Source organism: Haemophilus sp. HMSC066D02 (genome assembly GCF_001810545.1).
GTDB lineage: Bacteria > Pseudomonadota > Gammaproteobacteria > Enterobacterales > Pasteurellaceae > Haemophilus_D.
The window spans coordinates 163,675-213,920 of record NZ_KV801805.1 but is presented as its reverse complement, the minus strand read 5'-3'; the positions used below and the strand labels follow the sequence as shown (position 1 = coordinate 213,920).

Annotated in this window: 48 protein-coding genes, 1 pseudogene and 1 riboswitch (1 of these 50 running past the window's edge); of the genes and pseudogenes, 28 read left to right on the top strand and 21 right to left on the bottom strand. The window is 40.3% G+C overall.

Annotated features, from left to right (window positions below):
* The 10 genes and pseudogenes from HMPREF2750_RS03685 to rplS form a co-directional block, all read left to right on the top strand.
* The coding region (locus HMPREF2750_RS03685; RefSeq protein WP_261660620.1) for a BCCT family transporter at positions 1 to 1,994 on the top strand (1,994 nt) is incomplete at its 5' end.
* Between the two features lie 165 nt (positions 1,995 to 2,159).
* Positions 2,160 to 2,390, top strand: a complete 231-nt coding sequence (tatA, locus tag HMPREF2750_RS03680; RefSeq protein WP_005697873.1) for a twin-arginine translocase TatA/TatE family subunit — start codon at positions 2,160 to 2,162, stop codon at positions 2,388 to 2,390.
* Between the two features lie 2 nt (positions 2,391 to 2,392).
* Positions 2,393 to 2,998, top strand: coding sequence for a Sec-independent protein translocase protein TatB (tatB, locus tag HMPREF2750_RS03675; RefSeq protein ID WP_070582598.1), 606 nt, complete (start codon positions 2,393 to 2,395; stop codon positions 2,996 to 2,998).
* Positions 2,999 to 3,007: 9 nt separating this feature from the next.
* A complete protein-coding gene (gene tatC / locus HMPREF2750_RS03670) occupies positions 3,008 to 3,802 on the top strand; it encodes a twin-arginine translocase subunit TatC (RefSeq protein WP_070582597.1) in 795 nt (264 codons plus the stop codon).
* Positions 3,803 to 3,858: 56 nt separating this feature from the next.
* Entirely contained in the window at positions 3,859 to 4,881 is a 1,023-nt protein-coding gene (hemB, locus tag HMPREF2750_RS03665) for a porphobilinogen synthase (RefSeq protein WP_049363661.1), read from the top strand.
* Positions 4,882 to 5,114: 233 nt separating this feature from the next.
* Positions 5,115 to 6,463: pseudogene (gdhA, locus tag HMPREF2750_RS03660) on the top strand (NADP-specific glutamate dehydrogenase).
* Positions 6,464 to 6,689: 226 nt separating this feature from the next.
* On the top strand, positions 6,690 to 6,935 hold the full coding sequence (gene rpsP / locus HMPREF2750_RS03655) for a 30S ribosomal protein S16 (protein ID WP_005697005.1): 246 nt from the start codon (positions 6,690 to 6,692) through the stop codon (positions 6,933 to 6,935).
* Positions 6,936 to 6,979: 44 nt separating this feature from the next.
* Positions 6,980 to 7,507, top strand: coding sequence for a ribosome maturation factor RimM (rimM, locus tag HMPREF2750_RS03650; protein ID WP_065244522.1), 528 nt, complete (start codon positions 6,980 to 6,982; stop codon positions 7,505 to 7,507).
* Positions 7,508 to 7,544: 37 nt separating this feature from the next.
* Positions 7,545 to 8,285 carry a tRNA (guanosine(37)-N1)-methyltransferase TrmD gene (trmD, locus tag HMPREF2750_RS03645; RefSeq protein ID WP_049367234.1) on the top strand — a complete coding sequence of 247 codons (741 nt, stop codon included), beginning with the start codon at positions 7,545 to 7,547 and terminating at the stop codon, positions 8,283 to 8,285.
* A 36-nt stretch (positions 8,286 to 8,321) separates the two neighbouring features.
* Entirely contained in the window at positions 8,322 to 8,672 is a 351-nt protein-coding gene (gene rplS, locus HMPREF2750_RS03640) for a 50S ribosomal protein L19 (RefSeq protein WP_005697898.1), read from the top strand.
* A gap of 59 nt (positions 8,673 to 8,731) precedes the next feature.
* Here rplS and rho read toward each other — a convergent pair whose 3' ends face one another.
* A complete protein-coding gene (gene rho, locus HMPREF2750_RS03635; protein WP_005695393.1) occupies positions 8,732 to 9,994 on the bottom strand; it encodes a transcription termination factor Rho in 1,263 nt (420 codons plus the stop codon).
* A 230-nt stretch (positions 9,995 to 10,224) separates the two neighbouring features.
* On the opposite strand from rho, the gene argH reads away from it, so the two are divergent.
* Entirely contained in the window at positions 10,225 to 11,598 is a 1,374-nt protein-coding gene (gene argH / locus HMPREF2750_RS03630; RefSeq protein ID WP_070582596.1) for an argininosuccinate lyase, read from the top strand.
* 57 nt (positions 11,599 to 11,655) lie between these two features.
* Here the strand turns inward: argH and HMPREF2750_RS03625 are convergent, their stop codons facing one another.
* From HMPREF2750_RS03625 to serB, 3 genes are read right to left on the bottom strand one after another with little or no spacing between them, the layout of a single operon-like run.
* The gene (locus tag HMPREF2750_RS03625; RefSeq protein ID WP_261660618.1) at positions 11,656 to 12,132 is read right to left on the bottom strand and encodes a hypothetical protein; all 477 of its coding nucleotides are present in this window, start codon (positions 12,130 to 12,132) and stop codon (positions 11,656 to 11,658) included.
* A 4-nt stretch (positions 12,133 to 12,136) separates the two neighbouring features.
* Positions 12,137 to 12,628 carry a YajQ family cyclic di-GMP-binding protein gene (locus HMPREF2750_RS03620; protein WP_005695407.1) on the bottom strand — a complete coding sequence of 164 codons (492 nt, stop codon included), beginning with the start codon at positions 12,626 to 12,628 and terminating at the stop codon, positions 12,137 to 12,139.
* 20 nt (positions 12,629 to 12,648) lie between these two features.
* The gene (gene serB / locus HMPREF2750_RS03615; RefSeq protein ID WP_070582595.1) at positions 12,649 to 13,593 is read right to left on the bottom strand and encodes a phosphoserine phosphatase; all 945 of its coding nucleotides are present in this window, start codon (positions 13,591 to 13,593) and stop codon (positions 12,649 to 12,651) included.
* 68 nt (positions 13,594 to 13,661) lie between these two features.
* Between serB and HMPREF2750_RS03610 the strand changes: the two genes are divergently transcribed.
* From HMPREF2750_RS03610 to hpf, 4 genes are all read left to right on the top strand, one after another.
* Positions 13,662 to 14,339 carry a YtjB family periplasmic protein gene (locus tag HMPREF2750_RS03610; protein ID WP_148129973.1) on the top strand — a complete coding sequence of 226 codons (678 nt, stop codon included), beginning with the start codon at positions 13,662 to 13,664 and terminating at the stop codon, positions 14,337 to 14,339.
* A gap of 85 nt (positions 14,340 to 14,424) precedes the next feature.
* Complete coding sequence (tkt, locus tag HMPREF2750_RS03605) at positions 14,425 to 16,422, top strand: transketolase (RefSeq protein ID WP_070582594.1); 1,998 nt, start codon at positions 14,425 to 14,427, stop codon at positions 16,420 to 16,422.
* A gap of 303 nt (positions 16,423 to 16,725) precedes the next feature.
* Positions 16,726 to 16,847: riboswitch (glycine riboswitch) on the top strand.
* A gap of 88 nt (positions 16,848 to 16,935) precedes the next feature.
* Entirely contained in the window at positions 16,936 to 18,306 is a 1,371-nt protein-coding gene (locus tag HMPREF2750_RS03600) for an alanine/glycine:cation symporter family protein (protein WP_070582593.1), read from the top strand.
* A 241-nt stretch (positions 18,307 to 18,547) separates the two neighbouring features.
* Positions 18,548 to 18,871, top strand: coding sequence for a ribosome hibernation-promoting factor, HPF/YfiA family (gene hpf / locus HMPREF2750_RS03595; RefSeq protein WP_005695412.1), 324 nt, complete (start codon positions 18,548 to 18,550; stop codon positions 18,869 to 18,871).
* A gap of 65 nt (positions 18,872 to 18,936) precedes the next feature.
* Here hpf and HMPREF2750_RS03590 read toward each other — a convergent pair whose 3' ends face one another.
* Positions 18,937 to 21,237 (bottom strand): TonB-dependent hemoglobin/transferrin/lactoferrin family receptor, encoded by a 2,301-nt coding sequence (locus tag HMPREF2750_RS03590; protein WP_070582592.1) that lies wholly within the window; start codon positions 21,235 to 21,237, stop codon positions 18,937 to 18,939.
* A gap of 157 nt (positions 21,238 to 21,394) precedes the next feature.
* On the opposite strand from HMPREF2750_RS03590, the gene HMPREF2750_RS03585 reads away from it, so the two are divergent.
* Positions 21,395 to 22,363, top strand: a complete 969-nt coding sequence (locus tag HMPREF2750_RS03585; RefSeq protein ID WP_070582591.1) for a transferrin-binding protein-like solute binding protein — start codon at positions 21,395 to 21,397, stop codon at positions 22,361 to 22,363.
* Positions 22,364 to 22,410: 47 nt separating this feature from the next.
* Here HMPREF2750_RS03585 and HMPREF2750_RS10035 read toward each other — a convergent pair whose 3' ends face one another.
* From HMPREF2750_RS10035 to pnp, 5 genes are all read right to left on the bottom strand, one after another.
* Positions 22,411 to 22,554, bottom strand: coding sequence for a hypothetical protein (locus tag HMPREF2750_RS10035; RefSeq protein WP_005697833.1), 144 nt, complete (start codon positions 22,552 to 22,554; stop codon positions 22,411 to 22,413).
* 55 nt (positions 22,555 to 22,609) lie between these two features.
* Positions 22,610 to 24,004 (bottom strand): membrane-bound lytic murein transglycosylase MltF, encoded by a 1,395-nt coding sequence (gene mltF / locus HMPREF2750_RS03580; RefSeq protein WP_070582590.1) that lies wholly within the window; start codon positions 24,002 to 24,004, stop codon positions 22,610 to 22,612.
* 95 nt (positions 24,005 to 24,099) lie between these two features.
* Positions 24,100 to 25,938: a DEAD/DEAH box helicase gene (locus HMPREF2750_RS03575; protein ID WP_070582589.1), complete on the bottom strand. Its 1,839-nt coding sequence runs from the start codon at positions 25,936 to 25,938 to the stop codon at positions 24,100 to 24,102.
* 75 nt (positions 25,939 to 26,013) lie between these two features.
* Positions 26,014 to 26,955 (bottom strand): lipoprotein NlpI, encoded by a 942-nt coding sequence (gene nlpI, locus HMPREF2750_RS03570; RefSeq protein WP_070582588.1) that lies wholly within the window; start codon positions 26,953 to 26,955, stop codon positions 26,014 to 26,016.
* Positions 26,956 to 27,019: 64 nt separating this feature from the next.
* A complete protein-coding gene (pnp, locus tag HMPREF2750_RS03565) occupies positions 27,020 to 29,158 on the bottom strand; it encodes a polyribonucleotide nucleotidyltransferase (protein WP_049367217.1) in 2,139 nt (712 codons plus the stop codon).
* 242 nt (positions 29,159 to 29,400) lie between these two features.
* Between pnp and nanQ the strand changes: the two genes are divergently transcribed.
* Positions 29,401 to 29,868 carry an N-acetylneuraminate anomerase gene (nanQ, locus tag HMPREF2750_RS03560; protein WP_070582587.1) on the top strand — a complete coding sequence of 156 codons (468 nt, stop codon included), beginning with the start codon at positions 29,401 to 29,403 and terminating at the stop codon, positions 29,866 to 29,868.
* Between the two features lie 67 nt (positions 29,869 to 29,935).
* Here the strand turns inward: nanQ and HMPREF2750_RS03555 are convergent, their stop codons facing one another.
* The 5 genes from HMPREF2750_RS03555 to polA all read right to left on the bottom strand — a co-directional run bounded on the left by HMPREF2750_RS03555 (position 29,936) and on the right by polA (position 35,823).
* The gene (locus HMPREF2750_RS03555) at positions 29,936 to 30,157 is read right to left on the bottom strand and encodes a sulfurtransferase TusA family protein (RefSeq protein WP_005631077.1); all 222 of its coding nucleotides are present in this window, start codon (positions 30,155 to 30,157) and stop codon (positions 29,936 to 29,938) included.
* Between the two features lie 9 nt (positions 30,158 to 30,166).
* Positions 30,167 to 31,210: a YeeE/YedE family protein gene (locus HMPREF2750_RS03550; protein ID WP_070582586.1), complete on the bottom strand. Its 1,044-nt coding sequence runs from the start codon at positions 31,208 to 31,210 to the stop codon at positions 30,167 to 30,169.
* Between the two features lie 166 nt (positions 31,211 to 31,376).
* Positions 31,377 to 32,681, bottom strand: a complete 1,305-nt coding sequence (locus HMPREF2750_RS03545) for an L-cysteine desulfidase family protein (RefSeq protein WP_070582585.1) — start codon at positions 32,679 to 32,681, stop codon at positions 31,377 to 31,379.
* Between the two features lie 17 nt (positions 32,682 to 32,698).
* Positions 32,699 to 33,013, bottom strand: coding sequence for a cupin domain-containing protein (locus HMPREF2750_RS03540; RefSeq protein WP_070582584.1), 315 nt, complete (start codon positions 33,011 to 33,013; stop codon positions 32,699 to 32,701).
* Positions 33,014 to 33,024: 11 nt separating this feature from the next.
* Positions 33,025 to 35,823: a DNA polymerase I gene (gene polA / locus HMPREF2750_RS03535; RefSeq protein ID WP_070582583.1), complete on the bottom strand. Its 2,799-nt coding sequence runs from the start codon at positions 35,821 to 35,823 to the stop codon at positions 33,025 to 33,027.
* 160 nt (positions 35,824 to 35,983) lie between these two features.
* Here polA and HMPREF2750_RS03530 point away from each other — a divergent pair, with 160 nt between their 5' ends.
* Complete coding sequence (locus HMPREF2750_RS03530; protein ID WP_005695425.1) at positions 35,984 to 36,289, top strand: cell division protein ZapA; 306 nt, start codon at positions 35,984 to 35,986, stop codon at positions 36,287 to 36,289.
* A gap of 50 nt (positions 36,290 to 36,339) precedes the next feature.
* On the opposite strand, the gene HMPREF2750_RS03525 is transcribed toward HMPREF2750_RS03530, so the two are convergent.
* Complete coding sequence (locus tag HMPREF2750_RS03525; protein ID WP_065243789.1) at positions 36,340 to 37,080, bottom strand: epoxyqueuosine reductase QueH; 741 nt, start codon at positions 37,078 to 37,080, stop codon at positions 36,340 to 36,342.
* Position 37,081: 1 nt separating this feature from the next.
* Positions 37,082 to 38,071 (bottom strand): octaprenyl diphosphate synthase, encoded by a 990-nt coding sequence (gene ispB, locus HMPREF2750_RS03520; protein ID WP_005697829.1) that lies wholly within the window; start codon positions 38,069 to 38,071, stop codon positions 37,082 to 37,084.
* A 229-nt stretch (positions 38,072 to 38,300) separates the two neighbouring features.
* Between ispB and rplU the strand changes: the two genes are divergently transcribed.
* From rplU to cgtA, 4 genes are all read left to right on the top strand, one after another.
* On the top strand, positions 38,301 to 38,612 hold the full coding sequence (rplU, locus tag HMPREF2750_RS03515; protein ID WP_005695431.1) for a 50S ribosomal protein L21: 312 nt from the start codon (positions 38,301 to 38,303) through the stop codon (positions 38,610 to 38,612).
* A 20-nt stretch (positions 38,613 to 38,632) separates the two neighbouring features.
* Positions 38,633 to 38,890, top strand: a complete 258-nt coding sequence (gene rpmA / locus HMPREF2750_RS03510) for a 50S ribosomal protein L27 (protein ID WP_005539872.1) — start codon at positions 38,633 to 38,635, stop codon at positions 38,888 to 38,890.
* 182 nt (positions 38,891 to 39,072) lie between these two features.
* The gene (locus tag HMPREF2750_RS03505) at positions 39,073 to 39,990 is read left to right on the top strand and encodes a DMT family transporter (protein WP_070582582.1); all 918 of its coding nucleotides are present in this window, start codon (positions 39,073 to 39,075) and stop codon (positions 39,988 to 39,990) included.
* 27 nt (positions 39,991 to 40,017) lie between these two features.
* A complete protein-coding gene (gene cgtA / locus HMPREF2750_RS03500) occupies positions 40,018 to 41,190 on the top strand; it encodes an Obg family GTPase CgtA (protein ID WP_070582581.1) in 1,173 nt (390 codons plus the stop codon).
* Between the two features lie 51 nt (positions 41,191 to 41,241).
* Here the strand turns inward: cgtA and ykgO are convergent, their stop codons facing one another.
* The 4 genes from ykgO to arcA all read right to left on the bottom strand — a co-directional run bounded on the left by ykgO (position 41,242) and on the right by arcA (position 43,124).
* Positions 41,242 to 41,379 (bottom strand): type B 50S ribosomal protein L36, encoded by a 138-nt coding sequence (gene ykgO, locus HMPREF2750_RS03495; protein WP_005695435.1) that lies wholly within the window; start codon positions 41,377 to 41,379, stop codon positions 41,242 to 41,244.
* A gap of 9 nt (positions 41,380 to 41,388) precedes the next feature.
* Positions 41,389 to 41,655 carry a type B 50S ribosomal protein L31 gene (locus HMPREF2750_RS03490; RefSeq protein ID WP_014064115.1) on the bottom strand — a complete coding sequence of 89 codons (267 nt, stop codon included), beginning with the start codon at positions 41,653 to 41,655 and terminating at the stop codon, positions 41,389 to 41,391.
* Between the two features lie 160 nt (positions 41,656 to 41,815).
* A complete protein-coding gene (gene smpB / locus HMPREF2750_RS03485; protein WP_070582580.1) occupies positions 41,816 to 42,298 on the bottom strand; it encodes an SsrA-binding protein SmpB in 483 nt (160 codons plus the stop codon).
* A 112-nt stretch (positions 42,299 to 42,410) separates the two neighbouring features.
* Positions 42,411 to 43,124, bottom strand: a complete 714-nt coding sequence (gene arcA / locus HMPREF2750_RS03480) for a two-component system response regulator ArcA (RefSeq protein ID WP_070582579.1) — start codon at positions 43,122 to 43,124, stop codon at positions 42,411 to 42,413.
* 193 nt (positions 43,125 to 43,317) lie between these two features.
* Between arcA and HMPREF2750_RS03475 the strand changes: the two genes are divergently transcribed.
* From HMPREF2750_RS03475 to HMPREF2750_RS03450, 6 genes are all read left to right on the top strand, one after another.
* Positions 43,318 to 45,084: a protein-disulfide reductase DsbD gene (locus HMPREF2750_RS03475; RefSeq protein WP_070582874.1), complete on the top strand. Its 1,767-nt coding sequence runs from the start codon at positions 43,318 to 43,320 to the stop codon at positions 45,082 to 45,084.
* A 117-nt stretch (positions 45,085 to 45,201) separates the two neighbouring features.
* Positions 45,202 to 45,600: a DoxX family protein gene (locus tag HMPREF2750_RS03470; protein ID WP_049357642.1), complete on the top strand. Its 399-nt coding sequence runs from the start codon at positions 45,202 to 45,204 to the stop codon at positions 45,598 to 45,600.
* A 180-nt stretch (positions 45,601 to 45,780) separates the two neighbouring features.
* Positions 45,781 to 47,379, top strand: a complete 1,599-nt coding sequence (gene purH, locus HMPREF2750_RS03465; RefSeq protein ID WP_070582578.1) for a bifunctional phosphoribosylaminoimidazolecarboxamide formyltransferase/IMP cyclohydrolase — start codon at positions 45,781 to 45,783, stop codon at positions 47,377 to 47,379.
* Positions 47,380 to 47,585: 206 nt separating this feature from the next.
* Positions 47,586 to 48,869, top strand: coding sequence for a phosphoribosylamine--glycine ligase (gene purD / locus HMPREF2750_RS03460; protein WP_070582577.1), 1,284 nt, complete (start codon positions 47,586 to 47,588; stop codon positions 48,867 to 48,869).
* Between the two features lie 30 nt (positions 48,870 to 48,899).
* Positions 48,900 to 50,123 (top strand): DUF711 family protein, encoded by a 1,224-nt coding sequence (locus tag HMPREF2750_RS03455; RefSeq protein WP_070582576.1) that lies wholly within the window; start codon positions 48,900 to 48,902, stop codon positions 50,121 to 50,123.
* Between the two features lie 63 nt (positions 50,124 to 50,186).
* Positions 50,187 to 50,246, top strand: the start of a protein-coding gene (locus tag HMPREF2750_RS03450) for a hypothetical protein (RefSeq protein WP_070582575.1). It continues 486 nt past the right edge of the window; the window shows 60 of its 546 coding nt (coding positions 1-60); it begins with the start codon at positions 50,187 to 50,189; its stop codon lies off the right edge, out of view.

Below are 50,246 nucleotides of genomic sequence, written 5' to 3'. Positions count from 1 at the left end.
GGCTGAATAATAAGACTAAAGTGCGGTTGAAAATCCTCTTAATTTTTAACCGCACTTTTTATCTTAAAACAAATATGAAGATACAAAATACTTTCAAAGCAAATGTTATTTGGGGCAGTTTAGGTTTTAGTTTAGCGATTATTGCAGCCCTTTTATTTGATACGCAGCAAACGATATCTTATCTTGCTGCGGCGAAAGCCTTTATTTTCTCTCAATTTAGCTGGTTTTATATTTTACTGAGTGCATTTTTTCTATTCTTTTTACTTTTCTTGGCGTTAGGACGATACGGCGATATTAAACTTGGGAGTGATGAGGAAGAACCAGAGTTTAAATTAGGTTCTTGGATTGCATTACTCTTCACCTCTGGAATTGGTATTGGCATTGTTTTTCTTGGTGTTGCTGAACCGCTTTCACATTTTCTTTCACCAATAGGTGAATATGAGAAAGTTCGAACGGCATTATTTTTTAGTATTTTTCATTGGAGTATCAGTGCTTGGGCTATTTATGGATTAATTGCACTTACGATTGCTTATTTCGGATTTCGCTATAAATTACCCTTTTCTTTACGCTCTTGTTTTTATCCCTTACTGAAAGAAAAGATTAATGGAAAAGTGGGGGATGTCATTGATATTCTCGGGATTTGTACCACCTTATTTGGCGTAGTCGCAACCTTAGGTTACAGTGCGATTCGGTTGGCTGCCGCATTCCACTCAATGCATTTATTGGATAACTCACCGTATTTGGTTCCCCTTATTTTAGTGAGTGTTTTTATCATTGCTATCTTAATTTCACTGCAAGGGATTGCCAACGGATTCCGTATTCTTAGTGAGCTAAATCTAGGCGTTACCTTTCTCTTTATGCTATTGGTTTTGCTATTCGGTCCAACAATATATTTAATTTCGGCTTTTACGGAAAATATTGGTACCTATTTAAGCGGTTTAATTAGAGTTGGCTTCAAGGCTTATGCCTATGATGTAGAACATCTAGATTGGTTTATGGATTGGACGGTTTTTTACTGGGCATGGTGGTTTTCATGGGCGCCAGGCTTTGGGATTTTTATCGCACGGATTTCTCGCGGACGAACTTTACGGGAGTTTATTTTCGGCGTATTGATGGTGCCAAGTTTATTCTTTGTTTTATGGTTCACAGTATTTGGAAATGGGGCCATTTGGGTTAATGAACATCTTGCTGAGGGGGCATTAGGCCAAGCTGTAAATAATGTGGGATCACTTCTTTTTGATTTTTTGAGTTATTTGCCCTATTCCGGTTTAACTAAAACGTTAGCTTTATTTATTATCACACTCTTTTTTATCGTCACCATTAACTTTGGTATTTATACGCTTAATAATATCGCAATTGAAGACAAAAGCCAGGTTTCACCTCGTTGGCAATCTATGTTTTGGGGTGGTTTATTGTCAGCAGTTACGTTTGTTCTTTATCTTTTTGGCGGTATTGAAATACTACAATCAACGATGTTGTTTTTCTCTTTACCCTTTGCTCTGTTGATGTCTGTGATGGCATGGAGTTTGTTGAAGGGCTTACGATTTGAACGTCAATATTATTCCACAAAGGTTTCAGATTTGTGGACAGGTGCAAACTGGCGTAGCCGTTTAAGACAGTTAGTGATTGAACCTAAGCGAGATGATACCATTTTACATTTAAAAACAACGGCGCTTTTGGCAATGAGAGAGCTGCGCCAGTTACTCATCGGTACCTATGGTTTAAATGTGACCTTACAGCAACATTTGGGTCGTGATAATAATCAACTGGTTCTTTCTATTGAAAATGGATTAGCAGAAGATTTTTTTTACCAAATTACCTTATTCGAGAAGCCTGAGCCTGAAACTGCACAAGTTCATCATGCATTAATGGTTTCAACTAATATTCAATTGGACGGTTATCCTTTGAATATTACAAATGAAGAGGATTTGATCGTGGACATCTTGCAATGTTATGAGCGATACATGAAAGAACTGGATTTTGTTATTTCATAATTCCTGTCTCATGAGCAAACAGAACTGGCTGAATAATAAGACTAAAGTGCGGTTGAAAATAACATTATTTTTTGACCGCACTTTTAAAATTACCTCTTGAGACAAATGCATAAAAAGAGTATATTCAAGCCCAAATTTTCAATTTAATTCTAACGGAGTTTTTCTATGTTTGGTTTATCCCCAGCACAAATGATTATTTTATTAGTCGTGATTTTATTAGTATTCGGTACCAAAAAATTACGCAATGCGGGATCTGATCTTGGCGCAGCAGTAAAAGGCTTTAAAAAAGCGATGTCTGATGATGAGCCGAAAAAAGATGCGGAATTTACTCAAATTAAAGACGGTACAAACACCGCTGAAAAAACTGAAACTGTAAAAGATAAAGAACAGGCATAACCGTGTTTGATATTGGTTTTTCCGAACTTGTTTTATTGATGCTTGTGGGCTTGGTGGTGCTAGGCCCTAAGCGTTTACCTGTGGCTATTCGCACGGTAATGGGCTGGGTGAAAACGATCCGTGGATTGGCAGCTAATGTTCAAAATGAATTAAAACAAGAGCTTAAATTGCAAGAATTGCAAGATAGCATTAAGAAAGCGGAACAACTGAATCTAAAACAGCTTTCCCCAGATTTAAGTAAAACCGTTGAAGAGCTGAAAGAGCAAGCTCAAAAAATGCGTGCAGAGTTAGAAGAAAAAGCGGCTGCAGCAGGAACAACGGTGGAAGAGCAAATTAAAGAAATTAAAAGTGCGGCTGAAAATCCGGCTGATTCTGCGGAAAAACTTGAGGTAAGAGCACAAGAAACAGCAGAGGAAGCGGTTGAAACAGCATCCACAGAACATGCAGAGAATGGAACTGCCGAAGTTTTGGAATCTGCAAAAACAGAAGTGGATTTGACCGCACTTGAACCTCGTGAACAAGCTGAATTAACTGAGCGTTTATCCGATTACTATTCGCCGGATGATGTGGAGCTACAGCCAGCACCCAAATCTGAAGCGAAGTCCTAGAGAATAATTATGAGCAATATGACGGACGATTCCCAACCGTTAATTACCCATCTTGTTGAACTCAGAAACCGCTTATTACGTTGTGTAATTTGTATTTTAGTGGTTTTTGTGGCGTTGGTTTATTTTTCTAATGATATTTATCATTTTGTCGCAGCACCTTTAACGGCAGTAATGCCAAAGGGTGCAACGATGATTGCAACCAATATTCAAACGCCATTCTTTACTCCAATTAAATTAACCGCGATTGTTTCGGTGTTTATTTCTGTACCTTATTTGCTTTATCAAATTTGGGCATTTGTTGCACCAGCACTGTATCAACATGAAAAACGTTTAATTTATCCGTTATTATTTTCCAGTACAGTTTTATTCTATTGCGGTGTAGCGTTTGCTTATTATGTTGTTTTCCCTTTCGTGTTTAGTTTCTTTACGCAAACTGCACCAGAAGGGGTAGCTATCGCCACAGATATCAGCAGTTACCTTGATTTTGCTTTAGCATTATTCTTGGCATTTGGTGTGTGTTTTGAAGTACCTGTTGCGATTATTTTGCTTTGTTGGACAGGTGTAACCACGACGAAAGCATTGGCTTCAAAACGTCCTTATATTATTGTGGGAGCGTTCTTTGTTGGCATGATCTTAACGCCACCAGACGTGTTCTCTCAAACTTTACTTGCTGTACCAATGTGTCTTCTCTTTGAATTAGGCTTGTTAGTTGCACGTTTCTATCAACCGAAAGAGGATGAAGAAGAGGCAACTAATGAAGAACGTGCGGTAGAAAATCAGGGTGATTTGAATCACAAAGATTAAGAAAATGGGCGTAGGTGATACGCCCTTTTAACATCATAAAAACAGGAAATATTATTATGACTCAACAAATTTTAGGCGGTTTTCCAACCCGTCGTCTTCGTCGTTTACGTAAACATGATTTTAGTCGCCGTTTAGTGGCAGAAAATACCTTAACCGCGAATGATTTAATTTATCCGGTATTTATCATTGAAGGCGAAAATCATCGTGAACCAGTTCCTTCTATGCCTAAAGTTGAACGTTTAACGATCGATCAGTTATTAATCGAAGCCGGTCTTTTAGTGAAATACGGCGTACCAGTGATCTCATTATTCCCTGTAGTTGAGCAAGATAAAAAATCGTTAATGGCGGATGAGGCATTTAACCCGAATGGTTTGGTACAGCGTGCAGTGAGAGCATTGAAAGCTGCTTATCCAGAATTGGGTGTATTAACAGATGTCGCACTCGATCCTTACACGCTACACGGACAAGACGGTATCATTGATGAAGAAGGCTATGTCTTAAACGATATTACAACAGATATCCTGATTAAACAGGCTGTTTCACACGCTGAAGCTGGGGCTGATATTGTGGCACCGAGTGATATGATGGATGGACGTATTGGTCGTATTCGTCAGGCGTTGGAAGAAAATGGTCATATCAATACGCAAATTATGGCGTACTCCGCAAAATATGCGTCTAATTATTATGGCCCATTCCGTGATGCAGTCGGTTCTGCTGGTAACCTGAAAGGTGGTGACAAGAAAACCTATCAACTTGATCCAGCCAACGGTAATGAAGGCTTGCAAGAAGTGGCTCTTGATTTACAAGAAGGGGCAGATATGGTGATGGTAAAACCAGGTATGCCATATTTAGACATGGTATATCGTGTGAAAGACTATTTCGGCGTGCCAACCTTTGCTTATCAAGTTTCTGGTGAATATGCGATGCATATGGCAGCCATTCAAAATGGTTGGTTGAAAGAAAAAGAATGCATTATGGAATCATTGCTTTGCTTTAAACGTGCGGGTGCAGACGGTATTTTGACGTATTTTGCGAAGCAAGTCGCTGAATGGCTTTACTTAGAAGGTAAAAATAAATAAGCACTTTTTAACTTGAAGTGCTAATCCAGGTGCTAATTTTAGATGCCGTCTAATAAAAACGAGAAAATATTAAATGTTTTCTCGTTTTTTATTTTTTCTTCATTTTTTCTATAAAAAAACTATTGCCTAGTTGATTTTTCTATTGTTATATTGATGACACGCCGCAACAAGACGGTGATAAATAAAATAACGTTACACACATCATATTAACTCACTACTAGAAGGAAAATCCTATGTCAGCAGTAGCATCATTAGACGCATTTCTTGAAAAAGTGGCTCAACGTGACGGCCACCAACCTGAATTTTACAAGCCGTTCGTGAAGTCTTCACGTCAATCTGGCCTTTCTTGGAAGCAAACCCTAAATACCGTTCAGAAGCTTTATTAGAGCGTTTAGTTGAGCCAGAGCGCGCAATCCAATTCCGTGTGGCATGGACTGATGATAAAGGCCAAGTTCAAGTAAACCGTGCTTTCCGTGTGCAATTCAACAGTGCAATTGGTCCTTTTAAAGGTGGCATGCGTTTCCATCCATCCGTTAACTTATCAATCTTAAAATTCTTAGGTTTTGAACAGATCTTTAAAAATGCCTTAACCACATTGCCAATGGGCGGTGCGAAAGGCGGCTCAGATTTTGATCCTAAAGGAAAATCAGATGCTGAAGTGATGCGTTTCTGCCAAGCGTTAATGGCTGAATTGTATCGTCATGTTGGCCCAGATACCGATGTGCCCGCCGGTGATATTGGTGTAGGTGGTCGTGAAGTAGGCTATCTTGCAGGCTATATGAAAAAATTATCAAACCAAGCTGCTTGCGTGTTTACTGGTCGTGGTCTTTCATTCGGTGGAAGTTTAATTCGTCCAGAAGCAACGGGGTATGGATTGGTTTATTTTGCCCAAGCAATGCTTGCAGAGAAAGGGGATAGCTTCCAAGGTAAAACGGTTTTAGTTTCCGGTTCGGGTAACGTGGCGCAATATGCGATTGAAAAAGCGATGGCGCTCGGTGCGAAAGTCGTAACCTGTTCTGACTCTGCGGGTTATGTGTATTTACCTGAAGGATTCGATCGTGAAAAATTAGAAGCTTTATTAGAGCTCAAAAATGTAAAACGTGGTCGAGTAGAAGAGTTTGCAAAACAATTCGGTCTTCAATATTTTGCAGGCAAACGTCCTTGGGAAGTGAAAGCAGATATTGCACTTCCTTGCGCAACCCAAAATGAATTAGAGATTTCAGATGCGAAAGCCTTAATCTCAAATGGAGTGAAATTAGTCGCAGAAGGTGCAAACATGCCAACCACTATCGAAGCGACAGAAGCATTCTTAGAGGCTGGTGTATTATTTGGCCCAGGTAAAGCAGCTAATGCAGGTGGTGTTGCGACATCAGGCTTAGAGATGGCGCAAAGTTCACAACGTTTATACTGGACGGCTGAAGAAGTGGATAAACAGCTTCATCGTATCATGTTAGATATTCATGCAAACTGTAAAAAATACGGTTCAGCAGAAGGCCAAGCAAACATTAACTACGTAGTTGGCGCAAACGTAGCAGGCTTTGTAAAAGTAGCCGATGCAATGTTGGCTCAAGGGGTTTATTAATCCAATAAATTAATGAAAAATTGACCGCACTTTGTGATGAAGTGCGGTCATTTTTTATGGTGAATTTCTCAAGTAGAAATAGGCTATTGGCTTGCTTTTTTGCTCAAAAAGTGTAAAATCTTCAGGCTTTTTGTCTATATATACAGAGAAAAAAGTAAGCTATATTCTTAAATCACTTTCGAGTTTGAGAATATTCTTTTAGTAATTAAACATTTAGAGGAAGGTTATGGTAACCATTCGTTTATCTCGTGGCGGAGCTAAAAAACGCCCATTTTATCAAATCGTAGTAGCTGACAGTCGTTCACCACGTGACGGTCGTTTCATTGAGCGTGTAGGTTTCTTCAACCCAATCGCACAAGGTAACGCAGAACGTCTTCGTGTTGATCTTGAGCGTGTAAACCACTGGGTTGCTCAAGGTGCATCACTTTCAGACCGTGTTGCAACTTTGGTAAAAGAAGCTCAAAAAGCATAATCTCGCTTTTTGATTTAGTTCTTAAACTAAGATAGGTGAAAAATATGGAACAACAACGCATTGAAGTTGTGGGCAAATTAGGCTCAACCTACGGTATTCGTGGGTGGTTACGTATTTATTCATCAACAGAACAAGCTGAAAGCATTTTTGATTATCAACCTTGGTTTTTAAAAATCAAAGGTGAATGGCAGCCAACTGAATTAGAAAACTGGCGCCATCATAATCACGAAATCATCGTTAAATTAAAAGGCGTTGATGACCGTGAAGCCGCACAAATTTTAGCAAATGTTGAAATTGGTGTGGATTTATCTGTTTTCCCTGAACTGGAAGAGGGCGATTATTACTGGCACGATTTAATCGGTTGTTCAGTCGTCAACCTAGAAGGTTATACAATGGGAACGGTAACAGAGATGATGGAAACTGGCTCTAATGATGTGTTAGTGGTGAAAGCCAATACCAAGGATGCTTTTGGAAAACAAGAGCGGTTAATTCCGTTCTTGTATGAACAAGTAGTTAAAAGAGTCGATCTCACCACGAAAACAATTGAAGTGGATTGGGACGCTGGTTTCTAATCTCAAGTATGCACAAACGTAATGTAGTAGGCTTTTTATGTGGATAGGGGTGATTTCATTATTCCCCGAAATGTTTAAAGCGATTACGGAATTTGGGGTTACAGGAAGAGCCGTAAAACATAATCTTCTGCAAGTAGAATGTTGGAATCCAAGAGATTTTACATTCGACAAGCATAAAACCGTGGATGACCGTCCTTATGGTGGTGGTCCGGGAATGCTGATGATGGTGCAACCTTTACGGGATGCGATTCATGCTGCGAAAGCAGCGGCAGGAGAAGGCGCAAAGGTGATTTACCTTTCGCCACAAGGACGTAAACTCGATCAAGGCGGCGTAACCGAGCTTGCTCAAAATCAGAAATTGATTTTGGTATGTGGACGTTACGAAGGTATTGATGAGCGATTGATTCAAACTGAAATCGATGAAGAATGGTCAATTGGTGATTACGTTCTAACCGGTGGGGAATTGCCGGCAATGACATTAATTGATGCTGTTGCACGTTTTATTCCCGGTGTATTAGGCAAACAAGCCTCCGCAGAAGAAGATTCTTTTGCAGACGGTTTATTAGATTGCCCGCATTACACCAGACCGGAAGTGTTAGAAGGATTAACTGTACCACCTGTGCTGATGTCGGGACATCACGAAGAAATTCGGAAATGGCGATTAAAACAATCGCTACAAAGAACGTGGCTCCGACGCCCTGAGCTCTTAGAAGGCCTAGCTCTGACTGACGAACAACGTAAACTGTTAAAAGAGGCGCAAGCCGAATATAACAGTTAGTTTCAGTTACATCTAGGATCAATAAAGGATCAAACAATGTCTAACATTATCAAACAACTTGAACAAGAACAATTAAAACAAAACGTACCTAGCTTCCGCCCAGGTGATACTTTAGAAGTTAAAGTATGGGTAGTTGAAGGTAGCAAACGTCGTTTGCAAGCATTCGAAGGCGTGGTTATTGCAATTCGTAACCGTGGCTTGCACTCAGCATTCACTTTACGTAAAATTTCTAACGGCGTGGGTGTTGAGCGTGTATTCCAAACTCACTCTCCAGCTGTAGATTCTATCGCTGTTAAACGTAAAGGTGCAGTACGTAAAGCTAAACTTTACTACTTACGTGAACGTTCAGGTAAATCTGCTCGTATTAAAGAGCGTTTGGGCGAATAATTCGCAAAATAAAAAAGGCTTGGTTCTCCAAGCCTTTTTTGTTTTTAAGTGCGGTCAAATTAAGACCGCTTCATAATTTCAAAAAACTCATCGTTAGTTTTTGCCACCATAAGTTTGTCGATGAGGAATTCCATCGCTTCCACTTCACCCATTGGGTTAAGGATTTTGCGTAGAATCCACATTTTTTGTAATTCATCTGGTGTGGTAAGTAAATCTTCTTTACGCGTACCAGAACGGTTGAAGTCGATTGCTGGGAAAACACGTTTTTCTGCAATTTTGCGAGAAAGATGCAATTCCATGTTACCAGTACCTTTAAATTCTTCAAAGATAACCTCATCCATTTTTGAACCGGTATCCACAAGTGCGGTTGCAATAATGGTTAAACTACCACCTTCTTCCACATTACGCGCCGCACCAAAGAAACGTTTTGGACGATGTAGAGCATTTGCATCCACACCACCAGAAAGAATTTTACCAGATGCTGGCGTAACAGTATTGTAAGCACGTGCCAAACGCGTGATAGAGTCGAGTAGAATCACCACATCTTTTTTATGCTCTACAGAACGTTTTGCTTTCTCGATAACCATTTCTGCCACTTGAACGTGACGAGCAGCGGGTTCATCAAAGGTTGAGGCAATCACTTCACCTTTTACTGAACGTTGCATTTCCGTGACTTCTTCTGGACGCTCATCGATTAAAAGCACAATAAGTTCACATTCAGGGTAGTTGTGTGTAATGCTTTGTGCAATGTTTTGTAGCAACATAGTTTTACCGGCTTTTGGCGGAGCCACGATAAGACCACGCTGACCTTTACCAATCGGAGAGGCTAAATCCAAAATACGCGCGGTTAAATCTTCGGTTGAGCCATTACCACGTTCCATTCTTAAACGGGAATTCGCATGTAATGGGGTTAAGTTTTCGAAAAGGATTTTGCTACGAGATACTTCAGGTTTGTCATCATTGACTTGGTCGACTTTTAAAAGTGCAAAATAGCGTTCGCCCTCTTTTGGTGGACGGATTTTACCTTCAATTTTATCACCAGTTTGAAGATTGAAGCGACGAATTTGACTTGGAGAAACGTAGATGTCATCAGGACCAGCAAGGTAGGAACTGTCTGCGGAGCGTAAGAAACCGAAACCATCGGGTAAAATCTCCAACACGCCGCCGCCAAAAATATCTTCACCGCTCTTTGCGTGTTGTTTCAAAATAGCAAAAACAATATCTTGTTTACGTAAACGGGCAAGATTTTCCAAACCCATTTGTTCTTCGCCAAGTTTCACAAGATCAGAAACAGGCGTATTTTTAAGTTCTGTAAGATGCATAATTAATAATGTTGGAACGAATAAGAGTTGATAATACTGAAATGTTTGAATGGTGGGCAATGCCCTTAAGAATGGTGCGTAAATTACCACTAAAATCTCATACTGTCTAGTTTTTGTTAGAAAAAACAGGGTAAAATAGCAAACTACGAAGAGATTATTATTGCACGCTGATTAATTATGCGTAATAATTGAATAATTAATCAATGTTAAAATTAAAAGAAGGATAACTTATGGCTCTCTGGGGTGGTCGTTTTACACAAGCGGCAGATAAACGTTTTAAAGATTTTAATGATAGCCTGCGTTTTGATTATCGTTTGGCAGAGCAAGATATTGAGGGCTCTATTGGCTGGTCTAAAGCGTTAGTCAACGTTGGTGTATTAAGTGCTGAAGAGCAACAACAGCTAGAAGTTGCCTTAAATGAATTATTAATTGAAGTGCGGTCAAATCCACAGGCGATTTTGCAAGATGATGCAGAAGATATTCATAGTTGGGTGGAAAGTAAGCTTATCGATAAAGTGGGTAATTTAGGTAAAAAATTACACACAGGCCGTAGCCGTAATGACCAAGTTGCACTTGATATTAAAATGTGGTGCAAACAACGTGTAACGGAGTTGCAAGCATCTATTCGTAATCTTCAACGTCATTTGGTGCAAACAGCGGAAAAGACGCAAGATGCAGTGATGCCGGGTTATACCCATTTACAACGTGCACAACCAATCACTTTTGCCCATTGGTGTATGGCTTATGTAGAAATGTTTGAGCGTGATTATTCACGTCTCGCTGATGCTTATAAACGCATGAATAGCTGCCCATTAGGTAGTGGTGCACTTGCGGGGACAGCCTATGCAGTCGATCGTGAACTATTAGCCTCAGATTTAGGTTTTGCTTTTGCGACGCGTAATAGTTTGGATAGCGTCTCTGATCGTGACCATATTGTGGAATTACTCTCAACGGCATCTTTAAGTATGGCGCATCTTTCTCGCTTTGCAGAAGATATGATTATTTTCAACAGTGGTGAAGCGAATTTTGTCGAATTGTCAGATCGTGTAACTTCAGGTTCCTCTTTAATGCCACAAAAGAAAAATCCAGATGCTTGTGAATTGATTCGTGGTAAAGCAGGCCGTGTCATGGGGGCATTAACAGGTATGTTGATGACCTTAAAAGGTTTACCATTAGCGTATAACAAAGATATGCAAGAAGACAAAGAAGGGATCTTTGATGCGTTAGATACCTGGCAAGATTGCGTAGATATGGCGACTTTTGTACTAGATGAATTAAAAGTGAATACCGACCGTACACGCGAAGCCGCTTTAAAAGGTTATTCAAATGCAACAGAGCTAGCGGATTACCTTGTGGCAAAAGGCGTGCCATTCCGTGATTCTCATCATATTGTCGGTGAAACCGTGGTTTATGCCATTGAAAAAGGAAAAGCCTTGGAAGACTTAACCATTCCTGAATTCCGTCAATTCAGTGATGTGGTAGGGGATGATGTCTATGACATTCTTTCGCTACAATCTTGTTTAGATAAACGTTGTGCGAAAGGTGGGGTTTCACCACTTCGTGTAGCAGAAGCGATTGCAGAAGCAAAAGCGAGATTAGCTTAATTAGCGCAAATAAAAGAGCGGTCAAAAAATATTGTGCTTTTTGACCGCTCTTTAGTTTTATTGTGGAAGTGGATCCATTAATTCAAGGATTTTATCGGTAGGCTCTTTTATATCGAAACTCGATCCCATTAATAATGAAAAAGTCTCGTCATTTCGTTTGCAAGCAGCATGAGAAATTAGCTTACCTTTCTTATTACGCAAATTGATAGTAACTTGACTGATGCTCGTCTTATCTACTGCTCTTTCTTTTATTATCGTCCACAACTGATTATTTTCTGTTGGTGGAAGGAAAAGCGTCGCTTCTGTGGCATAAGCTTGTAAGTAAGCATTATCTATCGTTTGATCAGCCACATTCACATCGTTTTTCATGTAAGTGAATGTTTTAAGATTATTTAGCGCGACCCAAAGTTTTTCCCCTTTGGTGCTTTCACATTTTACAACATCAATGACGCTATCACCGAGATTCATGGCATTCTCATTTGCGAACGAACATAGTGGAATGGCAGCCCAAAATACCCACAGATATTTATTCATTAAATTAATCTCTAAAGTTATTAAATTGGAATGGTTGGCCTAATTCAGCGCCTTTCACCAATTGAATAACAGCTTGTAAATCATCACGAGATTTTCCGGTTACGCGTACTTGTTCACCTTGAATTTGAGTTTGAACTTTGATTTTTGAATCTTTCACTAATTTAGTGATTTTCTTCGCCATCTCCGTTTCAATCCCTTGTTTTAATTTGATTTCTTTAGTGTAAAGTTTACCGTGGTGTTCACTTTCTGTTGGAATATCCAATGAGCTATGCTCAATGCCACGTTTTACAAACGCACCAATCAAGATTTCAATTAATTGTTCTAATTGGAAATCAGATTCTGTGGTCACTTTCACTGTTTCGCTTTTTTCATTTAATTCAATGACGGCTTCCACACCACGGAAATCATAACGTGTACTTAATACGCGGTTTGCATTTTCAACCGCATTACGCACTTCGTGCATAGTAATTTCAGATACGATGTCAAAAGATGGCATAAATTTTCTCCCAAAATGAATTAAATTCGATCATTTGCACTTAAAAGACATAAAAGTGCGGTTAAGTCAGCAAAGTTTACCACAATTTGTGCTTGTTGTTGCACCTTCGGTTTGGCATGGAATGCCACGCCTAATCCGGCGACCTTCATCATCGCCAAATCATTAGCGCCATCACCAATAGCAAGGATATTTTTGCGTGGAATGTTGTATTCTTCAGCGAGTTTTTCCAAGGTATTCGCTTTGTATTGTGCATCGACCACGCTACCTTTTACATTGCCAGTCAGCGTGCCATCAATAATTTCAAATTGATTAGACGCCGCAAAATCGAGGTTTAATAAACTTTTTAAATAATCGGCGAAATAGGTAAAACCACCAGAAGCAATGGCAGTTTTCCAACCATGTTGTTGTAATGTCTTAATGGTTTCAATTAAGCCCGGCATTAACGGTAATTTTTCACGTACCTGTTGCAAAATATTTTCTGGTGCGCCTTTAAGTGTTCCCACACGGCGACGCAAACTTTGTTCAAAATCGAGCTCGCCACGCATGGCACTTTCAGTAATGGCAGAAACTAATTCACCTGTGCCGGCCAGTTTGGCGATTTCATCAATGCATTCAATTTGAATCGCCGTAGAATCCATATCCATCACCAATAAACCTTTTTCTGATAATTTTGCATCAAAATCCAGTTTGGCGATGTCTAATTGCAGGTCGTGAGCATGGGCAATAAAATCGGCGAGCCATTTGCCTTTTAAAAGGACAACGGTATTTTTTTCAACGTTCCATGCATCAAAACACAGGAAAGATTGACCGCACTTTTGTTGGAATTCGAGTAATTTGGCTAAATTCAGCGTTGTGCCGTATAAAATAAACGCATGAGTTTCATCGGGATGAGGCAAATCAAACGAAAGTGCGGTGGGAAATTGGGGATATTTTTGGGTAATGCTTGCAAGGTTTTGAATTTGCATAGAAAATCCTGTAAATTGTGAATACTCATCTATTCTAGCCGATCTTGGCGAAAAAATGGAAAAACAACGTGCAATTAATTAAAGAAAAACTTCAAAAATCACTGATGTTTGGGCTCATCGTGCTGCTTTGTATTGCGGCCATGGCGGTGATTTTGTTTGGCGTGAAACAATTTAAGATTGGTTCACAGCTTTCAAGTGTGAATCAAGTAGCGAATTTATCGCATACTTTGGTTCGTCAGCAAGCCAATTTATTTTCAGTTTTATTAACCAATAATGCGAAATCCGATCAGCTCGTTGAAAATTTAGATAATTTAGTCAAAGAAGACTTTGTGCTCGATGCGACCATTTATGATTATAACGGCAAAGAATTGGCACAAAGTACCAATACCGGTAATCTTCGTGAGCAACTTGGTCTTGAGCATAAAAATGAAGGTGAGTTTTCAACACAACAAATTGTTGAGCCTATTTATTCAGCTTCTAATAACGCTGTTCGTGGCTTTTTGCGCGTGACCTTTGACGCCCAATATGCGCAAACGACGCAGAGCAAAATCAATCAAGTTTTTCACCGCTTATATGGTGAAATTGTCGTGGTCTTTTTATTAGGCGCATTATTCGCCAGTTCCATTCATTATTTTTTAAGTCATTATCGTCGAACATATCGAAAACCAGTGGAAACTAAAACGGTGGTCAATTTACAAGGTAAATCAAGTAGCCAGCGTTTCCATCAACGTCGTCGAAGAATTTGATCAAGTTAAATAAAATTGCAAATATTGGTTAAGCCAATCAGTAAATAGGGTAAAATACTGAGAATTATTTAGATAGGAGAAAAACATGGCAACTCGTAGACAACTCGCCAACGCAATTCGTGCGCTATCAATGGATGCAGTACAAAAAGCAAAATCAGGCCACCCAGGTGCACCAATGGGAATGGCGGATATCGCTGAAGTATTATGGCGCGATTTCTTAAAACACAACCCAAACAATCCTAAATGGGCCGATCGCGACCGTTTTGTACTTTCTAATGGCCACGGTTCAATGTTGATTTATAGCTTATTACATTTAACAGGCTATGATCTTTCTATCGAAGATTTAAAACAATTCCGTCAATTACATTCTAAAACCCCAGGACACCCAGAATATGGTTATGCACCAGGTGTTGAAACTACAACAGGTCCGTTAGGCCAAGGTATTACCAATGCCGTGGGTATGGCGATTGCTGAGAAAACATTAGCAGGTCAATTTAACCGTGAAGGCCATGAAATTGTTGATCACCACACTTATGTGTTCTTAGGCGATGGCTGTTTAATGGAAGGGATTTCTCACGAAGCTTGCTCTTTAGCGGGCACATTAGGCCTTGGTAAATTAATCGCATTCTACGATGACAACAATATTTCGATTGATGGTCATGTTGATGGTTGGTTCAGTGATGATACGGCAGAACGTTTTGAAGCTTATGGCTGGCAAGTAATCCGTAATGTAGATGGTCACGATGCAGAACAAATTCGTGCCGCAACCATTCTTGCTCAAGCAGAAAAAGAAAAACCAACATTAATTATTTGTAAAACCATCATCGGTTTTGGTTCACCAAATAAATCAGGCTCTCATGATTGCCACGGTGCACCATTAGGTGATGAGGAAATCGCATTAACCCGTAAAGCACTTGGCTGGGAATATGGTCCATTTGAAATTCCGGCTGAGTACTATGCAGAATGGTCTGCAAAAGAAAAAGGCGCAGCAGCAGAAAAATCTTGGGAAGAAAAATTTGCCGCTTATGCAAAAGCATACCCTGAACTTGCCGCAGAATTTACACGTCGTGTAAACGGTGAATTACCAGCAAATTGGGCGGCAGAATCTAAAGCGTTCATTGAAAAATTACAAGCGAATCCTGCAAGCATTGCGAGCCGTAAAGCATCACAAAATGCAATTGAAGCTTATGCACATGTATTACCTGAGTTCTTAGGTGGCTCTGCAGACTTAGCAAGCTCTAACTTAACGTTATGGAGTGGGTCTAAACCAATTCGTGCACACGAAAACGTAGGTGGTAACTATATTAACTATGGTGTACGTGAGTTCGGTATGTCAGCGATTATGAATGGTATTGCTTTACACGGCGGTTTCATTCCTTACGGTGCAACCTTCTTAATGTTCTACGAATATGCTCACAATGCGGTGCGTATGGCGGCATTAATGAAACAACGTGCTTTATTCGTTTATACTCATGACTCGATCGGTTTAGGCGAAGATGGTCCAACTCACCAACCAGTGGAACAAACCACATCATTACGCTTAATTCCAAATCTTGAAACATGGCGTCCATGTGACCAAGTAGAATCAGCCATCGCATGGCAACAAGCGGTTGAGCGTCAAGATGGCCCAAGTTCGTTGATCTTTACCCGTCAAAACTTAGCCCAAATGGACCGCACTTCTGCACAATTAGAGGCAGTTAAACGTGGTGCTTATGTGTTAAAAGACTGTGAGGGTACACCAGAGTTAATCTTCATTGCGACAGGTTCTGAAGTGGAATTGGCAGTGAAAGCAGCAGATGTATTGACTGCTGAAGGTAAAAAAGTACGTGTCGTCTCTATGCCAAGTACTAACCGTTTCGACAAACAAGATGCAGCGTACCGTGAAAGTGTGTTACCTGCGGCCGTAACCAAACGTGTTGCGATTGAAGCAGGTATTGCAGACTTCTGGTATAAATACATTGGCTTTGAAGGTCGCGTAGTGGGCATGAATAGCTTCGGCGAATCAGCACCAGCAGATCAATTATTTAAACTCTTTGGTTTCACTGTGGATAACGTGGTGGCAAAAGCAAAAGAGATTTTATAATTATTAGAATTGGTAAGGGCAGGTAATTACCTGCCTTTCTTTTTTAAGAAAGTGCGGTCAAAAAATAAGAAAATTTTTGACTGCACTTTGTTTTTATCTGCTTTCACCTTGTTATCTAAGCCTTTTTTCGTCAATCCATTGAGTTAGCTTTTTAAGTTTGTTAAAATTTGCAGTACTTTTTGCAATAAGAATAAAACGTAAAAAGTGAGTTCGGAAGAAGGTAGCTGGAGAGTAGGGAATTGCCCCTACGCCGACGAGGTAAAATCTTTCAGGCGCAATCGCAAGATTGCAGGGACTGTTACTGGACGAACCCTTGGAGAGATCCATTGCATTTTATTGATGTAAATGGACGCCGAAGGCGCAAAAGAGTGGTCGATTTTTCGATTGTTTTCCAAACGCTCAGGCAAAAGGACAGGGGCAAAAGACAATCGGTATTATCAAAAATATTTCTATCGGGATTCTTCTTGTCTCCTTGTCGAGTTTATTTGTATTTTAAACGACGAGGAATCATCAATGTCATTACAGACAACCTTATCTGCTATTAGCAGCTTTGTATGGGGACCGCCCCTACTTATTCTATTGTCCGGAACCGGACTTTATCTCACCCTTCGTTTAGGTTTCTTGCAAATTCGTTATTTGCCTCGTGCATTGAGCTATTTATTTGCTCGTGGTGCGAATAAAGGCAAGGGGGATGTATCTTCTTTTGCCGCACTTTGTACGGCATTGGCGGCGACTATCGGAACAGGAAATATCGTGGGTGTAGCCACTGCGGTGCAAGCAGGTGGACCTGGCGCGATTTTTTGGATGTGGCTAGTTGCATTATTAGGCATGGCAACCAAATATGCCGAATGTTTGCTTGCAGTGAAATATCGTGTGCGAGATAAATACGGTTTTATGGCTGGTGGCCCGATGTACTATATCGAACGTGGTCTTGGAATTAAATGGCTAGCTAAATTATTTGCACTCTTTGGAGTATTGGTGGCCTTTTTCGGTATTGGTACCTTCCCTCAAATAAATGCAATTACGCATGCGATGCAAGACACATTCAATGTACCCGTTATTATTACGGCAACAGTGGTAACAGTGCTGGTCGCTATGATTATTCTTGGTGGAGTAAGACGTATTGCAACAGCTTCTTCAGTGATTGTGCCTTTTATGGCAATCGGCTATGTGGCGACCTCAATTATTATCTTAGTAGTCAATTACGATAAACTGCCCGCTGCGATCGCATTAATTATTCATAGTGCGTTTAACCCTCAAGCAGCTTTAGGCGGCGCAGTTGGCTTTACAGTAATGAAAGCCATTCAATCGGGTGTTGCTCGCGGTATTTTCTCAAATGAATCAGGTTTAGGAAGTGCGCCTATTGCAGCGGCAGCGGCACAAACCAAAGAGCCTGTTCGTCAAGGTTTAATTTCGATGACAGGGACATTTTTAGATACCATCATCGTATGTACGATGACGGGCTTAGTGCTTGTTATTACGGGAGCATGGAGTAACCCTGAGCTTTCAGGCGCAAGCGTGACTAACTATGCTTTTGCACAGGGCTTAGGCACATCAATTGGTGCAACCATTGTAACTGTTGGCTTATTATTCTTTGCTTTCACCACAATTTTAGGGTGGTGCTACTACGGTGAACGTTGTTTCCTTTATCTAGTTGGTATCCGTGGTATTAAAGTGTATCGCTTTGTGTTTATTGTTCTAGTTGGAGCGGGTTCATTCCTCACCTTAGATTTAATCTGGATCTTAGCGGATATTGTGAATGGTTTAATGGCCTTCCCGAACTTAGTTGCATTAATTGGTTTACGCAAAGAGATTATTTCAGAAACCAAAGATTACTTCGAACGTTTAAAAGCCACGCAACATGATCAAGATGAATTAGCCTAATTTATGTCGTAAAAAGAAAAGGGAAGCCTAGTGCTTCCCTTTGTTGTTTACAGCTTTACATCATAACAAGTTTACACGGAAATGAAATCACATTTTTTCAGAAATTAGATCCCGATCATATTTTTGAACATTTGTTTTTTTATTTGACTAAAAGCACTTGAAAAAGTAGTGCAAGGTCGATATGTTGTTATTAAAGATGAACTGAACCGAAGGGTTCATTTAACCAAAAGAGGTAAATGCTATGACACTCAATATCACAAGTAAACAAATGGAAATCACCCCTGCAATCCGTGAACATGTGGAGGGAAGACTTGCAAAATTAGAGAAATGGCACACTCAACTGATTAGCCCGCACTTTGTTTTAAGTAAAGTGCCAAACGGCTTTTCTGTAGAGGCTTCAATTGGAACTCCATTAGGTAATCTGTTAGCCACTGCAACGGCAGATGATATGTATAAAGCGATCAATGAAGTCGAAGAAAAATTAGAACGTCAATTAAATAAACTTCAGCATAAAGGCGAATCCCGCCGAGCAGATGAGCGTTTGAAAGATTCTTTTGAAAAATAAAGGATAATGAATAAATAAAAAGGGCGAACATGATGTTCGCCCTTTTTTACTAAGGATGTAATCAATTAAAAACGAATCTCAATAGATGCTGCAAAATTACGTCCTGGCGCATAAAAACGCTCTAAACCTTTTCCTTCTTTATCAACTGAATCAGTCGTACTTATTTTGTTAATACCACGTAGGGTATCCCAAGTGTGATATTTGCGATTAAATAAGTTATAAAGCCCTGCGCGTAGCGTAATATTTTGATTGATTTTATAGAAACCATACAGATCAAATAGCACAGCAGAATTATTAAGATAAGGGTAAGTTTTTACTTCTCTAACAAAGTTGGTTGAGTATTGTACTATTTGGGCATCTTTTGCTTTTTTCGCGCCAAGATAGCTAGCTTTGACGTTAACTCCCCAGCGATCATTTGGATCTTCATAGCCAATTCCTAAAATCACTTTAATAGGTTGAATGGAGAGTAAGCTTGCTTCAGTGCCATTAAGTTTCCCTTTGGCATAACCGAGATTTGCTGTAAATTTCCAACCTTGAGGAATAGCTGAAATAATCTGATCTAAATTAACTTTACTCGTGAATTCTACACCAGTAATACGAGCTCGGTCGATGTTAACTGCTTTCTGAGCGATTGTTGTGTAATAAGCTTGTTGACCATAACTTGCACTATAGGCATTGTAATATGGGTTACGTTTTTTATAAGTTGATTCTTGCTCAGTTAAGAAGTTTTTATATCGAGTATGATAAAACGTTAATCCAAATGAGCCTAACTGGTGGTCAGCTTGAATATAAATAGATTGATTTAGTGCTTGTTCTGCTTTTAAATCAGGGTTTGGTATCCAGTTACCGGCAGGATGTTCGAAAGAGAAATACATTTCTGAAGCAGTTGGAATACGGAAACCAGTAGAAATGTTATAGCCTATTTTCCAAATATCATTAAGCTGAGCATCTAATCCAAATGAGCCACTTAAACTTTGGAAGGTATTTGATGCAGGTTTACTGCTGCAAGCTCTACAAAAAGCTTTTAAATCTTGTGGCACTAATTCATCCCAATCATAACGAATTCCTAATTGACTTGAAAAGATATCATTCCATATCACATTGTCTTGTAATTGAGCAAAGAATGAACGGGTTCTGACAGGGTGTTGAATTGATTCACTATCTTTTGCACTGCTGCCGTCAGTATTTATATTTGGATATTCATGCTCATTACGATTATCAAAATCTTTTTGTGAAATACCGGTTCTTAGTGTAAATTGATGGCTACCAAATTTGGTTTCCCATGGCATGAGATCGGCTCGCAGAGAGGCTCTCATAAAGCGACTATTCATGCTGGTATCCTGAATTTCGATTAAATCTTTTCCTGAATATGCAGTAAAATCAGCATTATAGCGATATCCACCTTTGTAGTTTTCTGAACCAATATTTGTTTTTTGAAAATCTAATTCAGTTTTTAGGTAACTTAACCATCGACTATTTTCTGGAAAATATTCGTAGGCAATATTGGCATTATAGCGTTTACTTATATCATTGGATTCACGCCAGAGCCCTGCAAGCTGGTACGATTTTTCATCAACAAAGTTATTTGCTTTTTGAGCATTAAATGATGCACTTACACGTTGTGTCTGCGTAATAAAATAGCCAATTTTAGCTAAGTAGCTATGGTTTTTATGATGTGATGGATCAGGAATACCGCGAGCGTTACCTACGATATCTTGACCTTTTCCACGGCTTTTCATTTCATATCCATGGCGATAGGAATAGAGTAAGGTTGCATCAAATTTGTCATCTTTATAAGCTACCCCTAAAGTGTGTGTCCATTCGCTATTTTTGCTGGCATACCCATTTTTAAGCAATATACCCCATTTTTTATTTGGCAGAATGATATCATCAGCACCTAAGGTTCGATAGTTAACGGAACCGCCTATCGCACCACTACCTGAATTGAAAGAATCTGCTCCTCGCATAATATCAATACCTTGTACTAATTCTGGATCGATACTTAGACGGGAGCTATTAAAATTACCGTAACGTGCATATAGTGAATTTTCTTCTGATTCGGGTAAATTGACGCCATCAACACTGATACCAACACGATTTCCTTCAACACCACGCATTGCAAAACCTTTGTTACGACGGCCATTATCACTAATGCCAACATCAGTAGCATAACGAACTAAGTCATAGTTATCTGAAATCAGTTCTTCTTGAATTGCTTTACGCGTTTTTTTTATTTGATTTACTTTGACCTCAGAAGCATTGGCATTAACAGTAATTGTATCTAACGTAGTTTGTTCTTCTGCATAAGCGTGCACAGCAAAAGTGACACAAAGTGCACCTAAAGAAAGTGGAAATTTATGAATCATATTTTTACCTGAAATGTTATTTTGATTTAGTAGAATCCGGAGCAAAGTTTACAAAATTTAAATAAATCTTACAATGGTATTGAAAATTATTTTTATTTCATTTAAATTGTATGGAGTCATCATTTAGTCTAAAAAACAAGATAATAAGGATCCTTTTATGAACAAAATTAAACTTTCCATTATTGCACTTTCCTGCTTTATGGCATTAGGTGCTTGTTCTTCTAGCTCAAAAGGTGGCTCAGATAATTCTGAGCAGATTCGTCAAGCCGAGGTTGAACTAAATCAAAGAATCGCTGAAGCAAATAAGAAAGCGGACGCTGCTGTGAAAAAAGCTGAAGCTGCAATAAAAACGGCAAAAAATAATAGCGAACAAACAGAAGCAGAAAAAAAAGCCGCTGAAGAAAGATTGAAACAACTTGAAAATTTACAAGCTGATGAAAAAGCACGTATTCCACTAAGTGATAAGATCTTTGGCGGAGTTAGTGGGGAGATGAAAGATGTCATTTCCGGTGGGGTTTTAACTGGAGAAGAAAATGAGGCAAGCCGTCCATTAGCTCGTGATGTGCGAGATCTTACGATAATTGATGAATCAGGTAAATTAGTTGATATTAATATCTTGAGAAGAGCTGGAGATATTGATCCATGGACTTATGAAGAATATGACGATTTATATAATCTTCGAAAAGAAGGGCAAACTATCTTAAGTAATAGTAATTTACAATCAAGTGCATTTGGTACCTATGTTGATAAATTAACAGGTAATCAATATTTTTATGCGCAAGGTTTACCAACAGCAGTGACACAAATTCCTACAACAGGATTAGCAGAGTATAAAGGTGGAGCTGTATATAAAAAGGATGGTAACCAAAATTATAGTGAGATAAGTGAAATGAAAGCTACGGCTGATTTTGCTAATAAAGTCATTGACATTAATATTACGGAAAAAGCTAATGCCGTACCAGGTATGAATTTTGGTGGTAAAATTACAGGTAATAGCTTTGCTGGTGAAGTAAATGGTATTAAAACCCAAGGTGGTTTCTTTGGTGAAAATGCACAAGAAATGACAGGCTTATTTACGAATGAAGCAGATCAGTCTCGGGGTGCATTCGGTGGTATTAAGCAATAATATCTAATAACAAATAATAAAAGGGCGAACATGATGTTCGCCCTTTTTTAGATATCTTGAATCACTAATTGTAATGCATGACGTTGGAATTGTTTTGCTTTACGGTGTTTTAAGCGTCTTAAACGCAAGTTGCGCGAGGCAGAGATATCTCTTGATGCTTTTTTCTTTAAAAAAGTTTTTCTTTTTAACATCTTTTTCTCCTTGTTTTCTTTGAGTTCAATAAAACGTTGCTTTTTCTGACCGCACTTACTCTGTTGCAGTCGCTTGGTTTTCTTGAACGCGATGATAATTCACAATGCTATTCATGTAACGTCGAATATTTTCGACATATTGGTAGGCTTCATAGCCGCGAGCGTAGCCATATTTTAAGTTTGAATAATGGCGCTTTTCCGATAATAGTTGAAGATTATTTTTTACATCTAACCAGTTATCTGGGTTACCACCTAATTTTTTTGTTAAGCGACGTGCGTCTAAAATATGCCCTAATCCCATATTATATGCTGCTAAAGAATACCAAATTCGATCTTCTTCTGGAATACTATCAGGCATCTGGTCGAGTAGCCAATGCAAATATTCCGATCCCGCTTTTATACTTTGTTCGGCATCTGTGCGATTATTAATATTCATCCTCACAGCCGTATCTTTGGTGAGCATCATCATTCCGCGTACACCCGTTGGAGAGGTGGCATAAGGGTCCCAATGGGATTCTTGATAGGCCACAGCGGCTAATAATCGCCAGTCTAAATTCCCTTTATATTTTTCAAAGAGCGGTTGATATTGAGGGAGAATTTTTTCAACTGCCTCTAGATAAGCCTGAGTATCTACATAATCAAAGGCAGTAATATGGCGGAAATATTTTTCTTCAATACGATCAATTAATCCCGTTTCAATGGCATTATTCATAAAATCCAACAAGCCTGCTTGTAACTCATTATAGGATTTATTAGAAAGATACCAATGCACGGTCATTTCATCCGTTAGGTCAAATGCAATTGCTAAGTTAGGGCGAATTTGTTGTGCAGCCGCCACATCAATACTATTTGCAATGGTATAAGGAATTTTGCCTTCCGCCACTTGAATTAATAATTCCTCTTGGGTTAACTGTTTGTTATTCTGCCATTTAAGTGCAGGAAGTTTTTTCTGCGCGAGGGATAATAATTTTTCTAAGTCTTCCCCCGCAGAAATAATAATTTCTTGCTGGACTTGCGCTAAATCTTTCGGACGATTTTCACCTTTTTTATACACAAGCTGCCAAGAGGCAGAAGTATAAGATGGCCCTAACTGAAATTTTTCTGCACGTTGAGGCTGGAACAAAAGATTCGCAGCGGCGATATCAATATTATTGTTCTCCAATTCATTAAAAAGTTGATCGTTATTTTCTAAGGTTTTAATTTGTAAGCGAACCCCTAAATAATCAGCAAAGTTTTTTGCTAATTCGTATTCCAAGCCTGATTCGCCTTCATTCCCAATAAAATAGTAAATGGGATTGTTAATGGTGCCGACTATCAGGCTGCCACGATTTTTGATCGTGGTGTAAGGGTTTTGCTCCGATTGCATAATTTTTTGCCAAGGGAAGACCATATCAATTGCCCAAAGTAATAATGCAAAAGCCGCAATAATACGTAAAAATAGACCTTTCAATAGATAAACCTTATAAATTGAGATAAGAGACGATTGTAACGAGAATTAAGACAATAAAAAAGCCCCTTTTACTTCAAGGGGCTGTTAAATAAGGATTAACGTTGGCGATCTCGGCGACCACGTTCATCAAAAGTGCGGTCATTTTTATCGTTAAATTTACGTTGACGACGTTCGCCATTACGTTCACCACGGAAACGATCTTGGACTCGGTCTCCACGTTCATTACGGCGACCTTTTCCACCAAAGTCATTACCACCACGTCTATTGTCTGACTGTGCTGCGCCCATAAAGCTCATTTGCATTTGTTTATTTAAAACGCGAGTTTTACCGAATTGTTGGAGCAATTCTTTTGGCATACCTTGTGGTAATTCAACAGTAGAGTAGTCATCATAAAGTTTGATATGGCCAATATAACGGCTGTTAATATCACCTTCATTTGCGATAGCACCTACGATATGACGCACTTCTACACCATCTGCACGACCTACTTCGATACGATATAAATCCATCGGTTGTGGGGTGCCATAGCCTTTACGCTCACCACGACGTTCAGCTGAACGTGGATTTTCACGACGATCACCGCGATCATTACGGTCACGACGGCGTTTATCCATTGGTGGATCTGGTGGAAGAATCAGTTTTTGTTTTCCTTGAAGCAACATCAACATCGCTGCGGCAATATCTTCTTGATCCTGATCTGCCGTGAATAAATCTTCTAATAAGCTACGATACATTTCGAGATCGTGATGTTCCAATTGTTTGGTAATCTTGTCTTGGAATTTTTTACGACGACAGGCTTGCAACACTTCATGATTTGGTAATTCAACTTCATTGATTGGTTTTTTCATTAAGTGTTCGATATTACGAAGTAAACGGCGTTCACGTGGTTCAACGAATAACAATGCACGACCAGAGCGACCTGCACGACCAGTACGGCCGATACGGTGAACGTACGACTCTGCATCAAGTGGGATGTCATAGTTCACTACAAGACTGATTCGTTCAATATCGATACCACGCGCAGCAACATCAGTTGCAACGACGATATCAAGGCTACCATTACGTAAGCGATCTAAGGTTTGCTCACGTAATTGTTGAGTCATATCACCGTTTAATGCTGCAGCACGGAAACCGTGTTTTTCTAATAATTCAGTCACATCAAGCGTGCCTGTTTTAGTGCGGGTAAAAATGATGGCTGCATCAAACTCTTCCACTTCTAAGAAACGTAATAATGCATCATTTTTACGGAAACCTTGAACATACCAACAATTTTGTTCAATATCTGGCGCGTTATCGTTATTTACTTTGATTTTCACTTCTTGCGGATTTTTCATGAAGCGTTTTGTGATGCGACGAATTGGCTCAGGCATGGTTGCAGAGAAAAGTGCAGTTTGGTGCTCTTCCGGTAATTCAGCCATAACGGTTTCTACATCATCAATAAAGCCCATACGAAGCATTTCATCTGCTTCATCAAGTACGATTGCTTTTAATTCAGATAGATTTAATGTGTTACGACGGATGTGATCCAAAATACGGCCTGGTGTACCCACAACAACTTGTGCACCTTGTTTTAATGCTCGTAATTGAATGTCATAGCGTTGACCACCATAAAGGGTCACGATGTTGATGCCTTTTGCATATTTCATGAAGTGTTCACAAGCATCAGCAACTTGAATTGCAAGTTCACGGGTTGGTGCCATTACCAATAATTGTGGGTGTTTTGCGGCAGGATCAATTTTTGCCAAAATAGGTAAAGAGAATGCGGCAGTTTTACCACTACCGGTTTGTGCCATACCAAGTACATCTCTGCCCTCTAGAAGAGCAGGAATACAAGCTTGTTGGATTGGCGAAGGTGTTTCAAAACCAAGGTCAGAAACGGCTTTTAGAATGAATTCAGGCAAGCCTAAATCATTAAAAGTGATTTTGTCTGTCATTAAAATACTCGAATGTAAGTAAGGAAAGCTCAATTTCGCTTTCAGGTTTATTTGTTACAAAAGAAAGAAGCAAGTCTAAAAAACAGCAGTTTTTGTGACCGCACTTTTTTCTTCTTTTTCGTCGTCAGTTTGAGCCGGTTTCAATTTCATCAGCTCTAACACGGCAAAACGATACTCAACAAAGTTATATACCTGATTCGCAATAGCGAGTTTGAATAAAGCCGCAGCTTCATCAATTTGCCCCAAATTGAGTTTTTGTTTTGCTAGATAAAAGTAGGTTTCGGTTAATATTTCTGCATATTGTTGTGAGTTTTCTGCAAATTTGGTTGCCCGTTCTTGCAAGTCACTCACAGAAATATTACCTAAATAGTATTGAACGATATTTGTTCCCCAGAAGTCCTTAGATAGCCCTTTAGCTCGTTCAACAAGGTTGGCATGGGCTTCTTGTGGTTTTAATTTTTGTTCGTTCAAATAGAGCCAGAGTACGCGATAGGGATCTTTGGTATCGGCTTCGTAAAACTTTATCAAATCGTCTTCAGCAAGATTATAGCGTTCGACGTAATAAAAATTTAAACCACGATTAAGGTGGGTATAGTCATAACTTGGATCCAATTCAAACACCGCATTAAAGGTTTCTAATGCACTGTCGTAATCTTCTTCAAGCAGTAAGTAAAGCCCTAAGTAATTATAAACGGAAGCCATCTTTGGCTGTAACGCAAGGGCTTGTGTAAAATCATAACGTGCGAGGCCCCATAAACCGAGGGAATCATATAAAACGCCACGTTCAAAGTGAAGCGTCGCTCGTTCTTCATTACTCATTTTACCAACTAATAAAACTTGCCCGATTCGGGTAATCATCACTTCTTGTTCGAAGTGCGTATTCGGCGTTTGATCCGCTAGCACGACTTTATTGGGTGCAACAAATACGTTTCCCGATTGCACACAACCGGAAATAAATAAAATCACACTTAGGCTAGACAACGAAACTAGAAAACGGAATAACCGAAAATACTGCATTGTTTTATAAGTTAGTTTGATAATCAAAACGGGTGTGTAAATCGAATTCACACACCCTGTGAGATTATTCTTGTTCTTCTGAAATGTCTTCTGCAGGTGCAGATTCTGCTTCAGTTTCTTGTTTTGGTGCAAGATCTTTCATGGTTAAGCGGATACGACCTTGACGATCGATTTCAACCACTTTCACAGTCACTTCTTGACCAACTTGAAGATAATCACTCACTTTCTCTACGCGTTCTTCTGCGATTTGAGAAATATGAACTAAACCTTCTTTATTTCCAACGATAGCGACGAATGCACCGAAGTCAGCAAGACGAGTCACTTTACCTTTGTAAATTGCGCCCGCTTCAACTTCAGCAACGATTTCTTCAATACGTGCCATCACATTTTTCGCTGCACTGCTATCTACTGCGGCGATTTTCACTGTACCATCATCATCGATATCGATAGACGTACCGGTTTCTTCAGTTAATGCACGGATAGTTGCACCACCTTTACCGATAACATCTTTGATTTTCTTCGGATCAATTTTCATGGTGTGAATACGCGGCGCGTAGTCAGAAATATCTGCACGTGGTGCAGGGATTGCTTGTTCCATTACGCCAAGAATGTGCATACGAGCACCTTTTGCTTGGTTTAATGCAATTTGCATAATTTCAGGGGTGATACCTTCAATTTTGATGTCCATTTGAAGTGCGGTGACACCTTCACGTGTACCAGCCACTTTAAAGTCCATATCACCTAAGTGGTCTTCATCACCTAAGATATCTGAAAGAACCACAAATTTTTCTTCTTCTTTCACTAAGCCCATTGCGATACCTGCAACAGCGGCTTTGATTGGAACACCCGCATCCATTAATGCTAAAGATGCACCACATACAGATGCCATAGAAGAAGAACCATTGGATTCAGTAATTTCAGATACAACACGCACTACATACGGGAATTCTGCAAGGCTAGGCATAACAGCCGCTACACCGCGTTTTGCTAAACGACCATGACCGATTTCACGACGTTTTGGCGAGCCGATCATACCGGTTTCACCTACAGAGTATGGAGGGAAGTTGTAGTGGAATAAGAAGTGATCTTGACGTTCACCTGTTAATTCATCAATGATTTGTGCATCACGTTCAGTACCTAACGTTGCAACAGCTAATGCTTGCGTTTCACCACGAGTGAAAATTGCAGAACCGTGTGTACGTGGTAATACACCAGTGCAAATGTCTAATGCACGAACGGTATCAACGGTACGACCATCAATACGTGGTTCACCTGCAATGATACGGCCACGAACGATTTGGCTTTCAAGTGCGGTGAAAATATCCACGATTTTACCTTCGCTGATCTCTTCATCTTCTGCTGTAATTTGTGCAATCACATCCGCTTTAATCGCATCGATCTGTTCGTAACGTGCTTGTTTTTCAGTAATGCGGTATGCATCGCCTAAACGCGCTTCAGCAATCGCTTTTACTTTGTTGATTAAATCTGTGTTTGGTTGTGGCGCAACCCAATCCCAACGTGGTTTACCCGCTTCTTTTGCAAATTCTTTGATTGCTTCGATTACAACTTGTTGTTGTTGATGACCGAATACTACCGCCGCTAACATTTGTTCTTCAGTTAAAATGTCAGCTTCAGATTCAACCATTAATACGGCTTTGTCAGTACCTGCAACCACTAAGTCCAAACGGCTTTGCTTTTGTTCAGCCATAGTTGGGTTTAATACGAATTGGTTGTCGATAAAACCAACACGCGCTGCACCGATAGGACCGTTGAAAGGTACACCTGATAAGGTTAATGCTGCAGAAGCACCGATCATTGCCACTAAGTCAGGGCTGATTTGCGGGTTTACAGAAACCACAGTTGCCACAACTTGGATTTCGTTGAAGAAACCTTCTGGGAATAATGGACGAATTGGACGGTCGATTAAACGAGCAATTAAGGTTTCGCCTTCAGATGGACGACCTTCACGTTTGAAGAAACCACCAGGGATTTTACCCGCCGCATAAGTACGCTCTTGGTAGTTTACGGTTAATGGGAAGAAGTCTTGACCTTCTTTCACATCTTTTTTAGCCACAACAGTCACGAATACCGTGGTATCGTCCATGCTTGCCATAACCGCAGCAGTTGCTTGACGTGCAATTGCGCCAGTTTCTAGAGTAACGGTATGTTGACCGTATTTAAATTGTTTAACAATTGGATTCACAATGTTTTCCTTCAAAATAATATTTAAAACAAAGCTTTATTTTCCAGATTGCGACTAGCAAAAGAAATCTTTCGAAAAAATGACCGCACTTTTGGCGTTTAAAAATCTCTTTTGATAGCCGCACGCTAATGCAGAAAATAAAGCTCGCTTATTATACAGAGTTTTAAATTTATTGGTAACTTTATTTAATATAAGCAACTTGTTATCATATTCTCATACAAATACATACGTAAGGAGACACTATGATTATCAGTGCATTAAATAACCCAAATTTCAAAGTGGGTTTACCAAAAGTTATCGCGGACATTTGCGATCATCTCAATACTTTAGATCTTGAAGCATTAGAAAATGGCCGTCATGATTTAAGCGAGCAAGTCTATATGAATGTCATGGAATTTGATACGGTTGAAGCGGATAGCAAACAAGCTGAACTTCACCACAAGTATCTAGATATTCAATTACTTATTTGTGGCGAAGAAAATGTTGAAGTAAGCGCGACTTATCCAAATCTCAGCTTATACGATGAATATCGTGATGCCGATGACTACCAACTTACCCCACAAATTGAAGATAAAAGCACGGTAACACTTTTACCGAAAATGTTCGCTGTCTTTTTCCCTTATGAGCCACATAAGCCGGGTTGCACCGTAAACGGCAAATCAAGTTTTGTGAAAAAACTGGTGGTGAAAGTACCGGTAGAATTGATTTAATTATTTCGATTCATTAAAGCAAAAGTGCGGTCAGAAATTTATATATTTTTCTGACCGCACTTTTTTATTATTTAATCACCGTAATTGACCATTTCGCATCATCAATTTGCTCGAAGTTTGTGACTTCATAACCTTCTTCAGCCGCCCAAGCGGGGATAGCTTCAGTGGCTTGTGTACAGTCGAATTCAATTTCTAAGCCATCGCCTTTATTCAGCTTTGCCATGGCTTCCTTAGCTTCAACGAGAGGAAATGGGCAAACAAGGCCAAGTGTAGGTAATTTAACGATCATATAAACTCCTTATGATGCTTTTGCTAATTTTAAACGTTGTGGACGGATAATGGTGAAGTAGGCGGCCACCCAAGTGCCGAAAATCATCAATGGCAATGAGACCCAGCCTTGCCAAGAGAAAAAGGCGGTTTCGACTAAACCGTTACCGATAGAGCAGCCACCCGCAAGGGTTGCACCAATGCCCATGAGAATACCGCCGAGTCCGCTGCGTAGAATCGTGGTGGCATCCGGTACGCGGACACGAAATTCATTGCTTGCTTTCGCTCCGATGAATGATCCAATAAAAATCCCTAAAACTAAGAATACGCCCCAGTTAATAAATTTACCGTCGCCAGTAACGAGGAATTGCATGATATTGGCTGAGGGACCAGTGATCCCAAGTCCAAACTCACGACCTGTAGTGACACTGAGTGGCCAAGCGGCAAGTGCGATTAATCCGATTAATACGGCAGAGAAAAATGGGTGCCAGCGTTTTTCAAATAATAAGTGAGCAAGTCCCGTTTTCTTCGGTTTTAATGCCGCGACTTTTACGCTTGGTTTACTGAGATGTTTGTACACATAGAAAGCTGTCACTAAAGTTAATAATGCGACTAACCACCAAGGTGAGATACCGAATGTATCGTAAATGTTGCGTTGTTCGATATTGATACTGCGTAAAGTTTTATTGAGTTCACCTAATGGGCCAGTACGCATGATGGCACTTAATAACATATAAGTGAATAATGCGACCCAACTGCCGACTAAGCCTTCCGCAGCACGGTACCATGTACCTGTCGCACAACCGCCAGCAAGAACAATGCCGATACCAAACACAAAGGCACCGATAATCACCGCTAAAAAGGCAAAATTTTCAGCTGGATCAACATTTAATACACCGATTTCTTTTAAGAGAAAGAAACCGATGGATTGCACGGTAATCGCCAATAGAAGGGCTACAAACATTTTGTTATTTTTGGTGACATACATATCGCGAAATGCGCCAGTAATACAAAAGCGCCCACGCTGCATCACAAATCCGAGTAAAATTCCGCAAAGTAATCCGGTTAAAAGCATAAATATTCCTTCTCTTTTAGAACTAAGTAGGTTGGTATTTTCTAAAAAAATAAGAAGGTGACGCCAATAACTTTTGGCTAGAAAATATGTTTTTTTGATATAAAAAAAGTGCGGTCAGAAATTTGTGTGTTTTTCTGACCGCACTTTATCGTAAGTTATCACGATATTAAGGACAGGGTTTACTCACCATAATTTCAATCACTTGGCGATCAATATGATGCATACTCTTAGACGCAATTGAGCATAGATTGTCGATAGTACGATCGAGATCGTGTTCAACAATGCCTTCATTACCCGTAACATGGGTTTCATCCATGGCCATGAGTACCGATTTATAGCCAGAAGCCACGCTGGTGGACACTTTCATGGCACAGCTATTGGATGCGCCATCGCAGATGATTCCGCTAATATCACCAATCATGCTGCAAATCCCCATGCTCACGGTTTCAAATTTACCTGTAAGCAAATAGGCGATACCTGCACAGCTTCCCATAGAGGCAGTTGTTACCGCACAAAGGGCAGAAAGTTTGGGTAATTTACTGTGGATATAAATGGCCATTAGGTGTGATAAGAAGAGGGCACGGAGACGTTTTTCTTCACTCACGTTTAAATAATCGGCGACCACAACCACGGGCATAGTGGCGGCAATACCTTGGTTGCCAGAGCCTGAATTACTCATTGCTGGTAATGTAGCTCCACCCATACGCGCATCGGAGGCTGCAGTGGTTTCGATCATGATTTTGCTGAGTAAATCATCTGACATTAAGCCACTACCAACTTGTTTGCGTAACGTTCTGCCAATGTGTAAGCCGTAATTTTCGCGTAATCCTTCGTTAGACAGCGCTCGGTTGAGTTCGGCAGCCTGTCCGATAAAGCGGATTTTATCGAGCTCAACTTCACAAGAAAATTCAAAGATTTCACGTGCGCTCACCTGTTTGAAAATATCATAAGGATCGCAATCAGTGCATTCATCGTGTTCTTTCTCAAAAACAACTTCGCCATTTTTTTCAATTAAAATGATGTTTGTGTGTTGATCTTGAATGGCTACTTTTACTCGGTCAGTATCCGCAAACAACACGGCTTCCGAATATAAAATATGATCGGTTTGATGAATATCCACATTCACGAGCTTTTTATCAAGCATCGCTTTGGCTTGTGAAACTTGCTCTGGCGTGATGTGTTTTAATACTTCTAATTCACCCTCAGGGTCACCGCCTAAAGCACCAATCGCGGCTGCGATTGGCAAGCCCACCATGCCCGTTCCTGGTACTGCAACGCCCAATCCATTTTTCATTAAGTTTGGTGACACCTTGGCTTCAATACGTTCCGGTGTTTTGCCTAAATATTTAGCCGCTGTTGCTGCGGCAAGCGCCAAAGAGATAGGTTCAGTACAGCCAAGCGCGGGAACAACATCACGTTCCACAAGGTGAAGTAATGATTTTTCGATTTTGTTGAGTCTTTCTTGGTTCATAAAATTCTTTTAATTTATTAAATACTGTCTTCTTTCTCTATGACTAATATGCGCGCTTCGCCTTGTGGATGAGCAACATGTTCGGTACCGATACCCGCATAAAAAATATCACCTGTATGGAGCAATACGGTTTTCTCTTGGTCGTCTTCTTTGTAGCGCATTTCCACCGTACCATCCATGACAGCAAAGACTTCTTCACCGTCATTGATATGCCATTTGTAAGGTTTATCTGTCCAGTGAAGACGCACGGAGATGCCATTCATATTGGTAATATCAAGGGCTCCCCAAGCGCGTTCAGCCGTAAAGAGGTGACTTCTAATAACTTTATTCATGACTAAATTTGTTAGTGAGCCTCATCCCAGTTCGTACCTTGACCCACTTCTACAATCAGTGGCACAACTAAATCGGCTGCGCTTTCCATTTGTGTTTTGATGAGCTCGCTATAAAACGCGACTTTTTCTGACCGCACTTCAAACACCAATTCATCATGTACTTGCATAATCATCGCAATATCGGGATCGTTTTGTAGTGTTTGATCCAATTGAATCATGGCACGTTTGATAATGTCTGCGGCGGTGCCTTGCATTGGTGCATTGATCGCGACACGTTCGGCAGCTTTACGGCGCATACCGTTAGAGGAGTTAATATCCGGCAGATATAAACGACGGCCGAATAGGGTTTCCACATAGCCTTGGGCTTTAGCTTTTTCACGAATATCATGCATAAAAGTTTGTACGCCTGGATAGCGTTTGAAATACAAATCCATATAGCTCTGGGCATCTGCACGGCCAATACCGAGTTGCCGCGATAAGCCAAAGGCTGACATACCATAAATTAGACCGAAGTTAATCGCTTTGGCATTACGACGTTGTTCGGATGTTACTTCATCCAGTGCCACCCCAAAGATTTCTGCTGCGGTAGAGCGGTGAATATCTTTGCCTTGGGTAAAAGCATTAATTAAGCCCTGATCCTGTGATAGGTGCGCCATAATGCGTAGTTCGATTTGTGAATAATCAGCTGCAACAACAGTAAATCCTTTGCGGGCGATAAAAGCTTGACGAATACGGCGGCCTTCTTCATTACGAATCGGAATGTTTTGTAGATTCGGATCGCTTGATGAAAGACGACCAGTGGCTGTCACCGCTTGATGGTAGGAAGTATGCACTCGACCCGTTTGTGGATTCACCATTTGCGGCAATTTGTCGGTGTAGGTGGATTTTAGTTTGCTTAGCCCACGATGTTCTACTAACACTTTCGGCAATTCATGACTAAATGCGAGTTCCTCTAACACTTCCTCGTTAGTGGATGGCGCACCTTTTGGTGTTTTTTGAATAACCGGCAAACCTAATTTATCAAACAAAATTTCCTGTAATTGTTTGGTAGAAGCCAAATTAAATGGCTGCCCCGCCAAGACATAAGCTTGTTCTTCTAATTCACTTAAACGGTTAGCGATTTCATTAGATTGTAGGAATAGTGCGTCGCTATCAATTAAGACACCGCGACGCTCCATACGGGAAAGTACGCCTAACAATGGCAGTTCCATTTCTTTAAAGAGTTTTTCAAGAGTGGGTTCTTTAGAGAGTTTTTCCCATAGCACTTGTTGCAGCTTCATCGTTACATCGGCATCTTCCGCCGCGTACTCGGCGGCTTGTTCTAATGGGATTTGGTTAAAGGTCAGCTGATTTTTACCTTTGCCTGCAATTTCTTCAAAACTAATAGTTTGGTGTCCTAAATAACGTTTCGCCAGATCGTCCATATTATGACGACCAGTGCTGTTGAGCACATAGGACTCCAACATGGTATCGAAAGCCACACCTTGCACATCAATGCCATTACGGGCGAAAATAGTTAGGTCGTACTTGAAGTTTTGCCCGACTTTTTGAATGGCTGGATTTTCTAAAATCGGTTTTAACAGAGTAAGTGTGGTTGTTTTTTCAAGGGTTTTTGGTGCACCTAAATAATCTAATTGCAGCGGTAAGTAAGCGGCTTCACCGTTTTCTAACGCAAAGGAAATCCCCACTAAGTTGGCAGCCATATAATCTAAATTATCGGTTTCTGTATCTAGGGCAAAAAGTTTGGCTTGCTTGAGTTTTTCCATCCAACGATTTAAATCCGCTTCAGTGAGTAAGGTTTCATAACGGCTACGATCAATTTGAATTGCCGGCAATGCTTCCTCGCTATTGTCTTGAGCGAGTGCAGGCGTAGCTTGATAGTGATTAATCTTGGTCGGTTGTTCGTTATTATTGGTGATGGAATCAGCGCCATTCATTACTTCATTGAGCCAACGTTTAAATTCATAACGGCCGAAATATTCAGTGAGTTGATCGTTATTGCTTGCGCCAAGAGTGAGTTGCTCTGGTGTAATATCGAGAGCGACATCGGTTTTGATCGTGGCAAGGCGATAGGATAAATCCGCCATTTCTTTTTCAGCCAATAATTTATCACCTAATTTTTTTGCCCCACGAATTGGCAATTCAGCCACTTTGTCTAAGTTGGCATAAATTTCTGCCATGCTGCCGATACCCTGCAAGAGGCCAAGAGCGGTTTTTTCACCCACACCCGCTACGCCTGGAATATTATCGGCGCTATCGCCCATTAGCGCTAAGTAATCGATGATGAGTTCTGGTGGAATACCGTATTTTTCAATCACGGCCTCGCGATCTAATAGGGTATTATTCATGGTGTTGATCAACATAATGTTGTCATCCACTAGCTGAGCCATGTCTTTATCGCCGGTGCTGATCAAGACTTTTTGATTAGCTTTGGAAGCCGCTACCGCTAAGGTACCAATGACATCGTCCGCCTCCACACCTTCAATGACTAAAAGAGGAATGCCAAGGGCTCGGATAATATCGTGTAACGGCTGAATTTGTTTACGCAGATCGTCTGGCATCGGTGGACGATGGGATTTATATTGTTCAAACATTTCATCACGGAACGTTTTGCCTTTCGCATCAAAGACCACCGCAATATGGCTCGGTTGCACCTGCGAAATCAGGCTTTTGAGCATGTTTAATACACCGTACATGGCACCAGTAGGCTCGCCAGCTGAATTGGTGAGCGGCGGAAAGGCATGAAAAGCACGATATAAATAAGATGAACCGTCCACTAGGACTAATGGATTAGGAGCGATAGTTGGCATAAATATTCCGTTCAAAAATAATGAAAAGTGTCGCATTATAGCGTAAATTGCGAAATGGGGCGAACGGATAAAGTGCGGTCAATTAAACGTAAAAATTATGACGAAGGCATTTGGCTGTGGCATAATAGGAACACTTGAGCATTCAACATAAGGGAATAACATGTCATTAAAACTGGTTGAAGTTGTTGTATTAGGGCAAGTGCTGCGCTTGAATGTCCCTGCCGAACAAGAAGAGATTTTGCGTCAAGCGGCGCGCAATTTAGATCTTCAAGTGTCTGAAATGAAAGAGCGTACAGGTTTATTGCAATTAGACCGTGTGCTTTCTATTGTTGCCTTGAATTTAAGTTTTGAATTAACCCAAGAAAAAAATAAAAATGCCCAGATTGAAAACGTGTTATGTACGCGAATTCAGCAGTTAGATCATTCTTTAGAGAATGCATTAGGTGGGCGTACCATCGTAGATTAAATAAAAAAAGAACCGCATGTTGAAAGTGCGGTTCTTTTTTTATGTGTTTTTTAATCTGGCGTGTAATAGAGTTTACCAATTTCAATTTTTTGTCGCCCTGTTTCTTCACGCCATTTATTGCTATCTCGTAAAGAATAAACACAGCCACAATATTCCTGTTGATAAAAACGTTCACGCTTACTGATTTCGATCATGCGTTGCGATCCACCTGCTTTACGCCAGTTGTAATCCCAATAAATCACATCATCATATTTTTCAGCCGCACGGTGCCCACAACCATTAATTTGATCCATATCTTTCCAACGGGAAATGCCAAGACAGCTAGTAAATACAGGGAAACCATGCTCATGAGCATATTCAGCCGCTTTTTCAAAACGCATATCAAAACACATGGTGCAGCGAATGCCACGTTCGGGTTCCCATTCCATACCTTTTGCGCGATCAAACCATTGTTGGCGATCGTAGTCAGCATCAATAAATGGAATCCCAAATTTTTGGGCAAAACGGATGTTTTCTTCTTTACGAATTAAATATTCTTTTAATGGATGAATATTCGGATTGTAAAAATAAATCGTAAATTCAATACCCGAGGCCAAAATGGCTTCCATTACTTCACCTGAGCAAGGCGCACAGCAGGAGTGGAGAAGTAACTTATTATGTCCTTCGGGTAATTCGAGTTTTTCACGAATAAAAGGCGCATTGGGATCCTTGCGCACTTTTTGTTTACGCGGTTTTTGAAATTTAGCTTGAGAATCGACCGCACTTTGCGGTTGAATTTGTTCTTCAGTCATATTAATAAGTTCGGTCTACCGATAAATAAGCCAGTGAAATTAAGGCTTTTTTGTATTCGCTTTCAGGTAATAAGGCAATGGCATCAACCGCTTTTTTGGCTTCTTGTTTCGCACGATCCATCGCATAATCAAGGGATTTATGTTCAGCCATAATCGCAAGCACTTCATCGATCGCATCACGTTTTCCGCCTTGTTCAATGGCTTCGCGAATAAGCGCGGCTTGTTGTGGATTGCCGTGACGCATTGCGTGTAATAAAGGAAGCGTCGGTTTACCTTCGGCGAGGTCATCACCCACATTTTTGCCTAATGCTGCAGCGTTTGCGCTGTAATCTAGCACGTCATCTACTAATTGGAATGCGGTACCGAGATAGCGGCCATATTCTTGAAATGCGGTTTCAATTGATTTTTCAGCACCCGCAACAATCGCAACAGATTGTGCCGCCACTTCAAATAAGCGTGCTGTTTTACTATAAATCACGCGCATATAGCTTTCTTCTGTGGTATCCGGATCATTCACGTTCATTAATTGTTGAACTTCACCTTCTGCCAACACGTTGGTAGCATCTGCCATAATGCGAAGAATATCTAGCGATTGTAACTGCGCCACTAATTGGAATGCACGAGTATAAATGAAGTCGCCTACTAATACGCTAGCCGCATTACCAAAGGCAGAGTTTGCCGTTGCGCGGCCTCGACGCATATCAGATTCATCCACCACATCATCATGTAATAAAGAAGCAGTGTGAATAAATTCTACAAAGGTCGCACAAGTTGCTACTTTATCGCTTTCGTAGCCTAATGCACGCGCCGCTAAGACCGCAATAAGTGGTCGAATACGTTTTCCGCCACCTTGTACAATATAAAAACCAAGCTGATTAACCATCGGCACATCGGAGTTAATTTGTGCTAAAATGGCTTGGTTGACTTTCTGCATATCCGCATCAGTTAATGCTTGGATTGCATGCATATCCATTAAATCTTGTTTGTTCATCTTCATTTGGTTCGATGGTTGTGTATATAAAAGGAAAGTGCGGTGAATTTTACCCGATTTTTCAGGGTTTCTGAAATTAAACTCGAGGAAAAGCGCTTTTTTTTATTTTATTGCAAATAAGTGCTTGCGATCGAGTTGTTTTTTCCGTAGAATTTGCGACCTATTTATATGAATTTTGAAGTGCGGACCGAAAATAGTAACGGAGAAGCACAATTATAGCGGAGTATTTATGTACGCAGTTTTCCAAAGTGGCGGTAAACAACACCGTGTGAGCGAAGGTCAAGTAGTTCGTTTAGAAAAACTTGAACTTGCAACTGGCGCAACAGTTGAGTTCGACTCAGTGTTGATGGTCGTTAATGGTGAAGATGTTAAAATTGGTGCACCAGTAGTAGCTGGCGCGAAAGTAGTGGCTGAAGTTGTGGCACAAGGTCGTGGCGATAAAGTTAAAATCGTTAAGTTCCGTCGTCGTAAACACAGCCGTAAACAACAAGGTCATCGTCAGTGGTTCACAGAAGTGAAAATCACTGGGATTCAAGCATAATTTCAGAGGAGATCAAGTAGATGGCAACTAAAAAAGCTGGTGGTTCAACTCGTAACGGTCGTGATTCTGAAGCTAAACGCCTTGGTGTTAAACGTTTCGGTGGCGAATCTGTATTAGCAGGTAGCATCATTGTACGTCAACGTGGTACTAAATTCCACGCAGGTAACAACGTAGGTATGGGTCGTGACCACACCTTATTTGCTACCGCTGACGGTAAAGTAAAATTTGAAGTGAAAGGCGAGAAAAGCCGTAAATACGTAAGTATTGTAACTGAATAATTTTACATCTGATTTGATAAACGCCCCGCATTACCTGTGGGGCGTTTTCTTTGTTTTCTTACCTGTAATTTACAATCATTAATCAAATTTGTTATCTTAGCAGGATCATTCTCTTCAATATTTCTTAGAATGAAATTTATCTGAATTCCTAACTGTGCTTTAGCCAAATAAAGGAAGACATCATGAAACAACAACCTCTTTTAGGATTTCTATTTGCTTTAATTACAGCGATGGCATGGGGATCTTTACCCATTGCGTTAAAACAGGTTTTATCAGTTATGACGCCACAAACAATCGTGTGGTATCGCTTTATTGTGGCATTTCTAGCGCTCTTTATTTTGCTTGCTTATAAGAAAAAATTGCCACAATTTTTTAAAGGTGGTCGATTCATTTGGCTTGTGCTCATTGGTGTTGCAGGATTATCGGGTAATTTCTTTTTATTTAATAGCTCACTTAACTTTATCGATCCTTCTTCAGCTCAAATTTTTATTCATTTTTCCTCTTTTGGCATGTTGATTTGCGGTATTTTTGTCTTTAAAGAAAAGCTTGGATTACATCAAAAGATTGGTTTAGGTCTGTTATTGGCTGGGTTAGTGCTTTTCTTCAATGATAAATTTGAGGTGTTTAAAGGAGAGAGTGGTTATTTAACGGGCGTCTTGTTAAGCCTAACAGCTTCATTAGTTTGGGTTACTTATGGAATGGCACAGAAATTAATGCTTCGTCGTTTTAGTTCACAACAAATTTTATTAATGATGTATTTCGGTTGTCTGTTAGTATTTACGCCTGTTGCTGAATTTTCCCAAGTGAGAGAGCTCAGTCCGTTAGCGTTTGGTTGTTTGGCTTATTGTTGTCTGAATACCTTATTTGGTTACGGTGCCTATGCTGAAGCCCTTAATCGCTGGGAAGTCTCTAAAGTCAGCGTTGTGATTACTTTAGTACCACTATTTACCATTTTCTTTGCTCATCTTGCGCATTATGCGAGCCCTGATAATTTTGCCGCGCCAGAATTAAATATGATTAGCTATATCGGGGCGTTTGTTGTAGTATGCGGAGCAATTTTGTCAGCAATCGGACATAAGTTATTACCGCAATCAAAGTAAAGTGCGGTTAAATATTGGAGAGTTTTTATGAAATTTATTGATGAAGCCCTGATTCGTGTGGAAGCAGGGGATGGTGGAAACGGTTGTGTAAGTTTCCGCCGTGAAAAATTTATCCCCAAAGGTGGCCCTGATGGCGGTGATGGCGGTGATGGCGGTGATGTTTATTTGGTTGCAGACGAAAACTTAAATACCTTGATCGATTATCGCTTTACGAAACGTTTTGCCGCAGAACGCGGTGAGAACGGCCATAGTTCAGATTGTACCGGTCGCCGCGGTAAAGATATTACGTTACGTGTGCCGGTGGGAACGCGTGCAATTGATAATGATACTAAAGAAGTGCTTGGCGATTTAACAAAGCATGGTGCGAGAATGTTAGTGGCGAAAGGTGGTTATCATGGTTTAGGGAACACACGTTTCAAATCTTCAGTGAACCGTGCGCCTCGCCAAAAAACCATGGGGACACCAGGTGAAAAACGAGATTTATTATTAGAATTAATGCTTCTTGCGGACGTCGGGATGTTAGGTTTACCGAATGCGGGTAAATCCACCTTTATTCGTGCCGTTTCAGCTGCAAAACCAAAAGTTGCTGATTATCCGTTTACCACTTTAGTGCCAAGTTTAGGTGTGGTGAAAGTGGATGAGAGCCATAGCTTTGTGGTGGCAGATATTCCTGGATTGATTGAAGGTGCATCAGATGGTGCGGGTTTAGGAATTCGTTTCTTAAAACACTTAGAACGTTGTCGTGTGTTAATTCATTTAGTGGATATTAACCCAATTGATGAATCCGATCCTGCTGATAACATAGCGATCATTGAGTCAGAATTATTCCAATATAGCGAAAAATTGGCAGATAAACCGCGTTGGTTAGTCTTCAACAAAATTGATACAATGACTGAAGAAGAGGCACATAAACGAGCACAAGAGATTACCGAACGTCTTGGTTGGGAAGAAGGGTATCACCTTATTTCTGCCGCAACCGGTAAAAATGTGCCACCACTTTGTCGTGATATTATGGATTTCATTGAAGCAAATCCACGTGATGCGGAAGTAGAAGAAAATAAACCGGAAGAAGTGAAATTCAAATGGGAAGATTACCATCAAGAACAACTCGCTGAACATCAATTTGATGATGAAGATGACGACTGGGATGATTGGGACGAAGAAGATGAAGAAGGCGTTGAATTTATTTACAAACCTTAATGCCTAAATGAAAAAAAGAGCGGAAATTTGACCGCTCTTTTTTTATTGGGGTTAACCTTTCTTTTTCCCACCTTGACGCGCTTTAAAGCGAGGGTTGGTTTTCGAAATGACATAAACGACACCGTGGCGACGAACAATTTTGCAGCCAGGACGGTTTTTTGCGCTTTTGAGTGAAGATAATACTTTCATTGAATATTCCTATTTTGATTTAAATGCGCCAAATTTACCGTAACGGCTTGCAAATTCACTTGCACGACCTTCGTTACCAATTTGACGAGTTTTACCAGTATAAAACGGGTGGGAAGCAGATGAAGTATCACACATAAATACAGGGTATTCATTACCATCTTCCCATTTCATGGTGTTGTTAGTTTTAGCACAAGAACGGATGAGAAAGCCTTGTTTCGCGTTGGAATCGTAAAATAAAACGGTACGATAATTTTCAGGGTGAATGCCTTTTTTCATTAGAGCTCCTTATATAACGAAAAGAATTGGGCGAAGATACTAATTCAAAAGAGAATGATTATCAATATAATTTTATTCATAGCTATGAGAATTTTTTTCATATTGAGAAAAAGAAAAATGCCTTTCGATTGAAAGGCATTTTGTCAGTTTGGAGGGAGAGTTATCCACGATGTGCGTTTTTCATAATACGCTCTTTCGCTACTTTCCATTCACGCTCTTTAATATCATCGCGTTTATCATGTTGTTTTTTACCTTTCGCAAGACCGATTTTGATCTTCGCCCAAGGACCTTTCCAATAAAGAGAAAGGGCAACAATGGTGAAACCATCACGGCTTGATTTGCCGAAAAGATTATCTAGTTCACGTTTATTCAATAAAAGTTTACGTGTACGCGTCGGATCGCAAACCACGTGAGTAGAGGCCAAGCTTAATGGTTGAATGGTTGCACCAAATAAATAAGCTTCGCCGTTTTTAAAAATGATATAGCTGTCGCTGATATTGGCTTTACCTGCGCGCATTGATTTCACTTCCCAACCTTGCAATTCAAGGCCGGCTTCAATTTCATCTTCAATAAAATATTCATGTCTGGCTCGTTTATTTAGCGCAATGGTGTTAGAGCCGACTCTGACTTTCTTTTTGGTCATCGTTATCCGTTATTCATTAATCGTAAATTGGTGTTGATTTTACCGAATCTCTCCGTGGATAGCAAAAAACAAAAGGCTGATTTGACTCAGCCTTTTACTACTAAATGATCGATTATTCTTCTAATTCACCGCAGAAACGATACCCTTCACCATGCACAGTAGCAATAATTTCTGGGGTATTAGGATGATCTTCAAAATGTTTCCGAATGCGGCGAATTGTTACATCCACAGTACGATCTTGTGGTTTTAATTCACGTCCTGTCATTTTTAGCAATAATTCTTCGCGTGTTTGCAATTTTCCTGGGTTTTCACAGAAATGCAACATGGCACGAAATTCACTACGCGGTAGCTTAAACTCAGTGCCTTCAGGTGTAATTAAATTATGACTATTTAAATCCAGTGTCCAACCATTAAAACGATAGTTCTCACGTTGTAAATGGGCCTCTTTGCCATTCAACGTCATGGTGCGATGCAATAAATTTCTTGCACGAATGGTGAGTTCTCTTGGGTTAAATGGCTTAGTGAGATAATCATCGGCCCCGATTTCTAAACCTAAAATTTTATCGACCTCATTATCTCGCCCTGTTAGGAAAATCAGAGGGATAGGTGTTTTTTCACGTAATTCACGGCCCAGTAATAAACCATTTTTACCGGGTAAGTTGATATCTAATACGATGAGATTAACCGTTTCCGAGCTTAACTGACGATACATTTCGGCACCATCTTGTGCTTGTAATACCTCATAGCCCTCAGCTTCAAAAATTCCTTTTAACGTATTACGGGTTACCGCTTCATCTTCCACGATGAGAATTTTGGGGGTAGCCATTCGTTGCTCCTTGTTATTCTTTGTTATAGGCATATTCTATAATTGTAACATTGCTGTAACAACAGAAAAGTGCGGTCATTGTTTAAATTACATTTAATTTTATGATCTAAGTCATAAATTATTAACATTCAGCTCATCTATGCTAGAATTTTAGTGCTAGAATTTTAGTAGGAACAATAGTTGGGACTTTATGATGAAGCGAATTCTTCTTTTTTTATTTTTTATTTTTACCGCACTTTCCACTCAAGCCGGTCTTTTTGATAAGAAACCGGCTTTCTTACCTGTGGATGACGCTTTTCAATTTTCAGCTGCGAAAAGCGAGAATCAAGAAAATGTGATCGTCAATTGGTCGATTGCAGAAGGATATTATCTCTATCAAGAGAAAATTTCCGTGAAGCTTAACCAAGAGGAAACCTCATCATTTGATGTGCCGACATTTTCTATTTCACCTGAAGATTATAACGATCCTTATTTTGGGTTAATGAAGATTTTCAAAAAGCCTGTGCAAGCTATTTTTAAAGCAAGTCACCCACCTCTAAAAGCCGAAGATGTGGTAGAAATCGCTTACCAAGGTTGTACTGCTGGTTTTTGTTATCCCCCTGAAGTGAAAGAAATTAAAGTGGCAGATTTGCCTATTGCACAGATCGCTAATACTGAAAAAACATCGGAAAACTCGACCGCACTTTCAACACAACCTAAAGCAGAACAAGACCGTTTAGCGGAAAGTTTATTTAATAGCAAATATGCTGTATTTGGTTTCTTCTTGTTAGGATTAGGTTTGGCCTTTACCCCTTGTGTGTTGCCAATGCTGCCGTTGCTTTCAGCGATTGTGATTGGTCAAAATCAACGCCCTAATATGTGGCGAGCTTTCGCATTAAGCTTTGTGTATGTGCAGGGGATGGCGATGACTTATACCTTGCTAGGCTTGATTGTCGCCGCAATTGGTTTACCGTTCCAAGTGGCCTTACAACATCCTTATGTGATGATTGGTTTATCAATCATCTTTGTCTTGTTAGCGTTGTCGATGTTTGGTGTATTTACCTTACAGCTCCCAAGCTCCTTACAAACAAAACTATCTTTACTTAGCCAACAGCAAAAAGCCGGTGCCTTTGGTGGCGTGTTCTTAATGGGGATGATTGCGGGACTAGTGGCTTCACCTTGCACATCAGCACCGCTTTCTGGCGCCTTGCTTTATGTGGCGCAAAGTGGTGATTTATTTACTGGTGCGATCACGCTTTATTTGCTCGCATTGGGAATGGGCGTACCGCTGATTTTAATCACGTTATTTGGGAATAAAATCCTGCCTAAATCAGGCATGTGGATGGAAACCGTTAAAAAGCTCTTTGGCTTTGTGATGCTCGCGTTACCGGTATTCTTAATTTCTCGTATTCTGCCAGATGAATGGACACCAAGATTATGGGCGATGCTCGGTACCGCATTTTTCATTTGGTTTGCTTTCCAAATGCCGAAAAATGGCACAGGTTGGGTATTCCGAATTCTCTTTTTAGTGGCAGCTATGATTAGTGTTAAACCGCTTCAAACTTGGGTTTGGGGCGAAACCTCAACACCAAGTGCGGTCGAAAATAAAGCAATTTCTCATGTTGAATTTAAACAAGTAAAAAGCGAAGCTGAATTGCAACAAGCACTGTCAGAAAATAACAAATCACTTGTGATGCTTGATCTTTATGCGGATTGGTGTGTGGCTTGTAAAGAGTTTGAAAAAGAAACATTTAGTGATCTAAGTGTACAAAAAGCTTTTGGTGACATGTTGCTCCTTCAAGTTGATATGACGAAAAACTCCGAAGAAAACCGCGCTTTAATGACAAAATATAAAGTGCTAGGTTTACCGACTATTTTATTTTTTAACCAAGATGGAAAAGAAATCGAGGGAAGTCGTGTTAACGGATTTATGCCGCCAGTTGAGTTTTTACAATGGATTAAGAAAATCAGTAAAGCGTAAGATTATTTCCTAATCGTAAAAAGTCCTTTTCGATTTTAGGTATTGTTTGGCTTTGGGTTAATCATTAATATACACCCCGTTCTCAAATCACTTTTTATTTTTTATTAGGAAAACTTTATGAAAAACTTAGAAAAATACTCTCCGTATGTTTTAGCTTTATTACGTATCGTCGCTGCGTATATGTTTATCTTACACGGCACAGCGAAATTCTGGGAATTTCCAATTTCAATGACGGGTGGTAACGGTGCGGTAGGCGATCCGATGATGATCGTCGGCGGAGTAATTGAGATTGTCGGTTCAATCCTATTAATTTTAGGTTTATTTGTTCGCCCGGCGGCATTTATCCTTTCGGGTCAAATGGCTTATGCGTATTTCTTTATGCACGTTGCAGGTAAAGGGAATTTATTCTTCCCAATCGCGAACGGTGGTGAACTTGCTTTACTTTACTCTCTCGTGTTTTTCTATTTTGTGTTTGCTGGTGCCGGTGCATTTTCTTTAGATAACCGCAAACGCTAATTACATTATTCACACTGTTAGATTGCCCGCATTTTGCGGGCTTTTTTGTTTTCTAAACCTCCTAAATAAGCAGTCGAATCTTGAAGTGCGCTTACCAGGAAATTTTTTCTACATAAACGCAAACGTTTGCGTTATAATTCCCCGCGCTTATTTTTAACCATTTAATTAAAGGAAAATGTAATGACAGATCGTCCAATTCGTCAGGCTTTACTGAGTGTTTCTGATAAAACCGGTATCGTAGAATTTGCTCAAGGCTTAGTACAGCGAGGTGTAAAACTACTTTCCACAGGCGGTACCGCAAAATTGTTGGAGCAACATGGGTTGCCGGTGACGGAAGTGTCTGATTATACGGGATTCCCAGAAATGATGGACGGTCGTGTGAAAACCTTACATCCAAAAGTACATGGCGGTATTCTTGGCCGTCGTGGTACAGATGACGCTATCATGCAGCAACATGGCATCGAAGGCATTGATATGGTCGTCGTGAATTTATATCCATTTGCCGCTACCGTGGCTAAACCAGATTGCACCTTGGCTGATGCGGTAGAAAATATCGATATTGGCGGTCCAACAATGGTGCGTTCTGCAGCGAAAAACCATAAGGATGTAGCGATCGTGGTAAATAATGGTGATTTCAATGCAATTCTTGCAGAGATGGATAAACATCAAAACAGCCTAACGCTTGAAACCCGTTTTGATCTTGCGATTAAAGCATTTGAACATACTGCTCAATATGACTCCATGATTGCCAACTACTTTGGACAAATGGTGAAACCATATCATGTGGCAGAGGAAGAAGATGCGAATACGAAGTGTGGTCAATTCCCACGGACTTTAAACCTTAACTTCGTGCGTAAACAAACCATGCGTTACGGCGAAAACGCCCATCAAAATGCGGCCTTCTATGTTGATTTAAATGTGAAAGAAGCAAGCGTGGCTACAGCCCACCAACTACAAGGTAAAGCCTTATCTTACAATAATATTGCTGACACTGATGCAGCACTTGAATGCGTGAAAGAATTTGATGAGCCAGCTTGTGTGATCGTTAAACATGCGAATCCATGCGGCGTGGCTTTAGGTAAAGATATTTTAGATGCCTACAACCGTGCTTACCAAACCGATCCAACCTCTGCATTCGGTGGCATTATTGCTTTCAACCGTGAATTAGATGAAAAAACCGCGACTGAAATTGTGGAACGTCAATTTGTTGAAGTGATTATCGCACCGAAAGTATCAGCTGAAGCGCAAGAAGTTGTGAAACGTAAGAAAAATGTTCGTTTACTTGAATGTGGTGAATGGACATCACGTTCTGAACGTCTAGATTTCAAACGTGTAAACGGCGGTTTATTAGTACAAGATGCGGATTTAGGCATGGTTGGTCTGGATGATTTAAAAGTGGTAAGTAAACGTCAGCCAACTGAACAAGAATTAAAAGATTTATTGTTCTGCTGGAAAGTGGCGAAGTTCGTGAAATCCAATGCCATTGTTTATGCCAAAGACAATCAAACTATCGGCATTGGTGCAGGCCAAATGAGTCGAGTGTATTCAGCGAAGATTGCAGGTATCAAAGCTCAGGATGAAGGTTTAACTGTCGCAGGTTGCGTGATGGCATCTGATGCGTTCTTCCCATTCCGTGACGGTATTGATGCGGCGGCGAAAGTGGGTATTCAATGTGTTATCCATCCAGGTGGCTCAATGCGCGATCAAGAAGTTATCGATGCAGCAGATGAACATAATATGGTGATGGTATTAACTGGAATGCGTCATTTTAGACATTAATTTATATCGTCACTTCGCTCAATGAGCGAATTGCTTTTTTACTTATTCCTCCCCCCTCTTTCGTAAAGAGGGGGCTGTGGGGAGATTTAAACGATGCTAAATATACGATGCTAAATATACTATGAGGTTAAAATAACTTCTGCCAAATCTCCCCTACCCCTCTTTGCTAAAGAGGGGGTTAAATTCAAAAAGATACAAGGAGCATTATGAACATCCTCATCATCGGAAATGGCGGGCGTGAACACGCCTTGGCTTGGAAAGCTGCACAATCTCCACTAGCAGATAAAGTTTTTGTCGCACCAGGCAATGCGGGTACCGCATTGGAACACAAAGTAGAAAATGTGAATATTTCTGCAACAGATATCCCCGCATTAGTGAAATTTGCTCAAGATAAGCAAATTGGATTAACCATTGTTGGCCCTGAAGCTCCGCTAGTGATTGGGGTAGTTGATGCATTTCGTGAGGCGGGATTGAAAATTTTTGGTCCAACTCAAGCGGCTGCACAATTGGAAGGTTCAAAAGCATTTACCAAAGATTTCCTCGCTCGTCATAAAATCCCAACGGCAGAATATCAAAACTTTACCGAAGTTGAGCCAGCGTTAGCGTACTTGCGTGAGAAAGGTGCGCCAATTGTCGTAAAAGCAGATGGTCTGGCGGCGGGCAAAGGCGTAATCGTTGCAATGACATTGCAAGAAGCGGAAGACGCTGTGTGTGATATGCTTTCTGGCAATGCCTTTGGCGAAGCGGGTAGCCGAGTGGTGATAGAAGAGTTTCTAGATGGCGAAGAAGCGAGTTTTATTGTCATGGTGGACGGTAAAAACGTCGAGCCTATGGCAACCAGTCAAGATCATAAACGCGTGGGCGAAAATGATACAGGTTTAAATACTGGTGGCATGGGGGCGTATTCGCCTGCACCAGTGGTGACATCAGAAATTCATGATCGCATTATGCGTGAAGTGATTTATCCAACGATTAATGGTATGGTGGCAGAAGGTAATGTTTACACCGGTTTCTTGTATGCGGGATTAATGATCATGCCAAATGGTCAGCCGAAAGTAATTGAATTTAACTGCCGTTTTGGCGATCCTGAAACACAGCCAATTATGCTACGCCTCGAATCAGATCTCGTTGAGCTTTGTCTTAAAGCTTGCGAGGGAAAATTGGATGAAGTGAAATCTCAATGGAATCCAAAAGCGTCCTTAGGGATTGTGTTAGCCGCGGAAGGCTATCCAGGCGATTATCGTAAAGGCGATGTGATTAGAGGTTTACCACAAAGTGCGGTCGAAAATGAGAAAGTTTTCTTAGCGGGTGTCGCAGAACAAGAAGGCAAATTAGTTACGAATGGCGGTCGCGTACTTTGTGCTACTGCGTTAGGCGAAAGCGTATTTGAAGCGCAACAAAAAGCCTTAAAACTCGCTGAGCAAATTCAATGGTCTGGACGTTTTTATCGTCGAGATATTGGTCATCGTGCCGTCGCTCGTGAACAATAAAAATTAACTACTTTAATGGTAAGGGCTCGAATGGATTATAAAAATAAGGAATTATGTCGTCTTCGTACCATAAGTTTTTTTCTGACGTTACATAAAGATAAAACGCAATGGGAAGACGCCCTTTATTCGGTAAAACGTGATGTGGATTTGTTATTACCTGCTGTGCAGAAAGCAGGTTATACCTTGCAATCGATTCGAGTGATTACCAATCCCTTTGGTGAATATTTGGATTTAACCAATTTGCAGACAGCAAAAGCAGATTTGCAGTATTTAACGGAGTTATTGAATAAATTTAATGAAAGTGGAATTCGTATTCGATTTGCAATAGGTGCGGCGAGAAATAAAGAGGAAATTGCGTTATTGCCAGAGTTAATCGCAGCTTATGGTGACTTGTGTAATGCTTGTGTCAATGTGCCATTAGATGAAAATGGCGTGTTAGATAATGAACTTATCGAGCAATCTGTTTATGCCGTGCAAAAAATTGCAAACATCACACCACGTGGCGAAGGTAATTTTAACTTTACTGTGAATTTTAACTGCAAGCCATTTATTCCTTATTTCCCCGCCGGTTATCATCTAAGTCATTTGCCAAACAGTTTTGTCATTGGGTTAGAAACACCAGATTTATTAGTCGAAGTATTAAAATCTGTACCAAAGTCTACTCATAATCAATTTTATGCAGATTGCTATCAAGCTATGTCGCAGGCTCTGCAATATCATGTAGATGAAATACTAGATATGTTAAGTGCGGTCAAATTGTCGGGCGAATTTGAATTTGCAGGCATTGATAGTTCGGCGGCACCATCGAAAAATTGTGCATCCATGACAAAAGTTTATGAATTAATGGGATTGCCATATTTTGGTGCGGCTGGTTCAGTAGAAGTTTCTGCTTTACTAACAAAAGTGTTTAAATCAATCCAACACGTGCCATTGGTTGGGTTTTCTGGATTAATGTTGGCGGTGACAGAAGATTTGGGCTTAGCGGAAGGTACACAAAAACACTATTTTGATATCCGAGCTTTACTGACTTATAGTGCAGTATGTGGTATCGGTTTAGACACAGTCCCAGTGGCGGGAGATGTCAAGGCAGAAAGCATTGCCGCTATTATGCGCGATACTGGAACAATGGCATTTCGCTTAAATAAACCACTAACTGTACGCTTATTCCCAATTCCGAATAAGGTTGCAGGTGAAATATCAGAATTTGAGAGTGATGATTTATGTAACTGCCGCCTTTTGCGTATTCCGGATTAAATAAAAATTTTCCTACTTTGTTGTGATGAATGTTATCCCTACTGACAATAAAAGGAGTATCTTATGAGAAAGTTAATATTGGGTAGTTTTGTAGCAGTATTATTAACAGGTTGTGCTGGGGCT

Bases quoted from the DNA above. Each gene is read 5' to 3' on its own strand.
- tatA (WP_005697873.1), top strand. From the start codon at position 2,160: ATGTTTGGTTTATCCCCAGCACAAATGATTATTTTATTAGTCGTGATT.
- tatC (WP_070582597.1), top strand. From the start codon at position 3,008: ATGAGCAATATGACGGACGATTCCCAACCGTTAATTACCCATCTTGTT.
- hemB (WP_049363661.1), top strand. From the start codon at position 3,859: ATGACTCAACAAATTTTAGGCGGTTTTCCAACCCGTCGTCTTCGTCGT.
- rpsP (WP_005697005.1), top strand. From the start codon at position 6,690: ATGGTAACCATTCGTTTATCTCGTGGCGGAGCTAAAAAACGCCCATTT.
- rimM (WP_065244522.1), top strand. From the start codon at position 6,980: ATGGAACAACAACGCATTGAAGTTGTGGGCAAATTAGGCTCAACCTAC.
- trmD (WP_049367234.1), top strand. From the start codon at position 7,545: ATGTGGATAGGGGTGATTTCATTATTCCCCGAAATGTTTAAAGCGATT.
- rplS (WP_005697898.1), top strand. From the start codon at position 8,322: ATGTCTAACATTATCAAACAACTTGAACAAGAACAATTAAAACAAAAC.
- rho (WP_005695393.1), bottom strand. From the start codon at position 9,994: ATGCATCTTACAGAACTTAAAAATACGCCTGTTTCTGATCTTGTGAAA.
- argH (WP_070582596.1), top strand. From the start codon at position 10,225: ATGGCTCTCTGGGGTGGTCGTTTTACACAAGCGGCAGATAAACGTTTT.
- HMPREF2750_RS03625 (WP_261660618.1), bottom strand. From the start codon at position 12,132: ATGAATAAATATCTGTGGGTATTTTGGGCTGCCATTCCACTATGTTCG.
- HMPREF2750_RS03620 (WP_005695407.1), bottom strand. From the start codon at position 12,628: ATGCCATCTTTTGACATCGTATCTGAAATTACTATGCACGAAGTGCGT.
- serB (WP_070582595.1), bottom strand. From the start codon at position 13,593: ATGCAAATTCAAAACCTTGCAAGCATTACCCAAAAATATCCCCAATTT.
- tkt (WP_070582594.1), top strand. From the start codon at position 14,425: ATGGCAACTCGTAGACAACTCGCCAACGCAATTCGTGCGCTATCAATG.
- HMPREF2750_RS03600 (WP_070582593.1), top strand. From the start codon at position 16,936: ATGTCATTACAGACAACCTTATCTGCTATTAGCAGCTTTGTATGGGGA.
- hpf (WP_005695412.1), top strand. From the start codon at position 18,548: ATGACACTCAATATCACAAGTAAACAAATGGAAATCACCCCTGCAATC.
- HMPREF2750_RS03590 (WP_070582592.1), bottom strand. From the start codon at position 21,237: ATGATTCATAAATTTCCACTTTCTTTAGGTGCACTTTGTGTCACTTTT.
- HMPREF2750_RS03585 (WP_070582591.1), top strand. From the start codon at position 21,395: ATGAACAAAATTAAACTTTCCATTATTGCACTTTCCTGCTTTATGGCA.
- HMPREF2750_RS10035 (WP_005697833.1), bottom strand. From the start codon at position 22,554: ATGTTAAAAAGAAAAACTTTTTTAAAGAAAAAAGCATCAAGAGATATC.
- HMPREF2750_RS03575 (WP_070582589.1), bottom strand. From the start codon at position 25,938: ATGACAGACAAAATCACTTTTAATGATTTAGGCTTGCCTGAATTCATT.
- nlpI (WP_070582588.1), bottom strand. From the start codon at position 26,955: ATGCAGTATTTTCGGTTATTCCGTTTTCTAGTTTCGTTGTCTAGCCTA.
- nanQ (WP_070582587.1), top strand. From the start codon at position 29,401: ATGATTATCAGTGCATTAAATAACCCAAATTTCAAAGTGGGTTTACCA.
- HMPREF2750_RS03555 (WP_005631077.1), bottom strand. From the start codon at position 30,157: ATGATCGTTAAATTACCTACACTTGGCCTTGTTTGCCCATTTCCTCTC.
- HMPREF2750_RS03550 (WP_070582586.1), bottom strand. From the start codon at position 31,210: ATGCTTTTAACCGGATTACTTTGCGGAATTTTACTCGGATTTGTGATG.
- HMPREF2750_RS03545 (WP_070582585.1), bottom strand. From the start codon at position 32,681: ATGAACCAAGAAAGACTCAACAAAATCGAAAAATCATTACTTCACCTT.
- HMPREF2750_RS03540 (WP_070582584.1), bottom strand. From the start codon at position 33,013: ATGAATAAAGTTATTAGAAGTCACCTCTTTACGGCTGAACGCGCTTGG.
- polA (WP_070582583.1), bottom strand. From the start codon at position 35,823: ATGCCAACTATCGCTCCTAATCCATTAGTCCTAGTGGACGGTTCATCT.
- HMPREF2750_RS03530 (WP_005695425.1), top strand. From the start codon at position 35,984: ATGTCATTAAAACTGGTTGAAGTTGTTGTATTAGGGCAAGTGCTGCGC.
- HMPREF2750_RS03525 (WP_065243789.1), bottom strand. From the start codon at position 37,080: ATGACTGAAGAACAAATTCAACCGCAAAGTGCGGTCGATTCTCAAGCT.
- ispB (WP_005697829.1), bottom strand. From the start codon at position 38,071: ATGAACAAACAAGATTTAATGGATATGCATGCAATCCAAGCATTAACT.
- rplU (WP_005695431.1), top strand. From the start codon at position 38,301: ATGTACGCAGTTTTCCAAAGTGGCGGTAAACAACACCGTGTGAGCGAA.
- rpmA (WP_005539872.1), top strand. From the start codon at position 38,633: ATGGCAACTAAAAAAGCTGGTGGTTCAACTCGTAACGGTCGTGATTCT.
- HMPREF2750_RS03505 (WP_070582582.1), top strand. From the start codon at position 39,073: ATGAAACAACAACCTCTTTTAGGATTTCTATTTGCTTTAATTACAGCG.
- cgtA (WP_070582581.1), top strand. From the start codon at position 40,018: ATGAAATTTATTGATGAAGCCCTGATTCGTGTGGAAGCAGGGGATGGT.
- ykgO (WP_005695435.1), bottom strand. From the start codon at position 41,379: ATGAAAGTATTATCTTCACTCAAAAGCGCAAAAAACCGTCCTGGCTGC.
- HMPREF2750_RS03490 (WP_014064115.1), bottom strand. From the start codon at position 41,655: ATGAAAAAAGGCATTCACCCTGAAAATTATCGTACCGTTTTATTTTAC.
- smpB (WP_070582580.1), bottom strand. From the start codon at position 42,298: ATGACCAAAAAGAAAGTCAGAGTCGGCTCTAACACCATTGCGCTAAAT.
- arcA (WP_070582579.1), bottom strand. From the start codon at position 43,124: ATGGCTACCCCCAAAATTCTCATCGTGGAAGATGAAGCGGTAACCCGT.
- HMPREF2750_RS03475 (WP_070582874.1), top strand. From the start codon at position 43,318: ATGAAGCGAATTCTTCTTTTTTTATTTTTTATTTTTACCGCACTTTCC.
- HMPREF2750_RS03470 (WP_049357642.1), top strand. From the start codon at position 45,202: ATGAAAAACTTAGAAAAATACTCTCCGTATGTTTTAGCTTTATTACGT.
- purH (WP_070582578.1), top strand. From the start codon at position 45,781: ATGACAGATCGTCCAATTCGTCAGGCTTTACTGAGTGTTTCTGATAAA.
- purD (WP_070582577.1), top strand. From the start codon at position 47,586: ATGAACATCCTCATCATCGGAAATGGCGGGCGTGAACACGCCTTGGCT.
- HMPREF2750_RS03455 (WP_070582576.1), top strand. From the start codon at position 48,900: ATGGATTATAAAAATAAGGAATTATGTCGTCTTCGTACCATAAGTTTT.